Here is a 56,876-nt window from a genome sequence, read left to right as displayed (position 1 = left end):
TTGGCTTGATCATTCCGAGTATCATGGAAATGGTTGTTGTCTTGCCTGCACCATTCGGTCCGAGCAATACTGTTATTTGACCTTTCTCAAATGATAGATTCATATGATCAACGGCGCAGTAATCGCCAAATTTCTTCACTAGATTTATACATTCAATGGCCTTTGTCATTTTGTACTAACCTCCGCTAATTTCTTCTTCGTTACTTGTTGTCCTCATTATATTGAAAAAGCGCGAGACTCAATTAGTGTGGGTTGTCACAAGCCGGATATTACAAATGTCAGAAAAAAGAAAGCAAAAAAAGAAGGACCTCTAGGCCCTTCATCAACATAACGTGCATTTAACACTCTTTGATTGAGGTGTCTTGCTTTGTAAGCTTGTAGCTAAGGATTCTCCTACATTTTTAATCGAACACAGCAAAAAAACACAACCTCTGAAGTGACCCCATGAATGATTCAACGGACAATGCGGGTGTAACAGGCTATCAGGTGTTCGGAAGGCGCGACATTAGTAGCTACAGTTTCTGGCTCAACGCCATTTGGGGAGATGGATAAGGCATAAATGAACTAGGCACTCTACATGATGGATGTAGAGTGCCTAGTTTTATAGTAGTTTCATTCTGTTACGGTCGTCTTTGGGGAATCAGTTTTTAACGTTTCCAGTCTTTTGGCTTGCTCAAACGCTCTATGTAAAAACTCTTGTGCCGATAAATCTTCATAATCCCAATTCATGGCCTCAATTGCAATCGGGCCTGAATAGTTCGTTTCCGCAATTTTTTTCATGGTTGTAGACCAATCAATCGTGCCGTCAAGGGGCAACCCGTGCTGGGCATAACTTCCGTTATTATCATGTAAGTGTAGTGCCATCAGCCGAGACCCGTACATGGATAATAAATCTTTCTCCGGATAATGGCGGTAGTGATGTCCACTGTCATAACAGAATCCGATACGCAGGGAATCCACTTGCTCCAGCACATATGCCAAATTGGAAAAGTTCCATAAATTCTCCATTGCAACATTGACACCAAGCTGTTCAGCTTTGTCAGCAATTCTCTTGATTCTATCCAGTCCCAATTCGTTATATGGATTGTCTTCGCCCGGCAAGTGCACAACCATTGTCGGAATCTCAAATTCAGCACAATCTGCAACACATTGCAGATAGCATTCAGCTGCCGCTTCACCTTCCAGATTGTCAAGCCAGAGGTTGTTTTCGTTTTGGATTGGTGTGTGGATATTTTCTATAAATAGACCCGCTTCTCGCGCGATTTGCGGCCCGTTACGATAATCGTTTCGACCAAAGCAGTCACGACCAAAGCCATCACTCCACCATATTAAAACGCCATCAAATCCAGCTTCTTTTATTAACTGATAACGCTCTTGATTGGGCAATTCACAGCCAAACCAGTCATAAATGGTAATCATAAACCTCTTCCCTTCTTGTTTTCCTAAAACTAGTCTGCTACAAAAGCGACACCAATAATATAATACATGCTATAGCGAAAATTCCGTAACACCCTTCTTATAGGCATATTTCAGAGTATATGTTTCTTCATTCCCATAGGACATTGTAGCGATTTTTATTCGAGTATAATCAAGTCGACCCTCTCTTAACACTCTTTTCACCAAGGCAATACTTCGTTCTTCTTCCGTAACAACACAAAATATATTAAGCGCATATTTCTTCGGGTCGGAAATGCATTTCCCCATGTCAAACCCATCTACATAGCCTAAACCAGCATCTGCTAGAGATATTTCTAAATATTCCATTACTTTTTCTCTTAACCAGTGATCACGTTGGCTGCCTTTTGCACTTTTCAGAGGATACTGTACCACTAACCAGAATTGTTCACTCATTCCAGATCACCAGCCAATCTACAGTTCATATTTAACCTGATCGCGTGAGCGAAGATCCGTCCACCCAGGATAATCTCATATAAATAATGTCCACTAGAAAATTTCTCCGTAAGTCTCCTAATTCCTTCTTGCTTTGAGTATCAGTCCTGCCTCCTCTTTCCAAGTCATTCCCAAATAATACGTTACCGCTGATCACTAAATTTCCACAAACTGAATCCTTAATGTTCACGCAATAAGCTTCTATGTATTTCCTTTTATTGTTCCAGGATTTGTGTTTTATTAAATATAGAATGAAGCTATCCTAATTTCACGTTTACTACCTAACTGAAGGAGATCTCTACATGAAACAGCCATTAAATATCATCCCAGAACAATGGAAAAGAACGGGGATTGTCACGATTGGCGGTCTACTTATAGGAGCAGGATTTGCCGACTGCCTGATTGCCATGAATTCAATCGATTTAAATCAAATCGCTAGAGGGTTAACGATCTTTAGTGCGGGTCTGACCATCTTAGTCGTAATGGATAACTCCAAAACACAAAAACAGACCGAGAAACTCCAAAAAGAAACGCAACTTCGAATGGAAAGAATAGAATATAAGCTGAACGCCCTCCATCAATCCCAACAAATAACGAATTCACAGTTTCTTGAGATCAAAGAGCTGATGCATCAATCCAATTCGGAGATCTAATACTCAATACTTTGTTTCAGATATAAATATAAAAACCCGCTCAATGAGCGGGTTCTATGTATGGAGGCGAACCGTGGCTTGGCAAATTCACAATTCGCCGACGCATATTGCTGAGATTATTTCGGGTAATGACCCTAGGTACCATATGAATCGCATTCTATTCATTTTAGACTTTAAACTTCATAACAAGTGCTTCAGCTTAAAGAGAATTTTTGCTAATCAAAACTAAAGAGCTCTGCTTTGCAGTCATATCGTTCACTGCTTTAACTCCTGCAAGCGAATCTTCAGCTATAGTTGCCATTTCGGAAACAGATGCTGCAATTTCTTCAGAGCCTGCCGCCATTTGTTCGCTACAGCGGAAACCTCCTGAACTTTCTAGGTCACTTTCTGAGCGGATTTCAATATGTTCTTAAACTATCAATTGCTTCTTCCATCTTCTTTTGCCCCGTCAATACTTCACTCGTCACTTGCTTCATAGCATGTTCTGTTTCTCGAGAGTCTTTCTAAAACTGTTGCGGAGCAAAATAGAGGAAACAAATAAAAAAGCTGTTGATTGTTACCGGAAACAACCGCTACCTTTTTCCCCTGCATAACCGCCAGATTTGCAAGAATGTTTAAGATCGTCTGGGTTTTACCCGTGCCCGGAGGGCCTTCGATAATACTGATGGTGCTTTTTAAAGCCTGCTCAAGCGCGGTCCTTTGACTCAAATTGTACCTGAACGGGAAAATCGGTTCGCTTGCAACCGAGATATCGGTCTTTATAGGTTTTTTCAGAAGATAATGACTCAAAGCACTATCAGGATCTACGTAATGTAGTTTTGCAAATTGCTTTGCCAAAAAAGCTTCTTTGTTCTCCTGTTCATCCTCACTCTTCGCATGTTTTGAAATCGCGCGCCAATAGTCCAGAATCTGACGCCCTTCAGCGTTCTGGGTGCTACTGCTTCTAACTTGAATACGTCCACTATCGTAGGTACGAATACTCCCGTTTTCAAAACAAACGCGGATCTTAGGTCCGAAATCTAGCACCCGTTTTACATTATAAAAAGGATAATCATCGTGAAAAACAGCCATATCCTCTGTTATGTCCTGAACGGTCGGCGTCAGTAACTGTATATCATTGAGTTGATAAGGATAAGCCTTGGAAGAACCTTTATATATAATCCTTACTATTGGGGGATCCATTTCATATGAGGATACATCCTCTGTCTTGTCATCACCTTTAACGATGATCATAAATCTCTCTTTGTCCATAGTAGCCTCTTTTGTATGTATAGTCGATGTTATATACAGATATTTCTATGAATTGGGTGAATATCCCTGCAGTGTGGAGGGAATTTAGAGCGAAGATGTCTTATGGGGAGCTGTATGCGTGTGAAATTTGTTTTTGTTATATCCGATGTAGGGGCTGATAGTCAATATTTTTCGGTATTAAAAAAAGACACAGTTCGTGTCTTTACGGCAGTTCTATGAGTGTTCTTACTGATCACATTACTCAGAGTACACCTCGATGATCATCGTCGCTCCCAGCCTAAAACCATCAGTAAAAGAAGCCGCCATTTCCAGCCCTTGTACTTGTCGATACAAATCTAATAACTCCTCAAGCTCATGAAAATCATCATCGGAAAGCCTCTTCTTCCAGGCATCCATGGACTCGGATATTTGCCGACTCAATTGGCGATACTGAGGGTCGGTGGAAACAGCCTTCTCTACAGGATTTATGTTCCCGTAATATAGGGATTCTAGGAAGCTTGGCATGGGATTCTCCTCTTCTCATTGTGTTAAGTTACTTATTAGATAATACTACCATATGCAATTTCAATATGTGGTACGGGTATACGTATAGTTGCAAGAGAAGAGTGTATTTCTTAATATTTGATTCTGTATGTTGTTACAGGAAAAACAACCAATCTTTAGAACGCGTTCTACCTCATTTTAACTTTCGAAAAAAGTATTCCTTATAGGTACAGGAACGATTGTCCGAAGGGAAAATAGGTAATGTCCGTGACCCTTTCTCATGTGGAAGCGTTGCATGAAATTCGCGGCTAAGAATATTGTATTCAATTGTCAATTAGCTAACATTGCAGTAAGAAGCCACACCATTTGGTTCTACCTATTCATTGGAGTTAAGAACGTCCGTGATTATTGGTGATTGTCACAGGCATCCTACGCTTTAAATGGCCTGCACTTCAAGATGGATGCAAGAAAGCCGAAAATTTTACAGTGGATATGGTTAACCATCAATTCGATCGTCAACAAACGGCTGCGATCATTGAAGCTCACTGCACCACGATTCCCAAATCATAAATCTAAGCCTTTACTCAAGTGACCCTTTTTTCATTTGACGATGTCTGTATCTGTATTTAGCTATAAAGATACGCCAGCAAAGCTTCATAAGATTTGGAACAGAGTGTGCGTTTTCTTTGAGATAGGACAATGCAGAACGGTTTCCTCGTTTCGTATTGCATTCGCTGCATGAAGCGATCAGGTTTTGCGGAAGATCCGAGCCGCCTTTGCTTGAGGGGATAATATGGTCCACTGTCGTGGCGTGGCGTCCGCACCACAAACAAGTGTGATGATCTCGTTTCAGTGCAGCTTTTCGATAGTACCGAAATAAGAACGGATTATAAAGCAATTGGATCGTCTGCTCATCAATCCAGACAGCTCGCGCTCGCTCAACTTCCCGCCAAGCCCGATGGGGTAAACATGGTGTTAGTTGTTGACCATCCTTATTGAGTACCGTTATCAATGGTTCCTCTCCATCATGACTATGATTCATCGATTTCACTCCATCTGTACGACATGTTCTAACCTATAGTATTAATATAAAACAAAAACACCATCCTCATGCGGATGGTGTTCTTTATGATGGAACCGAGGTGAGTCGAACCTCTGTCCGAAGATAACGACAACACAAGCTTCTACGGGTGTAGTGACAGATTTGATGTCACTCTAGGGACTCCCTGTCACCGGATTCCCTTCAGGTCAGCCTAATTATCTTCTTCAGGCTAGCCCCAGGCGGAGACTAGACAGCGTATCCCACTAAAGTTGAGCCCTCATCCCGGTACAATGGCGATACAGAGCGAGAGCACGCTCACAGGTTATTAAGCTCCGAAAGCGTAGTTGCTTTGTTGTTTGCTGTTTAATTGACTTTAGAGTTGATGAAATGGACGCATCCGACCACAATGAGCCAATCCGTGAAGTTACACGCAAGTTAGATATAGGGCCTTACGATGCATTAACAACATCTACTGACAGCTTGAAGGTATCTGCTGAGGGCACCTCCTACTAAATTGAAAGTTACGTGCAAGTTAACATCACTTATGCCCAGTAAGGCACATACTTTCATATGTTTTGGAGCTGTATCAGGTTCTTTCGGTTTCACCTTTGCTGCTTCTACTGAATCCTTTATTATCCTTGAAGAAATGGAGATTTCTATAACCCAAATTCCTTCAAATCGTCAATTAATCGGCTACGAAGATAATTGTGAATCTGCCATTCAACGAGTCAAACGAGATACAGGCATAGTTAATTTCGATGGTTGTTATTTTTGCTGTAATGCATGTCATAAAGGTTAACTTTTATTCTCACGCAAAAAAGCGACCATTACGGCCGCTTTTTTATAGTATGTATGGAGGCGAGGGGAGTCGAACCCCTGTCCGAAGATAACGACAACACAAGCTTCTACGGGTGTAGTGACAGATTTGATGTCACCCTAGAGACTCCCTGTCACCGGATTCCCTTCAGGTCAGCCTGATTGTCTTCTTCAGCTAGCCCCAGGCGGAGACTAGACAGCGTATCCCACTAAAGTTGAGCCCTCATCCCGGTACATGGGCGATACAGAGCGAGAGCACGCTCACAGGTTATTAAGCTGCGAAAGCGTAGTTGTTTTGTTGTTTGCCGTTTAATTGGCTTTAGCGTTGATGAAGTGGACGCGTCCCCACTACCCGCTACTCATGCCCGAACTATCCCCGTCGAATCCAAAAACGCCCCCTTAAGTTGGAGAAATGCCGGTGTTTTGCACCTTAGCGTTCCTGCCAAAAAGGGCTATCGGATTAAATCAAAGAATGTATTCAGTCATAGCAGTCAATCTATTGCGCATTCTTTCCCTCCAAGAAAGGAATACGCAGGCTGTATGCTGATTGTCAAAGATCTTTATTGATCTCTCTTACATCACTTAGTATATCACATTTTACATCAAAATGATATATACATTGCAGGTAACACAGCTAAAAGCTGCCATCCTGCTAGTTGCTCCATTACCTTGCAATCTTCTGCTTCTCGCGCAGCGCACGCTGGATATCGCGCTGTGCGTCCTTCTTCGCGGCATCGGCGCGCTTGTCGTACTGACGCTTACCTTTACCGAGGCCCAACAATAACTTCGCGTAGCCGTTACGAATGTAGACTTTCAGCGGTACAATCGCGTAGCCGTCCTGTTTGGACAGGCCCAGCAGCTTGCGGATCTGCTCCTTGTGCAGCAGCAGCTTCCGTGTTCGCGTAGGATCCGTCGGATTGTTACGGTTCCCTTGCTCGAACGGGCTGATATGCATGTTATGGATATGAATCTCGCCATTCCGAATGGTTGCGAACGCATCTCCAATATTGGCACGGCCGTTCCGTATGGATTTGATCTCCGTTCCGGTCAACACCATCCCGGCTTCATACGTATCCTCGATGAAATAATCATGGGAAGCTTTTTTGTTCTGGGCCAGAACCTTCCCGTCACTTTTCTTACCCATGGTCTCACCCCTTGTCATCAACAATGATAATGGAAAAAGGACTTCCGGCAGACCGCCAATTGCAATCTCACCAGAAGTCCATTGTATCAAACGTCAGCCTCCAAAAGCAAGGTGGGGCAAGCGCCTCCAGCGACAGATCAGGAGGAGAATGTTACTTTTTCTTCTTGCGGACAAAAGCGGCCGTGCCGTTTCCGCCCTTGCTCTTCCGTTTGCGGGCACCGCCGCCGCCGGAGTTGGCTCCAGCATTGCCGCCTGGAGTTGGACCTTCGCCGATGAAAATGCCACTACTCGCCGTCTTCTTGCGCCGATTCTTTCCGCCGGCACCGCCAGAACTGCGAGCGTTGCGATCAAAGCCGAGGGCGCCGCCGCCTGCGGAACTGTAGCCGCCTTTGCCGGAGCCAAAGGCGAAGTTCGACGCCTGCTGCTCGTCTGCACCAGCAGCAGCACCAGCGCCCGCTCCAGCTGGCGCCTCGCCGCTGCGCTTGCCTCGGCTACCCTGGGCACCGGCGCTGTCACTGCGGCGTCCGCCTGGCGCGCCGCCTTCAGCCGCGCCACGCTTACCGCCACGGCCCTTACCCCCGCGGGCTGCGCCATCGCGGGCACCAAATCCGCGGCCACCGTTGCCGCCGCGGTCACCATCGCCGCGCCCTTGACGGCGCGGCTTCATATCCACCATCTCAAAATCGATGGTGTGATCATCCATGTTCACCTTCGCCACGCGAACCTTCACATCATCACCAATGCGGTATACCTTCGAGGTCCGCTCCCCGATCAGCGCCATATGGCCCTCATCGAAGTGATAATAATCGTCGGTCATCGCGCTGAGGCGAATCAAGCCTTCGACCGTGTTCTCCAGCTCAATGAACATACCGAAGCTGGTCACGCTGCTGATAATGCCTTCGAACTCTTCGCCGACCTTATCCAGCATGAACTCGGCTTTCTTGAGCGCTTCCGTATCCCGCTCCGCATCCACGGCCACACGCTCGCGCTCGGAGGATTGCTGAGCGATGTCAGCCATCCGGCCGGCCAGGTGCTCATGGCGCTTCTCATTAAGCGCGCCGCCGCTCTCCAGCACTTCCCGGATAACCCGGTGAATAACCAGATCGGGATAACGCCGAATCGGAGACGTAAAGTGAGAATAATATTCGGCCGCAAGACCGAAGTGGCCCGTGCTCTCTGCATCATATTTCGCCTGCTTCATCGATCGGAGCATCATCGTGCTGAGCACCGTTTGCTCCTTCGTGCCTTGAATGGCTTCCAGCAGGTTTTGCAGTGCGCGCGGATGGATCGAGTTGCCCCGTCCCTTCACCTGATGCCCGAAATTGGCCGCGAACGCCATAAAGTTCTGCAGCTTCTCCTGATCCGGGTCCTCATGGATCCGGTAGATAAACGGTACTTTCAGCCAGTGGAAATGCTCAGCCACGGTTTCGTTGGCTGCCAGCATGAATTCTTCAATGATCTGTTCCGCAATGGAACGTTCTCTTTTGACGATATCCACGGGCTTGCCGTTCTCGTCCACGATGACCTTCGACTCTACGAAGTCAAAATCCACCGCACCACGGCGCATCCGGCGGTTCCGCAGCTTCAGCGCCAGCTCGCGCATCAAACGGAAATCCTCCACGAGGTCACCGTAGCGCTCGATTAGCTCTGGATCCTCATCGACGAGGATTTTGCGCACATTATTGTACGTCATCCGTTCTTTCGTACGAATAACACTGGTGAAGATATCGTGCTTCACGACTTTCATCTGCTCGTTGAATTCCATTTCACAGGACATCGTCAGACGATCCACCTGCGGATTCAAGCTGCAAATCCCGTTGGACAGACGGTGCGGCAGCATCGGAATGACCCGATCCACCAAATACACGCTGCAACCGCGATCGTAAGCTTCCTTATCCAGCTCGGAGCGCTCGCGTACGTAATAGCTGACATCGGCAATGTGAACGCCCAGACGGTAGTTCCCATTCGGCAGACGTTCCACATTCACCGCATCATCGAGATCCTTGGCATCTTCGCCGTCAATCGTCACGATGTTCAGACCGCGCAAATCGCGACGACCCTGCTGTACGATTTCTTCTTCCGTAATGGCATCGGGCGCTGCATCCGCTTCGGCCAGCACTTCCTCCGGAAAGCCTTCCGGCAGCTGATGCTTACGGATAATGGACAGAATGTCGACACCCGGATCATCCTTGTGACCCAGAATCTCCACCACTTCGCCCTCTGCCGCAGCTCTTCCTTCCGGATAGCTGACCAGCTTCACCACGACTTTCACGCCATCTACAGCTCCGTTAATCGCATGCTTCGGAATGAAAATATCCCGGTTGATCCGCTTGTCATCCGGCAGCACGAAGCCATAGGCTTCATGGTTCTGGAATACACCCACAACCTGGGTGACGGCGCGCGTCACGATACGGACCACTTCGCCTTCCATTTTGCCGCCATCGTTCTGTTTGGAACTGATCCGGATAAGCACGATATCTCCATTCATCGCACTCTTCAAGTCATTGGCATGAATGTACACATCCGGGTGCTCGCGATCATCAGGAATCAAGAAGGCAAACCCCTTTGCATGTGCCTGCAGACGTCCGCGCAGCAAATTCATCCGTTCCGGCACGCCATAACGCTGGGTGCTGGTCAGAATGATTTTTCCGGATTGTTCAAGTTCATTCAGCAGCTTCAAGAATTCCCTGAATTCATGAGCATCCTTAATGGCAAAATGCTGCTCCAATTCCTGGTACGTCATCGGTTTGTATGCAGTTTCCCGCATAAAATTCAGTAATATTTCTTCAGTTATCATCATTATCACCTCGGGGAACCTGCAATTTCATCGTTCCGCTATCCATTCTTTACCTTCATATACTCATACCCTAGTATACACGAATTTAATCTCCGGTATCCTTCCGAACACCGTCTTCACCTATGTATTCCAAAATTCAGGCAAATAAAAAACCCCCGCTCTTCCAAGAGTGAAAAAGCGAGGGTAACGTTCATTGTTATTTCAACATAGCAACAACGATGGCCAAAATCATAAATCCTGCTGCAAGACCTACCGTTGTACGCTGCAGTACGAGATCCATACCGCGAGCCTTTGTTTTACCAAAAAGATGTTCCGCACCGCCGGAGATGGCACCGGCAAGACCTGCGCTTTTCCCTTTTTGGAGAAGAACGACAGTAATCAACCCGATGGAGAAAATAACAAGCAACACTTCAAAAAATACAACCATGACTTCCACCTCCTACGTATGTAAACATCTGAATTTATTATCTTAAGAGACATTCTAGATTCTACATGAAAAACAGCATTCTCATTGTACCACAGCTTTATTGACCTGACAAGGAGTAAGGGGGAATCACTTCATAACTCTAACCACGAACATGCCATCTCTGTTTCTCGGCTCTAATCCCATAAAGAAGACCCCGTACCAGGTGGATCTGGGGCTTTGTTAACCTTTTGGAACCGCCGTATGCGGACCCGCATGTACGGTGGTGTGAGAGGACGGGGGTTAGCGCCCCCTCCTGTCATAAGCTCAATTGACGGGAAGCTACTGATCAATAGTTACTCAAACTACTCCCCACAAAATTTCCAGCTCACCAAAAAAATAAATGGCCTGCCCCTCCAGCGTTGGCAGACCACCTGTTTCATAGCAGCCAAGGCTGCTTTATTTCACTCGGAAGGACCCTGTGCTGATCGCCACAAGTTCGCCCTTCTCGTTCGTAATTCTGCATTCCGTCGTGACCGAACGGTGCGTCTGATGCACGATGCTTGCCGTTACGGTGAGGATACCGTCTCTGGCTGGCATGACAAAATGCACGTTCAAATTACTCGTTACCGTTGATTCGCCAGGGCGCTCCAGCATGACGGCAATGCCCATGGCGTTATCCATCAATGAGGAGAGTACGCCGCCATGCACGATGCCCGCCATATTCATATGATGAGGCTGGGCATCCAGCGTCACAACAACCGCCTCCGAGCTGGCAGACGCAAGCTTGCAGCCGAGATATCCCCAGAAGGTGGGCTCCGCCGCTTCGGTCATGGCCTCGATATACGCCTCCCGGTCGAATTCCGGCTGTCCGGCCTTCGTATCCAGATTGGCATTGGTATGATTCATCAGGCCGCCTCCTTTTTTCTTATGACGTCGTTAGTACTGTATCCATTCCAGCGGGATAACATGAATCACTTATCATGCCTACACCGCTATTCTGTGCTTCAGCCCGTTCTGCCTTCCTCTTCCTCCTCTAGAAGCTTGCGGCGCAGCACCTTGCCTACCATCGTCTTCGGCAGCGAATCGCGGAACACGTACTCGCGCGGCACCTTATAGGCAGCCAGCTGACTGCGGCAAAACTTCTCAAGGCCCGAAGGGTCCGGAGACGCGCCATCCTTCAGCACAATATAAGCTCTCACGGTTTCACCGCGATAATCGTCCTTCGTTCCGACAACGACGGCTTCCTTCACAGAGGGATGCTCATACAGCACTTCCTCGATCTCCCGAGGGTAAATATTGAAACCGCTTGCAATGATCATGTCTTTCTTGCGGTCGATGATCGTAAAATACCCCTCTTCGTCCATCGTTGCCATATCGCCCGTGAACAGCCAGCCGTTGCGCAGCGTGTCGAACGTGTCCTCCGGCCGGTTCCAGTACCCCATCATCACCTGCGGACCCTTCACAATCAGCTCGCCAGGCTCGCCGACCGGCATTTCTTCGCCCGTCTCGGGATCGACCACCTTGGCATCCGTATCCGGAACCGGTACGCCGATGGTGCCGATCTTGCGCCTACCCCAGATCGGATTCACATGGGTAACCGGGGAAGCTTCGGTCAGGCCGTAACCTTCGATCAGCCGCCCTTTGGTCAGCTCCTCGAACTTATCCTGCACCTCGACCGGAAGCCCGGCAGAGCCGCTGACGCAAGCATTGATCGAAGACAGATCATATTCCTTGATCCGTGGATGATTAATCAGTGCAATATACATGGTCGGCGCGCCCGGGAAGAGCGTCGGCTTCATTTTTTTGATCAAGTTCAGAATCATCGTCACTTCGAATTTCGGTACCAATATCAGCATGCCCGCACGGTAGATGGCCTGATTAAGCAGCACCGTCAACCCGAACACGTGAAAACACGGTAGAACCGCCAAATAGCGCTCCTTCCCATCCTCCACCTGAAAACACCAGTTCGCGGACTGCACGGTATTAGCGATCAGATTCATATGCGTCAGCATGACGCCTTTGGGAACACCGGTCGTGCCACCGGTATACTGGAGCAGGGCCAAGTCCTTCTCCGCCTTCACGGATTCGCAGATCGGGTCATTCGGCGCACCGGCGAGCAGCTTTTTGAAGGCATGGACGCGGCTTCCATAGTTGACGACCGGAAGGGGACCCTCCTTCTTGGCTTTAATCGGGTAGAGGAGATTCTTGGGGAACGGCAGATAGTCCGCCACGGAGGTGACAATCATATGCTCCAGTTCCGTCTCCTCGATGACTTTTTCAACGCGGGACACGAACATATCCATCGTGATGATGATCTTAGCACCGGAATCCTTCATCTGATGTGCAATTTCCCGCTCCATATAGAGCGGGTTGGTCATGACGGCCACGGCTCCAGCCAGCAGCACGCCATAATACGAAATAACCACCTGCGGGCAGTTGGGCAGCATAATCGCTACCCGGTCGCCCTTCTTAATCCCTTTGCTGCGGAGCGCGTTCGCCATACGATAGGACGACTCCAGCAGACTCCTATAGTTGATCGTTTTGCCCATGAAATACATGGCCGGCCGATTCGGGAACTTCTGTGCCGACGTCACGAGAAATGATGCCAAATTCTGTTTCGGATAATCAAAAGCGGGGGCTACTTCGGGTGGATAAAACGGCAGCCAAGGCTTTGTATCCATACAAAACCAACCCTTTCCTAAGGAATGCTCCTTCTTTCCTACTCCAAGAAAAATCTCTCTCTTTTCAGGCTACATTCACATCTCTTTCGGTGCCGGGTGCTACAGTGTGTACCGTTCGTTCTTGACGACACGGGCCGCGATGCTGCGCTTGAGGGCCACCGTATCGACCGGCGTGCAACGTGTCAGTTTCTTGAGCACCGACAGCTGCATGCGCAGCATATCACCGGTTTCCACCGAGGCCAGCGTCTCTTTTGCGAGTGCCTCAATGCGCTGGAACGCCTCGTATGCAAACACCTGCGTCATCTCGATCATGCTGGCTGCTTTTTCCTCGGAGGTGCGTTCGATTTGCTTGCGGGTACGCAGCAGCGCACTTTCAAGGGCATAAATATCAATCATCATATCCGCCAGATTAGACAAGACCTCCTGCTCTTTCTCCAGCTTCGTGCCGAACTTCTGTACCGCCAAACCACCCGCGAGGAGGAAAATCTTCTTGCTCATGTCCAGGAAGTGCGCTTCCTGCTCCAGTGTGCCTTCGAAGGTTTGACCAGGTACCAGTTGCAGCAGCTCACCTTGGAGACCTTGCGCTTTTTGCAGGAGCGCGATCTCGCCCTTCATGGCCTTCTTCACAAGTGTACCCGGAATCAGGAGCCGGTTGATCTCGTTCGTGCCTTCAAAGATGCGGTTGATGCGGGAGTCCCGATAGATGCGTTCCACTTTGTACTCTTGGATATACCCATAGCCCCCGTGAATCTGCACCGCTTCGTCTGCTACGTTATCCAGTCCTTCCGAACAGAACACCTTGTTGATCGAGCATTCAATGGCATAGTCGGAGATCGCGGCAGCCGAGTGGATTCCGGCATCCTCGTTGTTGTAATCGATGTCCTGCATCGCTTCCTCCAGCAGACCTGCCGTACGGTACACCATACTCTCCATCACGAAGGTGGTGATGTTCATCTCGGCCAGCTTCTTACGCATGAGCGGGAACTGCGAGATTGGCGTATCGAACTGTTTACGGGTGTTAGCATATTTCGCGCTCAGCTCGATCGATTCCTTCGCCGCACCGACGGTGCCGGCTGCCAATTTATACCTTCCGATGTTCAGGATGTTGAAGGCAATCCGGTGGCCTTTGCCGATCTCGCCGAGCAAGTTCTCCTTCGGCACCTTCACGTCTTCGAAAAAGAGCGGACGCGTCGACGAGCCCTTGATGCCCATCTTCTTCTCCTCCGGTCCGAGTGTAAAGCCTTCCATCTCCTTCTCGACAATGAACGCGGTGAAGTGCTCTCCGTCGATCTTGGCGTAGACGATAAAGATATCCGCAAATCCGGCGTTAGTTATATATAGCTTCGATCCGTTCAAAATATAATAGTCTCCGTCGTCGGACAGGCGTGCCGTCGTTTTGGCACCCAGCGCATCCGAGCCGGAGGTCGGCTCCGTCAAGCAATAAGCCGCGATTTTCGCGCCGGTCGACAGATCCGGCAGGTACTTCTGTTTCTGCTCGGTCGTGCCGAAGAACACGATTGGCAGCGTTCCGATCCCGACATGAGCCCCGAAGGAAAGCGCAAAGGACGATCCCTTCGCCAAGTTTTCGTTAATAATCGTAGAACTGACCTTATCCAGACCGATCCCGCCGAACGGCTCCGGCACATCGGCCCCGAGCAGGCCCAACTCGCCTGCTTTGCGAAGCAGGTCTACCGTCATCTCGTAATTGAGCTTCTCCAGCTCTTCATCGTGCGGCACGACTTCCCCATCGATAAAATCACGCACCGTCTCACCGATCATGCGGTGCTCTTCCGTGAAATCCTCCGGTGTCAGGATGCGCTGCATATCGGGATTATCGATGACAAAGCTGCCGCCTTTGATTTTCGGTTCTTTGGTTTGGTTATCGCTCATGATTGGTTTCCCCTTTCGGAATGTGGAATAAGGTGGAGAGCAATGAATTGCCTTGGTGTTGTTAGGTTGCGACTTGCTGGTTGATCATAGATGATGTATGCGTGACTGTGGTGCAATAGTGTCCTCTCCGCGTGCGGATTGTACTTCCGATCGCTGTTGAGTTTGGATTTCAAGGAATGGCTCTATAAGTAGAAGAAATCCAAACTCAAAGGCGACCACTTCGTTTCTCCAGTACAATTCCGCCCTCTCCGCTAGGTTGGCGCACACTAGTGAATCTCCTAAGTTCAAACCTCTACGACCGGCTATCCTTGCACTCCCCTGTGGTTGGAGTGAGTGGTGCCGTGTCCGGTCCGTGTACGGAGCGGACACGGCATTGAAACTACAATTCAGAGTGAATAGACTGGTCATGCATTAATAGAAGATCAGTAGACTTGATATCGAAAACCTAGATATGTTCATCGAATACAATTCAGAAACATTTTTAAACTAACTTTCCAAAGTCCTTGCTTGGGAGCTACTAGCCCCTTGAGGACTTATAGATGAACTCACACCTGCTTGGTGGCTCCTAGGCCCGGGAGGAATTAATAGAAGGAATTCACAACTACTGATCAGCTCCAAGAAGAGTTCGGCTTACTGAGAGTTCCCATGCTCCCTTGAGACTTATTGCGGGAGTTCACACCTTCTGAGCGGGAACAAGTAGTTTCTCGTGCTTAGAGCGCGAATCGTACCTGCTGTGCCTCTCCAAGTTCTTTGAGGGACTTGGAAGCGAGCTCTGCTACAACATTTACGCCCCAGCCGCGTGCACCTCGAACACCCCCGCGGCGCCCATGCCGCCGCCGATACACATGCTCACGACGCCGTAGCCGCCGCCGCGGCGGGCCAGCTCGGAGACGAGGCTGACGGTCAGCTTGGCACCGGTGCAGCCGAGCGGATGGCCGAGCGCAATGGCGCCGCCATTGACGTTGACTTTGCTCTCGTCGATACCCAAAGCGCGAATGATGTGGAGGCATTGCGAAGCGAACGCTTCGTTAATCTCGAACACATCCACTTGATCCAGCTCGATCCCCGCCATGCGGAGGGCCTTCGGGATCGCTTCGACTGGGCCGACGCCCATAATTTCCGGCTCTACGCCTGCCAGGGCAAACGACTTGAAGGTAGCCAGCGGGGTAAGGCCCAGCTGCTCCGCTTTCTCGCGGCTCATAACGGCAACCGCCGCCGCGCCGTCACTCGTCTGCGACGCGTTACCCGCGGTAACTGAGCCGCCGAGGGCAAAAGCCGGCTTCAGTTTGCCCAGCACATCCGGAGTCGTGTCCGGCCGAACCCCTTCATCCGTATCGAAGGCGAAGGTTTTGCTGCGCACCTTGCCCTGCTCGTCGGCCGCAGCCAGCGTTACGTTCACCGGTACGATCTCGTCCCGGAACTTGCCTTCCGCGATGGCGGCGGCAGCTTTGCGGTGGCTGCTGGCCGCGAAGGCATCCTGCGCCTCGCGGGTGATGCCGAAGCGGCGGGCCACCTCTTCCGCGGTATGCCCCATGCCGATGTACACCTCTGACATCTCTTCGACAATCGTCGGATGCGGCGCCGGCTTGAAGCCGGTCATCGGCACATGGCTCATGCTCTCGACGCCGCCAGCGACGATCACCTCGGCATGACCGAGCATAATGCGCTCCGCCGCGAAAGCGATCGCCTGAAGTCCCGAGGAACAGAAACGATTGACGGTCAGCGCGGGTACCGTCACGGGATATCCCGCATACAGCGAGATAATCCGCGCGACATTCAGGCCTTGCTCGCCTTCCGGCATCGCGCAGCCGAGGATAATGTCCTCGACATCCTCTTTTTTCAGGCCCGGCGCACGTTCAATGACGGCTTCCAGTACGGCTTTGCCGAGATCCTCCACGCGCGTCTGGGCAAAACTGCCCTTCTTCGCCTTCCCCACCGGAGTACGGGCAAGGGATACTATGACTGCTTCTCTCATGCCATTCACCTCATCAACTTGAAATGGTTGGATCCAATACCGATATGATTGCGGGCCGCTAGTCGGCCGTGAAATGAATTCGTAACGGTGGAACTGATTAAAGAGTCTCCATCATTAAACTTCGCCAGCATGGATAACCTGCCACCATGTTCTATATGCACCGTCGATTTGGCGAATCGCACGTTGCGAATGATGATGTAACTCTTAGCTGAAGCAGCTCTCTTAAAGCCCTAATTCCGCAGCGGCTTGCCTTTCGCCAGCATATGCTGCATGCGCTGCTGGGTTTTGACCTCCCCGAGCAGGCTGAGGAACGCTTCGCGTTCGAGGTCGAGCAGATGCTGCTCGCTCACCACGGTTCCCGCAGGAACATCGCCGCCGGTTAAGATGTGCGCCAGCTTCTTCGCGATCAACAGATCGTGATCGCTGATATAACCGCTGCGCTTCATGTCGATGGCGCCCATCTGGAGCACGGCCCGGCCGTCGCGGCCGACAACGCGGGCTTTCCCCGGCTGCGGCGGAACATAGCCTGCCCGGTCCATCTCTAATACCGCCTGCTTCGCTTCATAGATCCGGTAGTCCTGATTCATAACCACCGTATCCCCGCTACGCCCATAACCCATGCGGATCGCTTCATGTCCGCTGTTCGATGCCTTCGCCATCGCCACCATCTCGAAGATTTTGTTAATCTCCGGCTGGAGGTCGCTCTCCTTGTCGGGATGGCGGTTGCTGGTCATGAGCGCCAGCTCCTTGCAGCCGCCGCCTGCCGGAATGAGACCCACTCCGGTCTCCACGAGACCGAAATAGGTCTCTGCCGAGAAGATGATCCGGTCGGCCGGAAGACAGGCCTCCACGCCGCCACCCAGTGTCATCCGGTGAGGCGCAGCCACAACCGGCTTCTCCAGCGCTTTCAGCTTCATCATGCTGCCCTGGAACAGACGGATGATGTCATCCACCTCATCCCAGTCGCCGCTCTGCGCTTCCATCAGCATGAGCATCAGGTTGGCGCCGACGCAGAAGTTGCGGCCTTCGTTCGCCAGCACCAGCCCGCGGTAATTCGCCCGAATCTCTTCTACGCTCTGCTGGATCATGACCAAGATATCGGCACCGATCGCATTGTTCGGGGAAGTGAATTCAAGACACGCTACGCCATCCCCAATGTCGATCAGGTTCGCCCCCGTATTCGAGCGAATGACCCGGTTTTGCGATTTGAGCGCTTGCAGCGAGATCAGCTCAGGCTGAACCTCTACACCCTTATACTCACCTTTGAAATAATGGAACACCTCGCCGTCCTTCTGCTGATAGAAGGACTTGTTGCCGGCGGCAATCCAATCCTTCACCCAAGCTGGAACCGTCATCCCCTCCGCTTCTATACGCTGCACGGATTCAGGCAGTCCGATCAGATCCCAGGTCTCGAATGGTCCGAGCTCCCAGTTGAACCCCCATTTCATCGCGTTGTCGATGTCCTGAATGGAATCGGCGATCTCTCCCAGCTTGTCGGCCGCATAGACAAGCACTTGCTTCAATACATTCCAAGCCAGTTCCGAGTAACGATCCTGCGTACCGAGGAATGCCTTGATCTTCCGCTTGGCTCCCTTCACCGCTTTGGCGGCTTCGATGGAAGCGGAGCTCACTTTGGCGCTCGGATTGTACTCCATCGTGGACAGATTGAGTGATAGGATTTTGCTGCCTTGATCGCCTTTTACTTTTTTATAGAAGCCCTGGCCGCCCTTCTCCCCGGTCCAGCCGCGCGCGACAAGCTCATTCATGACGTCAGGCACCGTGAACACGTCTTTCTCCTCGCCGTCCGGTACGGAGTCGTACACGTTTCTGGCCACATGGACAAACGTATCGATGCCGACCAGATCCAGTGTCCGGAAGGTGGCGCTCTTCGGACGCCCCAGAACAGGACCGGTGGCCGCATCTACTTCCTCCACGGTATAGCTGTTCTTCACCATTTCCTGCAGCGTGACCAGAAGACCGTAGGTGCCGATCCGGTTCGAGATGAAATTCGGCGTGTCCTTCGCAAGCACAACCCCTTTACCAAGGCGCTTCGTGCAAAATTCAACCATAAACTTCGTAATGTCCGGATCGGTATCAAAGCCCGGAATAATCTCCAGCAGCTTCATATGACGAGGCGGATTGAAGAAGTGCGTCCCCAGGAAATGGCTGCGAAATTCCTCGCTGCAGTCCTCGACCATCGCATTGACGGAAATGCCCGAGGTGTTCGTGCTGACGATCGATCCTTCCTTACGCACGCCTTCAATCTGCTTGAAGATGCTCTTTTTGATTTCCAGGCGCTCCGTGACCACCTCAATGATCCAGTCCACGTCCTTCAGTTGGCTCAGATGATCCTCGGTATTGCCCGGGGTGATCCGGCCCACAAAATCGGCGCTGTACAGCGGAGCCGTGCTGGATTTAGGCAGAGCCGCAATGGCTTTGGAGGCAAGCCCGTTTCGTACCTTTGGATGATCCAGCGACAATCCGGCTTTTTCCTCTTCCGCGGTTAAGGATTTCGGAACGATGTCGAGCAGCAGGCAGGGAATGCCTGCATTGGCGAGATGGGCGGCGATCCCCGACCCCATGACGCCAGAGCCGATCACGGCGGCTTTAGTTATGTTTCGACTTGCGACACCGGAACCGCTGACGACTTCCTTGGTAATGGTATTACTCATTGCACAACGACCTCCTGTTCATGGATTTCGGATAGACCGAATACGGATAACTCCAGGATTTCCGCGATATCTCGCGTTTTTACGCTTTCTTCCACTTCCTTCAGCTTCGTACCGTCCTCCAGCATCGTCAGACAGAACGGACAGGCTGAACTGATCATCGTCGGGGATACGGCCAGCGCCTGCTCGGTACGCGCCAGATTCACGCGCTTGCCCGCATCTTCCTCCATCCACATCTGCCCGCCGCCGGCCCCGCAGCACATGCCATTCTCGCGATTCCGCTCCATCTCCAGGAGCTCGACGCCAGGTATGGCGCGAAGCACGCTGCGCGGCTGATCATACACGTCGTTATACCGTCCCAGGTAGCAGGAGTCATGATAGGTGATTTTCTCCTGAACCTGATATTTAGGCTGAAGACGCCCTTCCTTCACCAGCTGGTCCAGCAGCTCCGTATGATGAATGACCTCGGCTTCAAGCCCAAACTCCGGATACTCGTTCTTCAAAATATTGAAGGTATGCGGACAAGCCGTCACGATTCGTTTCACATCGTACTTCTGGAATGTCTCGATGTTCTCCGTGCACAGCTGCTGGAACAGAAATTCATTGCCCATCCGGCGCGGCGTATCGCCCGAATTCTTCTCCTCGTTTCCGAGAATGGCGAAATTGACGCCCGCTTCATTCATAAGCCGGACAAAGGCCTTGGTGATCTTGCGGCTGCGATTGTCGTAAGAGCCCATGGAGCCGACAAAGAACAGCACGTCGAAATCCGGATTTTCCTTCACGGTCGGAATCTTCAGATCCAACGTCCCTTCCGGATCGACCTCCTTCACCCACTTGCTCCGGTCCGCGCGGCTGATTCCCCAGGGGTTGCCTTGTCGCTCGATGTTTTGCATCGCCCGCTGGCCTTCCTGCGGCACACTGCCCTCCATCAGAACGAGATGACGCCGAAGGTCCACGATTTTGTCAACATGCTCATTCGCAACCGGACATTGATCCTCGCAGTTGCGACAGGTCGTGCACGCCCAAATCTCTTCTTCCGTCATGACGCCGCCGATCAATTGAATGTCCTTCGGGTCTACGCCCTCGACCTGATGCCAGGAGCGCTTCTGAACGTCCATCGTCGGTCCGATATCGGTAATGCCCTCGCCCTTCCAGCCGACAAGGGCCAGATCCGTTGCGCCCATGGAGTGAACGCCCGGCGATCCAAACACAGAGGCCGGCATCCATGCCGATTTGGAGGTGAGCGCGGCACCTTTTTCCGTGAGATGATCCCTTAGCTTCACAATCATATGCATCGGCGACAGCAGCTTGCCTGTATTCGAGGCCGGGCACACGTTGGTGCACCTTCCACATTCAACGCATGCATAAAAATCGAGCATCTGCTTCTGTGTAAAGTCCTCAATCTTGCCTACCCCGAATTCCTCGGCTTCTTCATCCTCCAGATCCAGCTTGCTGAGCTTGCCCGGGGGATCGGTGCGGCGGACCAGAATGTTGATCGGCGCCGTAATGAGGTGAAAATGCTTCGATTGCGGCACATAGATGAGGAACGACAACAGAATCAACAGATGCAGCCACCAGAACACGTAATAACAAACCGTAACCGCCACCGGCGGCATCCAGGCAAACACGGCCGCAATACTGGAGGAGATCGGTGCCATGGCCGACCACGCCAGTCCTTCCATGAGCCGTTCAAAAGCCATCGTCAGCAGCACCGAAGCCATCAGCGTGGTGATGAAAAACACGACAATGCTTGGCTTCCAGCCCCGCTTGAGCCGTTTTAGCTTCTCGCCATAGCGGCGATATGCCGCATATCCGATGGCCAGCAGGATCAACGCAACCGTAATCTCCTGCATGAGAATAAAGCCGGCGTGCCCCGGAATCGGCAGGCTGTGGCCGGACAATCCCTTCCAGATGATGTCGAGCGCACCGAACTGTAAAATGATAAATCCGTAAAACACGATAAAGTGCATGATGCCGCTCTTGCGGTCCTTAAACAGCTTGCTCTGTCCGAATACCTGGATGGCGAATTGGCTCAAGCGTTCCTTCAGATCCTTCTTCAGATTCGCTGGCTTGCCCAAACGGATATACAGGTACCGGCGATACACCACGGTGGCGAACATATACACCGCCCAACCGGTGATCAAGACAAAGAGCAGTGCGTTGATTAAGGTTAGAACCATCTCTCTCAGCCCCTTGCGTTAAAAAATCCTTCTTTCCTCTGGTAGTCTGGTGCAGCGTCCCATTTTTCCGAAGCTCCTGTCACTCCTTCCAAAACTTCTCGTCATATGTCCATGTCGGGATAATATATGAAGCGCTTTCATTGCAGGAACGAAAATAGACCTCCACATCGTGCCGTGCCGACCCCTCTAAACCGAACTTCATCGTTTCTGGCTGCATCTCTTCATCCGTACAATGCTCTCATCTGTACTTGCCTGCGGATACCCAGTGACTTGTTTCTTCCGGTTGAACTGCCGTCTATTGCTCTGATATGAACGCCTTATTTTGCTGTTCTGATCCATCTGCTTCATCCATTTCGCGCTTCTTCGTAACCCATCGTTGACAACGACATGAACGTATTTTATGATGGATACAAGAAATGAATGAGTATTCATTCATAATTTTAACTGTATTCTAACATCGGGGTGAGCATATGACAAGTAAAAAAAATGAAAAATACCACCTTATTCTCCAGGGCGCCCTGAAAGTATTCGCCGAGAACGGCTACCACCGGTCCCAGGTATCCAAGATCGCCAAGGCCGCCGGCGTAGCTGACGGCACCATCTATTTGTACTTTAAGAGGAAGGAGGATATCCTGATCCGCCTGTTCCAGGAGAAGCTTGGCGAGCTGGTCGGTAAATTCCACGAAAGCGTGGAAGGAACCACGGATGCCGTAGAAGCGCTGCGGACGGTGTGCAGCATCCATTTCTCGGAGCTGGAGAGCAATCCTGAGCTTGCTTATGTCACGCAGATTGAGCTGCGGCAGAGCGACCTGGAGCTGCGCAAGGAAATCGGCAGCGCATTGAAGCCATATATTGTGCTGATCGAGAATATCCTGGAACAGGGCATCAAAGAACAGAAATTCCGTTCCGATCTGAACGTCAAACTGGTGCGCAACCTGATTTTTGGCGCGATGGATGAAGCGGTAACCTCTTGGCTGATCTCCGGCCGCAAGTATTCTCTGTCCGATCAGGCGGATGAGACGCTTAGCTTTTTCCTGAACGGCGTTTCCAGCGGACAATAAGTCCCGCTGATATTCATATTGAAGGGAGCGTTTAACCGATGAAGATTGTGGTATTGCTTAAACAGACCTTTGACACGGAGGAAAAAATTACGATTGAGAACGGATCGATTGCCGAGGATGGGGTGAAATTCGTAATCAATCCGTATGACGAATATGCGGTGGAAGAAGCCGTGAAACTTCGGGATGACCACGGCGGCAGCGTGACACTCCTGTCCGTCGGACCGGATCGTACGGCAGAGGCCCTGCGCACAGCGCTGGCAATGGGCGCTGATGACGCGGTGTTGATCGCAGACGAGCGGATTCCGGACGATGAATATGCGGTATCCAAGGTGCTGCACGCATATTTGTCCAAGGAAAGCCCGGATCTGATCCTGGGTGGCAACTTCTCCGTGGACCGTGGTTCGGGTCAGGTGGCTATTCGCCTGGCGAGCCTTCTCGGTATTTCGCATACCGGCTCCATTACTAAGCTAACGCTGAACGGTACCACGGCTGAAGTGCATCGGGATGCCGAAGGCGATCTTGAAGTGCTGGAGGTTCAGCTCCCGGCGATCTTCACGGCACAGCAGGGATTGAACGAACCCCGCTATCCATCGCTGCCTGGCATCATGAAGGCTAAGAAAAAGCCATTTCAGACGTTGACACTAGATGATCTCGGGCTATCGGAAGCTGATATCCAGCCGGCAACAAAGCAAAGCGAGCTGTCCCTGCCGCCGGAGCGAAGCGCCGGACGTATTCTGAAGGGTGAGCCCGCCGAAGTGGCACATGAGCTGGTATCCTTGCTCCGTACCCAGTCGAAAGTGATCTAATGAACGGGTGTACGGTTGTACCCGTTTGACTCCCACTATTGAATGCGGTTACACGGTGCCGACAGAGAGCCATGTCATCATTTCTTATGTATTCTGATTGTATGGTTGACGGGATGTCCGTCATGCACGCTTTTCGCTTGATACGTTTCGCAAATCCGGAGCAGCAGCGGTCGGAGGAAATCTCCTGAATTCGCTTAGGTTGCTCAGGCTGGTTAAATCGTCAAACTCTCTTCTCTTCAATCTCAAATGGATCCTAGGAGGTTATGATATGAGCAAAACGATATTAGTGTATGCCGAGAACCGAGATGGGAAGCTGCGCCAGGTTGCCCTCGAGACGCTTGGCGCAGCTCGTTTGATTGCAGGTGACGGTGACAGCATCCGCATTCTGGTTGCGGGCTCCAACATTACCGAGGCCGTATCGGCCCTGAACGCCTATGGTGCCGATACGATCTATACGGTTGAGCATGATGATCTGGAGAGCTATAATCCCGAAGCTTATATGGCGGCCATTGAAGCGGTTATCGGTCAGGCCAAACCGGATGCCGTCCTCTTCGGACATACGGCCATCGGTCGTGATCTAGCACCGCTCGTCGCCGCTTCCCTGAATGCCGGGCAAATTTCCGACGTAACCGCGATCGAGACGGAAGGTGGAGAAGCGGTGTTCACGCGTCCGCTCTATGCGGGTAAAGCTTTTGAGAAGCGCGTCTTCCAGAACGGACCGTGGGTGGTCACGGTGCGTCCGAACAATATTCCTACTGCGGAAGCCATCGAAGGCGCTAGCGCCAGCATTGAGGATATCGCTTACCCGGCTCCTTCCCTCCGCTCCGTGGTAAAGGACGTCGTCCGCAAAACCACGGGGAAAATCGACCTCTCGGAAGCCAAAATCGTCATCTCCGGCGGGCGCGGCGTGAAGAACGCGGACGGCTTTAAGCCGCTGGAGGAGCTCGCCGACCTGCTCGGCGGGGCGGTCGGCGCATCGCGCGGCGCCTGCGATGCCGGCTACTGCGATTACGCGCTCCAGATCGGGCAGACCGGCAAAGTCGTCACGCCCGAGATCTATATTGCCTGCGGCATTAGCGGCGCCATCCAGCATCTGGCCGGCATGAGCCAATCGCGGGTCATTATTGCGATTAACAAAGACCCTGACGCACCGATCTTCAAGGTAGCCGATTACGGCATCGTCGGCGATCTGTTCGATATCGTCCCGCTGCTGACGGAGGAATTCCGCAAGGTCCTGGTATCGTAAGACTTCTAATGGTTTATCCCACGATACATGTAAAAAAAGGCTGCTCCAAAAGGTCCAAGGGACCTGGGGCGGCCTTTTACTTCGTAAGTTTTGCCGTAATAATGCCCCTTCGACTATGAATCATTCCTGGGGGGCAGCCTCGTCAATGGGATGCAAAACAGGGTCTAGCGTATCACCTTTAAGAGCCAAACCGCTTCAGCAGCTTCTGCTGATGGGCAGTAAATGCTTCTTCCAGCGAAATGCCATAAAGATCCGCCAACAGTGAAATGTTGCCGAGCACGTCGCCGATCTCCTCCACCAAATCCTGCTTGAGCTGTTCCTTGGATTGAACCTCCTCGTCGGGGCGGTCCCTGCCGATCTCATAAGCGCGGACGGCACGCGCCGTTTCCCCTGTCTCCTCCATCAAAAACCCAACGCGAATAAAGGGACCGTACTGGGTCCAGCCTCGCTCCCCGTAAAACTGTTTAATCCATTGCTGCGCTTCATTCATATCCATGCTTGTGCTACCTCCGCGATTCCCTGGGATCACTTAACCTTTACTTTTTACATAATTCAAGATCAAACTCATGATAATGCTAACATGTATGCCATAATATAAGTAGGTGCCATCTGATGAGCATTAACAGTATATAGTCCATCGATGCCATGACATAAATCACTATATATAGTATAATTGCTCAAATGAAATATCAACATCTTGTCAAGGAGTGTGCGAATTGAAATCTATATGTGTATTTGCAGGATCGAACATGGGGGAACACCCAGACTATAAAGCGAAAGCTGCCGAGCTCGGCAGACACATTGCCCACAACCAATATAAGCTTGTATACGGCGGCTCCAATATCGGATTGATGGGTGAAGTGGCTAATGCCGTTTTGCAGCATGGCGGTGAAGTTATCGGTGTGATGCCGAGCGGACTGTTTAAAGGCGAGATTGTACATACCGAGCTGACCCAGCTCATTGAAGTAGCCGATATGCATGAGCGCAAAGCGACGATGGCGAAACTGTCCGACGGGTTTATCGCCATGCCGGGCGGTTTTGGAACCTTTGAGGAATTGTTCGAAGTATTGTGCTGGTCGCAAATTGGAATTCATCAGAAACCGATCGGACTGCTGAATGTCCGGGAGTATTATGAACCGTTCATGAAGCTGATTCAGTACAGTATTACGGAAGGTTTCTCCAATGCCTCCCACTTAAACCTGATCAACATCTCCGATGACCCGCTCAAGCTGCTCGAGCTCATGGATAGCTACACGCCTCCGACGCTGGATTTGAAGTGGAAAGACTTGGACTAAGGGGCGTTTGCGGAGAATAACATCATTTCCCCACATTCAGGGGAAGTCTTATACTCACAAGTAGGATAATGCGTATTTATGACCCCCTACCACGGATCGACCTTATCCGTAAGGAAAGGCACCGGAAATCCCGGTGCCTTTTTGTTTTTGCAATATTGACGAGTATTACACAAACCCGCCGTTCACGCGGATCGTTTGACCTGTGATCCATTTCGATTCTTCGCCGGCCAGAAAAAGGACGGCCCCTGCGACATCGTCCGGTTCCCCCAGACGTCCGAAAGCATTCGTGCTTGCGATTCCCGCGATCTGTTCCTCCGATTTGCCAACCGTGAAGAGCTCCGTATTAATCGGTCCGGGCGCCACAGCGTTAATTCTAATTCCTTTGGGTCCGAATTCTTTAGCCAACTGACGCGTAAACTGCTCTACAGCGCCCTTCGTGCCAGCATATACGCTGTACGCCGGGAACATTTGCCCAACTACAGACGTCGAGAAATTGATGATGCGCCCGCCCGAATTCATATGGTGAAAAGCCTGCTGGATCGCAAAATAAGCCCCCTTCACATTAATCGCAAACTGCTGATCGAAATCTTCCTCCGTCATGGCCGCAATCGGTTTGGTTGTCATGACGCCGGCGTTGTTCACGAGAATATCGATTCCGCCATAAGCCTCGATCGTTTCACTAAACAAACGTTCAATTGCTGCTACCTGACTTATATCGGCTTGAATAGCCCGGGCTTCGCCGCCGTCTTGCTTAATGGCGCTCACCACTTCCTCGGCTTTAGTCGGGCTGCTCGCATAGTTTACAACCACCTTAGCCCCGTTCTCCGCAAGCCTCTCCGCCATTTCACGCCCGATGCCTCTTGATGCTCCCGTTACGATAGCTACCTTGCCCGATAAACTCTTTGTCATGATACAACCTCCCGCATAGGAATTAGGTGCACGAATATCTCATCAGATGGATCCTCTGATCTGTACGTCTTTTTTGTAATTTGATTATATGTCTCCATATAACAAATTACAAGTGACAATTTTATATTTTTGTCATTTGTAATTGAATAAGAACAAAAAAAGACGCTATCCCATGCGAGTATCGCCAAGAATAGCATCTTTTTAACGTAGGTGGTGATCTTACCGCGCTAGCTCCCGCGGTGCTTTTGCGGTATCGCATAACAGCGGCCGCGAGCACTGCTTAGTTCCCTCTTACTATGATTCTCGCCCGTTTACTATTATTTCGTGATTCCGGATAACAATAGCTCCCACACCGAGTCAAAATCGGCTTCAATCTCCTTCGAGGTCCACTGAGAGGCATGTGCCGGATGGTGAAACAGGGAAGTTGCCATGAAAAAGGCTTTTGCCACCGACTCCGACTGACCGGGCTTAAATTCACCGACATGCATCCCATGATCGATGATCTGGGCAATCTGTCCGATTAACAGCCTCACATGCGTATCAATCACCTTGACGGCTTCCAGCGTCACGGTTGTATACATGGCAAACATCTCGGGATCCTCGAGGACATAAGCACGTTTGGCCCGGATGAGGGTATCCGTCCATAACCGCAAGCGATCGGTGGCACTCCCTTTCGTTCCGTCTGCAATCTTCTGTAACGGATCCGCAATCCGCTGCAGCCACCGTTCCGTTACAGCTTCTCTCAGAGCGGCCTTGCTGGGAAAATGCCGGTATAGAGATCCATGGCTCACTTGAAGCGCCTTGGCAACATCGACAACCGAGGTCTTGTCGGGGCCATAGCGCCGAAGCGTCTGCTCGGCAGCGTCCAATATGGCTTCTTTTGTTAATGGCTGGTCATGTGACATAGGTTCAATGAGCACTGGGGCTTTCCATTACAGCCCAATGCCCATCTTCACGCCCCCTCTCTGTTGAACACATTATAACAAACCATCAATCAATATCAATATTGAACTTTTGTTATTTGTTATACCTGGAATCCCCACTTCATCCCCTTGATCACACCCCCTCATGGATTGTTATAATAGCTTCATTGATCCGGATTTAACCTAAATAACATGAAGAAAGCGAGTGCTGTCCATGGCTAAGCTGGACTATTTGTTATCCATACTATGGCTGCTTCGATCACATAAAAAAATGACAGCCGAGCAATTGGCAGAGAGACTTGAGCTAAGTATCCGAACGGTCTATCGATACATCGATACGCTGGGTATGAGCGGGGTCCCCATCATATCCGAATCCGGGCATGGCGGGGGGTTCAGGCTGCCCGATTCTTTTTTAAGCGTGCCGCTGTTCTTCGAAGTAACCGAGCTTAAAGCCATGGAACACAGTGTGCTTCTTGCCCGGCAAGCGGACTATCCGTTTACGGATGCTCTTGAAAAAGCACGAACTAAAATTGAACACCGTCTTCAGGAATCCCAATTGGAAGACTTGAGGCGTCATGTCGGCAGCATCCATATCCCCTCGCCATCACAGAGTGCCTTGCTTCACCCCATGTTGCGCGAGTTAGAGCAAGCCATTGCCAGTCGGGAAACCCTGGTCCTTCAATATGCGAAGTCCTTCAGCGGCTCCGCGGAGGAGCGCCACATTGATCCCTATGGGCTGATCTATCGGCTCGGCAAATGGTATTTGATTGCCTATTGCCATCAACGGGAGGCCCTCCGTGTATTCCGAGTAGACCGGATGAACAGCCTATCGTTAACAGGCCGCACATTTGAAATGCCGGAACATTTCTCGGTACATGACTACATGAACCGTATTCATGAGTACCAGGATCAGAAGACGAAGGCGAAGGAACCGACGTTGGTGACCGTTCGCCTTCAAGGTCGCACCGAGGTCCTGGACGCGATATGCAATCAGTGGTTCCTGCAGCCTTATCTTGTTACAAGAAGAACTAACGATGAGGCCGAATTCCGTATGCATCCGGATTGGATGCTGCAATACATGCCATATCTGCTGCTTTCTTATGGCAGAGGAATTAATGTGCTTGAGCCTCAGCAGCTGCGAACCGTTCTCTCCGAGACAGCCCGAGACCTGGCCGCATATTACGAGGACTGATCCTTCGATAATTCACTGACTCCTATGCTGTCAGTGAATTTGGTTTATGATAGCCGTAAATCATGACCATAAAGGAGAGATTTACGTATGACGCTTCCTAAACTAGATCTAGCCAAAAGCGATAAAACCTATTACACAGCCGGGAACATCCCTGAGCTTGTGCAGTTCGACCCCTTGCTCTATCTGTCATTCGAAGGTCAAGGTGCGCCCGAAAGCTCCATGTTCGAGGATGCTACCGAGGCGCTGTATACCGTTGCCTATGGCGTTAAGGGACATTGCAAGGCGGAAATTCAGGATTTTACGGTTCCTAAACTTGAAGGACAATGGTGGGTTAACTCGGATCAGTATGGTTTAGAGGTTCCGAAAGAGGAATGGCATTGGAAGCTGCTCATTCGGATGCCGGCGTTCGTCACCCCGGAGATCGTGAATTCCGCGCGGGACAAGGCCTTCTCCAAGAAAAATCATCTGGAACCCATTCAGCAAGTGGTATTGGAAACGATCCATGAGGGACTATGCGTCCAAATCATGCATATCGGCCCCTATAGCACAGAGCCAGAAACGCTGGCGAAAATGTATGCCTACATGAAACAGCATCATTACGTACAGGACGGGCTGCATCATGAGATTTATTTGTCCGATCCCCGAAAAGCCGCCTCCGCCTCCATGAAAACCATTCTCCGTGCCCCTGTAAGACAGGAGGATTAGAACTAATAGAGGAATGAAGTACGTCCTCTCTGCAAAAACCATCCAAACCATAAAGAGGGAACCGGCTGGTTGCCGGCTCCCTCTCTTATTTACACTCATTCTACATCTTAATTTTATACGTCTGCCTATCTCTTACGAATGCTTAGCAGTGAGTTCCCATTCTTCATAAACTCATAGGGCACCTTGACTTCCGCTACCCGAAAGCCTTCTGCCTCCAGCTCATGAATCAGGCGCTCCATATGAGCGTAGCGGCTCCCTGACAAATCGGTCAACGGGAAGATGCGCACCTCTTCCGAGGCCACTCGCAGCAGCTCCCGAATCGTCTGGACATGAAAGTCATAATCCAATCGGTCACTGTACATAAACAGAAAATGGGCGGACAGCACCAGGTGAAACTGTTCGTTAGCAAAAGGCAGCTCCGGCAGTACTGCAGCGACATAGCGATCTGGAAACTCCCTCATATCCTGGACGCAATCGCGGAGCGCTTGCTCGCGATGCCGACGAAGTCCCTGCACATCTCCGTAATAGTCCCAAACATAGTTACTCTTCGCCTGCTCCATCGTTTCCATCGCATGCCCGATATCCTGCAGTCCCTTGGCCTCCAGGTCATCCGGCTTGTGATCATAGGCAATATCACTGGCCGTGATATCAAAACCATGCTTCGAACCGTGAGCGGTGAACGAACACGCACCGGAAGGGCAATCCAATACCCTTTTGCCGGTAAGCTCTGACATTTCCAAATCAAACATAAACGTGTACTCTTCAAACGTGCGGCCAATAAATACAACCCGGTCCAATTCCTGTTTGGTCTTGCCTTGACTCTGCTCAGCTCTACTCATCTCTTCTCACCTCAGCTATTTATTGTGGGTGCGGGTGCGACAACTACTCCCCACATCCGCACGTATATATTACCATATGGTGGAATGCCGGATAACCCTTATATTTATTCACAGAATCCCAAACACCACTCCGCTTTCAACCGTTCTATTTATATTATAATATGGATAACTAACTTATTTCGGAGGGGGCTTTTCTTATGTTACCTTATCCTGCGGCTACGACCAGAGAAGAGAAAATGAACATCATTCATCAAATCAAAGACCGGCTGCTTCACTTGCACGGCGATGACATTCTAGCCATTGGCCTGTACGGCTCGATCGCGCAAGGGATTGATGGCCCTTACTCGGACATTGAACTTCAAGTTGTTACACAGGACGGAGTCTCCCTGACCGGACACGAATTCATATACCCCCCTTTCAAAATCGAAATCGGCATGGAACAAAAACAGGACATGCTGAAGGCTGCCGCATCTGTGGACGACTCATGGGCGATTACAGCCGGCGCTTATGTCCATCTACAGGAAATCTACGATCCGGCGAACCTGCTCGCTGAGATTCGGAAGCTGCCCCTCCAGGTTTCAGACGAAGCCATCAAAGAAACGATGCGGGGATTCATGATCTGGGAACCCTACGAAACGATGGGCAAAATACGAAACAACGTCCAATCCGGTAACTTTAGCTACCTCCCGCTTGGCGCCAAGGATCTGACCTGGCAGACGGCCAAGCTGATTGGACTTGCCAACCGAGCATTTTACAATACAAGAGCCAAGACATTGGAGGAATCACTGTCCCTGAAATCCAGGCCTTCCGGATACGATGAACTGGCGCAATTGGTCATGCGGGGTCAGCTTCTCCAGATCGATCATGTATATGAGCTTTGTGAACAGCTCTGGACCGGACTGAACGCATGGTATGAAAAAATGAATATTGAATATAAATCTAAAGAGCTTCCATTCTGATGGAGGCTCTTGCTTTGTGTTATGCATGGAAAGCTGATCATTCTCAATCTTATATTGACACATGTCATATTCTGGAACTACGCTGTGTAAGAGCACGTTTCTTACATACGATGAAAGATCGCCTTACGAAACGCCTGAATGATCATAAAAGGAAGTGAGTATTTATCATGCAAATTCAATTGAGTAGACCGCCGGATTACAAACCTCCTTATTGGCTGCCGCTTACAACCATCCTCACCGTCATACTCTTTATCTCCCTCATGCTGTGGTTCGAGAAACCGCCGCAGGCCAGCAGCATCGATGCACCCGCAACCGAATTCTCTGCCGAACGCGCAATGGCGCATGTCGAGCAGATTGCGCAAGAACCCCACCCGATGGGTTCGCCTGCCAATGCGGAAGTCAGAGCTTACTTGGTGGAACAGATGGAGCAACTCGGCTTGAACCCGGACGTTCAAGAATTTAATGACCGCCTGACAACCAAGCACATCGACGCCGACACTCAGCTAACGAACATTCTGGGCGTCATTAAGGGCACCGGATCGGGCAACCCGCTCCTGCTTATGTCCCATTATGACTCGGTCCCTACCGGACCCGGAGCGAATGATGCTTCGGTAAGCGTAGCTTCATTGCTGGAGACGGCAAGAGCGATCCAGGCCGGGCCTCCACCGCAGAATGACATATGGATTCTGCTGACAGACGGGGAGGAGAAAGGCATGCTGGGGGCTGAAGTATTCTTCCGTGACCCACAGCATCGAGAGGTTGGCATGATTGCGAATTTTGAAGCCCGCGGATCAAAAGGCTCCTCCCTCATGTTCCAGACCAGCGACAGCAATAGTCGGATCATTGAAGAATACGCCAAGGCCGTACCCAATCCAGTCAGCAACTCGCTCTTGGTGGACCTCTACAAACAACTGCCGAACGATACCGATCTGACGGTGGCGCTGGAGCATGGCCTCCCGGGACTAAACTTTGCCTATGGCGATGGGTGGGTAGCCTATCATACCCCGATGGACAACACGGAGAACGTCTCCCTTGAAACCATGCAGCATCAAGGCGAGAATGCACTCGCCGTGGCCAAACATTTTGGCAATCTCGACTTGACTGACCTGACTTCAACAGACAACCGTATTTACTTCAATTTATTTGGCCTGCTGGTTCATTACCCTGCAAAATGGGCGATCCCGATCACCGTGGTGTTCGCGGCGATATGGCTGGCTTTCGCGGTATTGTATGCCCGCATCTCTAGACTCTCCCTTAAGGGAAGTTTGATTAGCTTGCTAACCCCGATTCTGGCCGTCGTGCTCTCGGCAGCGCTAAGTTTTGGTTTGTGGTCGCTCATTGATACGTTATGGGCCGGCAAAATGACGCAGCCCACAGGCGCAACCTATGATTCGCTTCTGTACAGCGTCAGCTTCATACTGGTAACCTTCATCATTCATGTTGCGCTCACCCGCTGGATCGTGCAGAAAGTGAATGAATTGGAGATGCTGCTGGCAGGCGCATTCCTGTTCCTGCTGCTGCTTGTCGGCTCCACCTGGTTCCTGCCGGGCGCAAGCTATTTATTTGCGATTCCGCTGCTGGTCCAGTTCGCGGCATTGACATGGGCGGCATTTACCCGGGACCCAATCGAATCCTTAAACCATCCGGCTGTTGTACTGGGAACGTCCCTTATCCCTGTTCTGATGTTTACTTCGGTCTTTCATATTGTGTTCCTCATGCTGCCGCCAGGGATTCACCTCTTCAGCGTTGTACTGATCGGGCTGATACTTGCCATGATGTCCCCGGCTGTACGAATGCTCGCATATGCCTGGAAATGGGTACTGCCGGCTGCCTTCATCGCCATCGTCGTTCTGCTCGCCATCGGCTGGATCCAGGCCGAACCCGGACCGGATCGACCGATTTTCGAGATGCGATAATCCTTGCAGGCACCCTGCCTACCGCTCAATGCTTGAGGGTGTAACACCCGATAAACGCACCGTTATACCCATACCAAACAAGCAAACGCGCGAGCTGCGTTTGCTTGTTTTTTTGGATGTGACATTGGATTGGTTTCGCCGCCGTTACTTCACGATATCTTGCCAATGCGGGGGGAGCTCATATGTCTCCAGATGTTTGTATTCCACCAGCTTGACCATACCGCCGGGAATCGTCGGAGCCACCTCAAATACAAGCCGGTCCTTTCCCACCGTAATATGGGGACCGACCGTTGGGCTGGCCTCAAGCGTAATGATGAAATGAAAACCGCGAAATCCGTTCACCCTCTTCACTCCGGTCACATCCACAAAGTATGGATAGACAAGCGGTTGCTCCTCCAACGTATGGATGTAATGACTGCGAACCGCTTTATCGATATGAGGAAGCAGAAATAGCATGAGCATATCCTGATATTGCAGCTGTGCACTATCCTTCTTCGGTGAAGAATAGGCCCCCTCGGCATAGGACGGCAGCGGTAAACCCATAACCGTAACAACGGCAAGAATTAGGCTGATGAAGCGTTTGTGCATAGTTCTCTCTCGCCTCCTGCTGCAGCTCTTTATTTTTAGGCTACCCCAACCGATAGGATTGATGTAACACCCACGAAACGAACGTGGCCGCGATATAGATTAATCAGGGGACGTGCGATATGATAGGTGGAAGGAACGATATCGTATCGGCATAAACCTTCCTTATCACATTCATCGTGTTCCATGATACGGGGAGGATAACCATCAATATGAAAAAAAGGATTATGATCATGTCAGCAGCTATCATCGCACTACTGGTTGTCATTATTATCGCAGCAAGCTTCTACTTCTATAACGTCGCTATTGCCCGCGCCGACAAGGGTTTTCTGAACGGCAACCCGGACCTGGAAGCCAACTCGAATATCGACAACCCCTTTGCCAACAGCAAGGAATGGTGGGCTCAGCAGAGCTTAGAGGAATGGAACCTTACTTCAGACGACGGTCTGAAGCTGCATGCTTACTATTTACCTGCCAAGGTATCAACGGGTAAAACCGTCATCATTGCCCACGGCTACTCCGGTCATTCGGAGCTGATGAGCGAATTCGCCCAATGGTACCATGAGGATCTGGGTTATAACGTGCTTCTACCCGACGCCCGAGGTCACGGACGAAGCGAGGGCGATTACATCGGCTTCGGCTGGCCGGAGCGCAAGGATTATCTGAAATGGATTGATCAAGTCATTGGGCATACAGGCGAAGCTGCTCAAGTCGTACTTCATGGCGTATCCATGGGCGGTGCAACGGTCATGATGACCAGCGGCGAAGAGCTTCCCCCCCAGGTAAAAGCCATTATCGAGGACTGCGGGTATACCTCGGTCACGGATGAGCTGACCTATCAGCTAAAGCGCATGTATAAGCTTCCGTCCTTCCCGCTGGTTCAATCCACAAGTCTGTTGACCAAGATCCGCGCCGGATACTCCTTCGGCGAAGCATCCGCTCTGGAGCAGGTCAAGAAATCCAAGACCCCGATGCTGTTCATTCATGGCGGCGGCGATTTGTTCGTACCTACCGAGATGGTGTATGAGCTGTACGAGAATGGTCCGGAGCAAAAGAAGCTGTTCATCGTCCCCGAAGCAGGTCACGGCATGGCGCGCCAGTTCGATCCCGAGGGATATGACCGCGAAGTAACAGAGTTTATTGGCACGTACGTGCAATAAAATGGAAGAAGGTTAAAAGAGCAGTCCTTGTGGACTGCTCTTTTTGGTGAGGAATTGTGTTAGGTGAAAGTGTTCTTTTTGATAAAATAAACTTTAGTTAGACTGAAGCAGCTCATTCACCATACGAATTCCCTCAGCATGCTCCGGGTCCAGTTCAACCGATTTTCGATAATGCTTCAGCGCAAGCGCGCGTTCACCCGCAAGCAGATACATCTCTCCAAGACTATCATGGATGTTCGAGGATTCCGGGAATATCTGCACGGACAGCTCGAGCAGCCGGATTCCCTCTTGAATCCATCCGCCCCGCATCAGCGTATACGCACCTGCATTGAATTCGCCTTCAAGCACCAGGAAGCGTTCCGGGCACGACTGCTGAATCTCGTTATACTCCCTGACCGCCGCATCTACCCCAGACCTGATCGTAAGCTGTGATAAGTGATGGGCGAGTGATCTTTGTACATAAAGAACGTCATCCCCCAGCAAAACATCCAGAATTGCTAAACTGAGTATTTTGCCTCCAACATGATCGGCATTCATCATGAATACGATGCCCATTCCTTCATCTGGCAGCAGCATCAAGTTGCTGCGAAACCCGATATCCCGCCCCATATGGGACATGACACGGTGCCCTCGATATAACCCCATAAACCACCCTAGGCCGAAGTCCTCCAGACCATCACCATAATCAGTTGAAGTCACACTGCACCACATCTCACTGTAGCTGCTAGCTTCGAGAATCGATTTCCTTGCTCCCCGAGTCGTACTGCTCCCACTTAAATGAGCCAATGCATAGTTGCACATATCCACCACATTGGAGTAAAGAGTTGAACTTGGCGCATGGGCACGATGGTATGGGAATATGCTGCTGAATTCAGCTCCATAGCCTCCCTGAAGCCCGAGCACATGGGGGCTTGCCGGAGGGTAATCTGTTGCCTCTTCTCTTAGAAAAGTGCTATTTAACATGGAAGCAGGCTTCAGCAGCTTCTGTTTCATATATTGTTCAAACGGAAGGCCCGTGGCCTTCGCTATCACGTCGCCTAATATTTCGTAGCCGATGTTACTGTAATCGAAAGCCTGACCCGGCTCCCTTTGCAACTTGTAATCCTTCAAACTCCTTACATATCGCTCCAGGCTTTCCTCATCATATTCAGGACGGTCCCATGCAAAGTCACTTTCATCCGGCAGTCCCGATGTATGGCTTAAAAGCTGGCGTATCGTTAAATCCCGGGCTCGGCCATCCATCATTTCAAAATAAGGCAAATAATCGGACACCCATCCGTCAAGCCTGATGATGCCCTCCTCAGCAAGCTGCATAATACCGGTGGCAACCAACGTTTTGGAGACCGAGGCCATATGAAACAGAGTATGCTCCGTAACGGCTTCGCCACTCCGTATACGGGTTACCCCGAATCCCTTGGCATAGATCATCTGGTGATCATATACCACGCCAACGGCCAAGCCGGGTAACGGTTCATCTTGGATAAACTGGGGTAATATCCGATCTAAATTCTCTACAATCCGCTGTATCTCGCTCATTGTATCCTCCCATGGGTATGATATGAAATTATCAAACAGCATGAACATGCAATACAATGCGTTATACCAACGGTTTCACGTCCCTTCAAAAGCATCTGAATACATCTTACTTCATTTCTCTTTGCTTAATCTGGTAATAGTTAACTATAGCTGAACACTACCAAGGAGAACCAGAAGCAAACGGTGCCGGTGTCAGCCTCGTTAAACGTGATGTATGTGCATGTGATTTTTGCATGTATAGCCATGGTAGGCAGCGCGATGAACTTCTCCAATACGATGTGGCAAATGTTCCTGATTTCACTGGTTGAACGGCTGTGTCTACATCGTTTCCGTCATGCTGGTTGTGTTTCTGATAGCCGATATTGTGGTGCGTAGCGTGCTAGAGATTCTGCAGAGGTGACGATGCAGCTGTAAGCAGAAAGTCTTCCCTCCAAACAGCGAAGAAGCCGCGTGCGAACGCGGCTTCTTCATATGCAACCTTCCTAGCGCTGAACCCCCGGTCTTTGTCCCTCCACCAGCATGTCGTTAATTCTCTCAATTAACTGCGGCAGCTCATTCATCGTCCGAATCGTAAAGTCCGCCCCATGCTGGATAAATGTCTGTTCGGTTTTCGAGATCGCAGCTTCCCGGTCCGATTCTGACAGGGCATGATACTCTTCTGAACTCAGGCCCATTTCCGAGCTGCCGATGACAACGCCAACCGACCATACACCTGCGTTCACGCCTTCCTTCACGTCCGAGACGGTATCCCCCACCTTAACCACTTTCCAGGATGCCGATAACCGGAGAGACTCCATATTCCGATAAATCATGAACGGATAAGGTCTTCCTTGGGAGTGTGTATCATCCGGTGTGAAATAGACATCCGGGCTGTAGCCCTTTTGCCGGGCATTGGCAACCACAACCTCCATCATGTTACTTGTATAACCTGTCGTAGAACCAATCTTCAAGCCTTGACCCTTCAATGCTTCAACCGTCTCAATAACACCCGGAATCGGGTCCGTGTACTCGGATAAAGAAGCCATCAACGCCGGCTCGAATTCTGCATACAGCCGTTCCACGTCCTGCTCATCGAAGGCTCTTCCGTACTTCGCTTCCCATAGCGCCGACACTCTCGGCATGGATAGCATGGCACGAATATGATCGATCTTCAGCATCCCCATCGGTGCTCTTGCTTCAGCCATCGTCACTTCAATGCCCGCATTCTTAAAAATATCGACAAACACGTTCACCGGTGCAAAGCATCCAAAATCCACAGCCGTTCCGGCCCAGTCCAATATAACGCCTTCGATTCGATTCATTGTGCCATCACTCCCCTATACTCTTCGATGATATGACATAATTGCTCGATATCCTGCTCATAGATTTCTCCGATATTCCCAATTCGGAAGGTATCCACGTCGGTCAGCTTGCCCGGATATATCACATAGCCTCTTTCTTTAATATAAGCGTAAAAGTGTTCGAAGCTAAACCCTTCACTCGGGAATAAGAATGTCGTGATGATCGGAGATTGCTTGTCATCAGTAATATAAGACTGGATGCCGATCTGCGCCAATCTCTCACGCAGCAGGCGATTGTTATTCTGGTAACGGCTGAATCTCTCCGATACACCGCCTTCTTCGTTCAGCTCATCCAACGCTTTTGAGAAGGCGGCCACAACATGGGTCGGCGAAGTATATCTCCATTTTCCGTCCTGATCCATGCCTTTCCACTGATCATACAAATCGAGCGCCAAGCTGCGCGCAATCCCTTCGCAGGCTGCAAGCTTGTCCAGCTTGGCGATGACGAATCCAAACCCCGGAATGCCCTGGATGCATTTATTCGCACTGCTGATGAGATAATCGATGCCAAGTCCCTGAACATCGATTTCCATACCGCCAAAGCTGCTCATTGCGTCGATAATGAGGGTCTTTCCATATTCTCTGGACAACGTCGAGACCATCTCCAGCGGATTCAGAATCCCGGTTGTCGTCTCGCAATGTACCATAGCGATATGCGTAATACCTTCATCCTTATGCAGTATAGCTCGCAGTTCATCCTCGCTTGGATGTTCATCGTAATTCACTTGGTACTCCTCATAATTCAATCCAATATACTTTGCCATTTTGACGATCCGCTCACCATAGGCGCCGTTCGTTACAATCAGCACTCTATCGTCATTCGATATGGTGGATGTCATCACCGCTTCGACGGCAAACGTGCCGCTTCCCTGCATCAGCACCGCTGTGTATTGTGCCGCATCCACCCCGGCGAGTGCCAGGAGCTGCGATCTGATTTTTTGCGTAATCGATTTATACTCATCATCCCATGTACAGCGGTCAAAGAGCATCTCCTCTTTCACCGTCTTGGTTGTCGTCAAAGGTCCTGGTGTCAAAAGCTTATAGGTATTCATTTCGCATCGCTCCTATGCTGGCTTATTCTTTAGATCCGTTGAAGAATTTCTGGTGCTTTTCCAGCAGCTCCACGGTCAGCGGCTTCTCGAAGGTCATCGAGTACGCAGGTTTGTTGACTTCATCCACGGTCTCCCCCTCGTATAGGGCCACCGGATAGTTCACGATCAGGTCTTTTCTGGCATCCTTCACGATGGTCTCGGCCATTTTCATCGCTAAATCCGTTGTGGCATTCTTCTTGTCCACCACCGCAACCGACTCGGTCAGCGAGAAGTTTCCTTCGACCGGATCCACGTAATCTATCGGTGCACCGTCAGCTTTGGCCGCTACCGCCTGATGGCGGAGTCCGAAGCCCGCAGCCACTTCTCCAGCCTGCACTTTCTTGATCGGACCGGAGCCCGAGCTCTCCAGATGCGGCCCCACATTAGCGATCAGGTCATGGAGCACCTTACGTCCCGCATCTTCGCCGTATTGGTTGATAATCGCCTGAACCAGCAGCCAACCGGTGGAGGAATCCATAATGTTCGGAATCGATACGAGTCCGCTGAATTCCGGTTTGGTCAGGTCCGTGATGGAGGTTGGCATTGGCAAGCCTTTGTCTTTCAGCACTTGTGTATTCACGAAGATAGAGCCGGTATTCGCCAGAATCGGCGTGTAGTATTTCGGATAAGTTCCGACAGCGCCTGCGTCAAAAGCCAAATCCTTAAACATGGAGTGCTTGGTCTGCGAGCTTTCGATAAAGTACGAGCTCATCGTGATGAGATCAGCCTCGATTTTGTTCCCCTCAGCCATCAGTTTGCCGCCAAGTTCGGATGTACCCAGGGATTGCACGAGATACTGTCCTTCGTATCCGGCATTCTTCAATGAAGTTTCCATTGCGGCGACGGCCTCTTCATCCCCATTGGTGTAGATGACCACCTTCTTCGCTTCCCCCGCGCTTCCGCTGCCGCAAGCGGCCAGAGCCAACACCATACTGATTGCGATCAATGACAGCAGCATTCCCTTAAGCGTCTTCATCATGATTAACTCCACTCCTTGTATTTTTATTTGTATTAATAAATAAGTTACTGTGCTTGATGCCCGCTGCAATACTGTATTGTACCTCCGATCGCTGTTGTCTTCAGATTTCTTCTGATTGGTATGAATCAGTTGTAGAAATCCGCAGACAAAGGCGAACGCATTCGCTTCCCCAGTACAATACGTCCTCTCCGCTGGGTGTCATCGTAAGATGTTGGCAGCCACTCTATTCATTCGAGGACAACAGCGATCGGAAATACGATCCGGCATCGCAGCGGACTTAGGCGTAAATAGCAGCTCACCTCTGCGCCGTTCTCCTCTGTAATGCGTCGCACACCAGCTTGATGATCAGATTCGTGAAGAAGATCAGCATCGACAGCACGAAGATCTCGTTAAACTTGGCGAAATGCTGCAGCTCTTTGATCTTGCTGGCTACAAGGGACGTCTGGGCGGATACGAGAAAGATAATACCGCTGATCGTCACCATGGCGTTGATGAAATAGTAGCTGAACATCTCAATGACGGTTGAAGCCGAGTTTGGCAGGATCACCCGATAAACGGTCTTGAACCAGCTGTCACCGAGCAGTTCCCCCGTGGTTTCCCAAGAAGGATTCATCTTGGACAGGGAGTTCTTGGCCATCAGATACGGTGTCGTAAAGAAATGAACAATATTGCACAGAACGATAATAATGAAGGTTCCTTTCAGACTGCTTCCATTAAAGAAGAGCAGGTAGGATATCCCCAGCACCATGCCAGGCACCGTATTCGTGATCATCGATACCATATCCACCGTGGATCGGGCTTTTAACGACGTACGCACATTGAGCAATGCCGATCCGTACGCCATCAAGGTACCGAACAGCGCCGTCAAGAAGGCGACCCAGAGAGAGTTTCGGTATACCCCCGTTAAATCACTCGATTGAAAGACGTCCCGTACATGCTTAAGCGTAAACGTCAGGTCATAAGGGTAACTGCTCAGCCATGGCGCAATGAACATCACGGCAAAAACGGAAAGCATGCCAAGCACGATGATCGATGACATCACACCGAAGGCGATATCGCGAACGCGCTGCCGTGGCAGCTCGATATCCGACAGCTTGTCATAGTGGAAATTCCATTTTTCCAAGTAATTCAGCAGCCAGATGCCGAACACGGCAGGGATCAGCATCATCACCGCAATGACGGCGCCTTGGTTGAAGTCCGGAATGGAGCCCAGCATTACCTGATACAGCTGCGTTGCCACGACCGGATAGGTACCGCCAACCGAAGCCGGAATCCCAAAATCCGTAAAGCTTAAGATAAAGGAAAGCACAAAGGCTCCGCCAAGCGCTCCGGCCAAGGGACGCAAAATCGTATTCAGGAAACTTCTCATCGTTCCGTCACCCATTAACTTGGAGACGATGATGAATTTTTTATCAATATATTTAAACGCGTTATGGATCAACAGGAATACTGGAGGCAGCGTGTAAATGACGTAGCCTATGAGCAGACCGTTCCATCCGTAGATTTCAAACAAGTTGCGCCCGGCAAGCCGGGTGATCAATCCCTGATTACCGAACGAATACATAATGGCGAACCCATATGTAATGGTCGGGAGCAGCATGGGGATGATGATGACGGTTTTCAGCAGGCCTTTGACGGGCCGATATATTTTGGTGCAATGAATGGAATACGCGAGTATAAACCCCAGGACGGTTGTGATTACCGCCGTGATGCCCGATATCTTCACACTGTTGCCAATCGCTGCGATGAATTCTCGATTCGACCCTATGGATACATAATGCCCGAGGGTAAACCCTTGATCGGATTCGAAGGAACGGACCAGTAAGATGAGCAGCGGCAAGAACAGAAACACGGCGAACAATAACAGGATGACGGTAAAGATGATCCGCATTTCCGGTTTCACGTTATGCATACTGCTCACCGAACAGATTGTAGATGTTCTGCCTTTTGATGTGCAGCTGCTTGATAATAAACTGCTTCACAAAATCATTGCTCGGATGATGAACAATCTCCTGGGGTGTGCCGAATTGGGCGATCTGCCCCTGATGGATAATCAGGATTTTGTCCGAGAGCGTCAGCGCCTCCTCCGGGTCATGCGTCACAATAATCGTGGTCAGTTTGAATTCTCTGGCAATCGATTGAATCCGCTGCTTGATCGACTCCTTGATCACGCCGTCCAGCGCGCTGAGCGGCTCATCGAGCAGCAGGATTTTCGGTTTCGTGACCAGCGTTCTGGCCAGGGCCACTCTCTGCTTCTGCCCTCCTGACAGTTCCCCGATCCGCTTGTTCACATGAGGCTGAAGCTCCAGAAAGTCGATATATTCCTGTACCTCCTGCTGACTCACGCTCCCCTTCTTGTTGCGCAGGCCGTATACGATATTGTCGTAGGCATTCAGATTGGGAAATAAGGCATAGTCCTGAAAAACGATATTAAACCCGCGCTTCTTCATCGGTACGTTGCTCAGATCTTGGTCATGGAACACGATTTTCCCCTGATCCATCCGGGTGAGTCCCAAAATAATATTCAGTAATGTGGTCTTCCCGCTGCCGCTCGGACCGAGCAGTGACACGATTTCGCCCGAACCGATTTCTACGTTGATGTCATCCAAAACCACTTTATCGTCGAATTGTTTGCTAATATGCTCTAGCTTCAGCAAACGGCTCACCTCCTTTAAACACATCCTCAGTATAGAAACCATATGTAAACAAGAATCATGGAAACTGTTAAATGTAAGTAAATTATGCATATATCATTCATATATCAATACCAACTATTGACCATATTGATCCATAATTGATGCCTAACTTAGGAATAATATAGGTGAATCTATTGAACATGGCCGGGCGAATCGGTAAACTAGACATGAATACAGGCATCAACTACTAATGCAGATTGAATGGGTGAGCGAATGTTTCCACTGGAGAGGCAGAAGAAAATACTTGAGCTGCTAACGATTCGAAAAGTATTGAAGATCACGGAGCTAACGGAAGAGCTGAACGTCTCTGTAGATACGCTGCGCCGGGATTTGAACACCCTGACCAAGCAGGGGCGGATCGAGAAGATATATGGCGGGGTTAAGCTCGTGGAGTCCCGGTTCGGCGAATCCTCCATGGACGAGCGCATGGTCAGCCAGTTGGAAGAGAAGGATCGGATCGCCCGCAAATGCAGCGAATTCATTCATGACGGCGATTGCATCTATATCGACAGCGGCTCGACCACATATCAGATGGCCAAATACGTGAAGCATAAGAAGAAGTTGACGGTCGTTACCAACTCGCTGCCGGTTGCGATCGAACTGATGGACAGCGACGTGGAACTGATTATGATCGGCGGCAAAATCCGTAGGGAAGAACAATCCGTCGTAGCGTATGAATACATCTTCAACTTTCACGAGCTGAATGTGCTGAAAGCCTTCATCTGCTGCAGCGGCATTACGATTGAAAAAGGCATCTCCGACTACAACCTGGAAGAAGCCATTACGCGCAAAAAAATGATCGAGCTGTCCAAAGAGGTGGTTGTCATGGCGGACAGCACCAAGTTCGACAAAGACGTCACCATTTCCATCGCATCGCTCGACAAAATTGATATGATCGTGACCGATGCGAATGTCCATGCAAGCTTCATTCCAAAATTCAAAAAAACCAATACCACGCTAGTGATTGCGGATGAATAGAACACAGAAAAAACGGGCATTCCCCATCGCCGGAACTTCAGCGATTAGGGGAATGTCCGTTTTTAATTTCACACAGCTATACAGAAGTTTTAGCTTATATTTGCCAAGCCCTTACGGATCTCTTGCACCAGTATCATTTTCTCTTCTTCAGTAATCACATCGACGCTCAGCACCGCGGATCGGCCCATCGTGTAAGCGGTTGTACATTAGAATGGAAGCCCATATAATGAATGGTGAAATGAAAATCAGGATATTTTTTCTAATTATGTTAGACACCATGCAAGTAGAGGAGGAATAAAGGTTATGAACGTTGGATCAGCACGCGCAGCGGCGACGGATTGGGTATTGCAGCATGCCAGCAGGGAGCCTGGATTTATGGGTGCCTATTTTAGTGGCTCCACGGTTGGAAAGCCGGATGAAGCAGAGATGGCTCCGTCCTCGGACATTGACATCGTTGTTGTTACCCAGGATGCGGAGCCCCCTCTTAAGCTGGGGAAATTTATCTACCAGGATGCTTTGATCGAAGCCACCTACCTGTCCTGGCGGGACCTCGCCTCGCCCGAGCAGGTATTAACATCCTATCATCTTGCGGGCAGCTTCCGTGTGGATACCCTGATGTCCGATCCGACCGGGCAGCTGCGCAAGCTGCAGACGGAGGTTTCGCGTCATTTTGCCGACCGGATATGGGTTGCCCGCCGCTGTGAGAACGTACGCGAACGTATCATAACCGGACTTCGCTCCATAGATCCTTCTGCCCCTTGGCATCGCCAGGTTACCTCATGGCTGTTCCCTACCGGCGTAACCACCCATATGCTCCTGGTCGCCGCTCTTCGCAACCCCACGGTCAGGCTCCGTTATGCGGCGGTTCTCGATGTGCTCAAGGAGTATGACCAAGAGGAAATCTATGAGGAACTGTTACGACTGCTGGGCTGTAAAGACATGAGTGCCGAACAAGCGCTCCATCATCTTAATGGACTGGCCCGCACCTTCGATGCCGCTGCTGCGATTGCGAAGACCCCCTTCTTCTTCAGCAGTGACATTACGCCCGATGCCAGACCGATTGCCATTGACGGCAGCCGCGAGCTGATCCTAAACGGAAGCCATAGAGAGGCCGTCTTCTGGATGGTGGCCACCTTCGCTCGCTGCCACAACATACTGGAAGTCGACGGGACTCCTGAGTTTCAAGAGCAGTATGCCCCTGCTTTTGATGCCATCCTTGCGGATCTCGGCATAACGTCCACCGATGACCTACTGCAGCGGGCCGACGAGGTTCTTCGGTTCCTGCCAAAACTGTGGAGCGTCACGGAAGGTATTCTGGATGCCAATCCGAATGTAACAGGCGGGCAAGAATCGACCTCATAACTCCTCATTTTATATAGAAAAAGACCACGTCAGGATTATTCCTTGGCGTGGTCTTTGTATTAGCGGCCTTTCGGTTATAGAGGCAGATAAAATCGGTGCTCCTCTTGGTCTTTGGCAAAGCCAACCGAGTGATAGAGTGACAACGCCGTTTCATTGGCTGCCTTCACATGAAGCTTTACCGAGGCGGATCCATGAGCCTGAAGATAGGACATGGCACGGTAGAGCAGATATTTGGCGATTCCCCGTTGTCTCCACGGTTCTCTCACAAACACATCTTCAATCACGCCGACGTTCCCCTCTTCCAGCCATACCATAGTACTGCCGATTATCGTGTCCCCTTCCAGGACATTCGTCGCAGTCCAGCTTAGATGCCCTTTGTATTCCCGTAATCGTCCAAGCCCCAGCGGCGCTTCCGGCCAAACCTCAGCCTCGAGCTTTAGATACATCTCTTCCTCTTCCGCAGATTCCATCTTCCACAATCGATAGCCATAGCGATCATCTAACGGCAAGGCATGTAAAGGCTCCTCAAGTGACCGCTTCATGGAATACAGCTTCTCCAGCGGCTGAAATCCGATTTCCTCTGTAAAGAAAGTGTTGTTGCCGATCTCATGGGCATAGTTGCCCACGCACAAATACGTCCCGTATGTCTCTGGCAGCGTCCTCTTTAACACAAGGGCACGTTCATAGAGCACCTTATACATTTCACCTAACAGATCATAATCCCGCTCCCGCTGCGGTACAGCCTTGAGGTTCACATAAATGTGATGCTTGCAGTTAGGCGCACATCCCGGCGGGATCACGTTAATAATGCCCACTTGTCCCTTGGCCACCATCTTCCCATCTTCAATAGCACAGAACACGTTGCCCCAATTGTCCTGGTCACCTACCCACCAAAACAGTGCATCTGCTGCGGATACCGCCTGATACAGCTCCCCTATCAGAGGCATATCGCCCTGCTTAAAATTCCGTATGATTCTTTCACCCAAATGAATGTCACCAACCTTTGCGTTCATTGTAAGACGACCCGGGATGATAAACATAGATAAAAAACAACTATAGACAAACAAATCGCTTATTCATGTATTGATTCCCTTAATATGGGTTTACAGTGTTTGTATTACGCAATATAATAATTACGTAATGACATAATATCGATAAAGTGAGGTTGATGATTCCCCATGACACGTGATCTGGTTTATGAGATGGATGTCTTAAAGAATCAAATGTCGGAGCTGCAGCAGCTTGTCTATCAAGCCCTTATGGAACGCAAACCTGGTTCCACATCAAATCAACATCGCCAAGAAATCGCAACAGCACCTACGATACATGAAGCAGCCCCTGAAGACGGCTCCGTCTTCTACTCCGGGCAAGTGCAGCTGAACGGACAAAACATCCGCTGGGAGCCGCAGGAACGGCGAATGGATCAATTGTTGGACATGAATACCGAGAAGGCTGCCAAAATCCTCGCAGCACTGGGCAACAAGCAGCGCCTGGATATTTTAAAGGCCGTCATGGCAGAGCCCCTATCCGGTTCCGAGCTGGTAGAACGGTTGAATATGGGAACGACGGGTCAGCTGTATCACCATCTCAAGGCGCTGCTCGGAGCGGATCTCCTTGTGCAGGAGCAGGGCGGCCGATACGCTCTTCCTAAGCATCGGAGCCTGCCGTTCCTGTTGCTGCTCTCTGCCGCAGGCGATTTGCTCGATACAAGCGATTACCTGGAGATGACCGAAACCCGCAACAATCCGGGGATGTATTTTGGGACCTCGCACGGCTTCGATATTCATCAACTGCTTTGGGCCGTAGTAGAAAATTCAATATTGGAGCACACGAGCGGGTATGGCGATCAGATTGGCATATTCCTGCATGAAGATGGCAGCGTGACGGTTACCGATAACGGGAGAGGCATTCCCGTGCAGGCCCTTCCGAATTCCAACATCCCAGTCGTACAATCGGTACTAACCGATGTCCACCGGTTGAATGCCAGCGCACACTTTCTGGTCCCCGGCGCAGAAAAAGGCATCAGCATCGCCGTAGTCAATGCCCTCTCCAAGCAGCTGACCGTGGAAATTCGCCGTGACGGGAACATATACCGGCAGGAGTACAGGCACGGCATTCCGCAGACCGGGCTTCTGATTGTCGGCATGACTCAGGATACAGGTACCAGCGTGACATTCAAGCCTGAGCCGGAATTATTCAGCTCTGCCTTTGAATTTGACCGCATCATGGAGCGCAAGAGCTCCATTGCCGCGGACTATCCGGATCTCACCCTAACGATCCGCTGTACCGCTGAATAAATGAACCGTGGCTGAAGCAACGGTCTTAGAACGATCCCGGTCCGGGTGGTAGAGACGCACGGTGTGGGGTCCGGGCATATGCTTGGATGGCTGTCGACCGAACACATGTCTGGTGCTATACTGAGCTTGAACGAACGCTAATCGAGGTGATATAGAATGCTGGAACGTTCTATGGAGAATGTAATGGAATCAGAACAAGAAAGGGGATGGTGCGATTAAATAAAAAATGAAACGAGGACGATACACATGAGCATACAGAATACGGTAATGAGCGAAGGATTTGCATTAAATGTTTCCATTCGTGGAAACGGCAGGCCTATTTTGGTGGTGGGAAGCAGTATGTACTACCCCCGCTTGTTTTCGGAACAACTCTACACTTCATTTCAACTGATTTTCCTGGACCATCGAGGCTTTGTGAAGCCCCCTCGGCCACTGGAGCCGGAAGACTATGCGCTGGATAAGGTTCTGGATGATATCGAAGCGGCAAGGCAAACGCTGGAACTGGAGGATTTTATTATATTGGGGCATTCGGGCCACGCCTTTATGGCGCTAGAGTATGCCAAGAAATACCCGGAACATGTCCGGAAGGTGGTCCTGCTGAACACGGCCCCGACCAACAGCCCAGAGCGACAGCAGCAGAGCATCGCTTTTTTCAATGAAACGGCAAGCGCAGAACGGAAACGGCAGTTTGAAGCGGATATCGCCCTGCTGGCGGGGGACATCCAGAGAGAGCCGGAACGTCGTTTTGCTCATATGTGCATCCGAATGGGAGCGCACAGCTTCTATGACTATGCTTATGATGCGGCTTGGATGTGGGAAGGGGTCTTCACCAGCATGCCCGTCATGGATCATTTATGGGGAGAAGCCTTCGCGCGGCTCAATCTGATCGATTCGTTGAAAGAGGTTGCCAAGCCCGTCCTCATCGGTCTTGGACAGTACGACTATTTGGTCAGTCCCGTATCACTCTGGGATGCTGTAGACGACTCGCAGGAACACGTGAAGAAGGTCATTTTTGAAAAAAGCGGCCATAATCCGATGTTCGAAGAGCCTGAGCTTTTTGATGCCATATTAACGGATTGGATTCATGAAACGGATAACTAATCCGGTGAAGATACAACGTATGCCTTTACTGTAATGAAGAGGAGCCCTCAGCATTCCGCTGGGGGCTCCTTTTACGTCTACTTGCGTATTAACCGGTAAACTCTCGCTTCATACGGCTTCAGTTTCACTGAGCTTGACAAAATACCTGAATATCAATGCACACGCCTTCGAGTGCATTTGCCGAACAACCGGACAAAGGATCCGTTCTTTGCTGATATCGAGCTATTTTTGAGATCATGCAGATACATGCTGCCTTAATGTAACATCATCACGGATTAATTCCCAAATGACGACGATACAAGCGTCTTGATTCATTGGAATGATTCCATTTCGTGAAGATAAAGAAGGCTTCTTATTATATAACGATTCCGGCAAGAGGCAACGTTACTTCCGTTGCGTATGGGCATCCAAGCGTCGGCAATAACGACTTTAACCAAGCCGAACGGAGCGGTATTGGGATGGAGAGATGCCTTCCCGTTTACGGAAAGCGCGCGAGAAATTATTCTCGTCAACAAATCCAACCTGCTCGACGATTTCTTTAATGGATAGCGGCGTTGTTTCGAGCAGCTCCTTTGCTTTTTCAATCCGGATTTTCGAGACATATTGCATTAAAGGCAATCCGTTCTTGTTCTTGAAGTAGCGCGTTACGTAAGACGGAGTCAGCGAGAGCTCTTCGGCAATGGTCGAAAGACTGAGATTGCAGTCCATATACAAACGGGCCACGTACTCCAGCATGGACGTATACAATCGATCATGACTGGAATCCTCCCCTAAGCTGTCTTGAATGCTGCGGGCGGCTTCAAACATATTGCCGCAAGCCTCGTCGATCGTCTTCGACTGGTATTCGGTAAGAGCATCCAGCTTGTATTTAATGGCTTCACGATGCGAAAGCGGGATGTTATTGACAAGCTGGTTCAAGGTGAAGATCATTTGCTGGTACGTCAAGCGGAAGGCTGATGCATCTTCCAGAAACGTGAACCGTGCTTTAAGCTCGACGATTTGCCGCTCCAGGTTCTCAGGATCTTTGGAGCAGACTGCAGCATGAAGCGCATCCGCCAGCAGCGAAATTTGCCGCACGTCGCCCGAGCCTGCAGCAGCCTCACTCGCGATTTTCGGAGCGGCTGCCGAAGGCGTAATAATCGATTTTTTGCCGGCAAAAATCCGATATTCCGAAAGTAAAGTAGCCGAATTAAACGATTGATGCAGTTCATTGGTTGGCTGCGGCTCGCCAACGGCACAGGACAAGGAAAGCGCGAAATGCCTTTCCATGAACGCCAAAATCTGCTCGGCAAACGCTCGGCTATGCTCCTCCCAGCGGTCTGTTTCGCCGGTATTCCACGAGACGATACCAACAATACCGTTGTCGATAGCCAAATCAAGCGCATAATTGGCACCATGATCGCCCGATAAGTTCTCAAAAACGTTGCAGATGGCATACTTCATCAACCATTGCTCGCTTAGCGGATCTTTGCTTACTTTTACATTGTAATCGTCAAACATAAACATCAGGACATTGCTTGTATTTTGTTTGCCAAGCAGCTTATCCAACGCATTCCGATTGGTCTCGGACGTATTATCCACATTCAACTTCCCCATCAGTACAGCTAGCAGCAGCTGGTTTCTTGTCAAAATTTCCTGATTTTGCATCATGTGGGACAAATGCAGGCTTTCATCTCTCATCTGCTCGATATATTGCGTTAACCGGATCAGCTCATCCTGCTCGGTAACCTCGGCTTTATCCGTAAACCCGGAAATACGGTTCGATAACTCCTGGATCGGCTGATAGCTTTTAAAAGCCGAACGGAAGCAAAGCACCACGCCAAGAACAAGCGAGAACAGGAATATGCCCAAGGAAATCGTGAGGGCGGCATAATACTCTTGGTTGTAGGTACTGCGCTGAATCGCGTTAATGACATGGAACTGTTGTTTTTCGGACGTTTCCTGCAGGAGTAGATAACCTGGAATGCGCATCTTGGCGTCATTGATGGCAAGGGCAAGCTTCCTCCAATCCATGTCGCTATGACCTTTTAAATAGAAAATCGGTGTCCCTTTACGGTCAAAAGCGATCAAACTGCTTTCGTTATCGGTTATTTGCCCGAAATTATTCAATAAAGCGGAATAGTCCAATTTATAAATCATCACCCCGCTGGAATAAGACGTACCATTGAGCGGAATCAACAATAGAAGAACCTCTTCCTTGCCCGGTTCTTCACTCGTTTGGGTCAGTGAGGAAATAAACACGGGCTCCTTCAGCTTATCCAGTACTTCGTATAATTGCTCTGACGCTATTCGGTTATGGCCGATTAAGCGAACATAGCTTTCTGGGGTATACATCCCCGTATCCGTAAAAATTGTGTTCTCCAGCGATGGATAGGAGGATTGACGATAGTACAAGCCTATCGAATCGAGATTTGCTGAAGGCGCTTTCAAATTTGCGAGCTCATTCGCAATAGAATACGGATAAGCCACCTGCTCTTGTAATTGATAAGGGAGCAGCCTTGTATTTCGCGATACGGACAAGGTAAGCATCTGCAAATCGAATATACGGGCATCGAGCAGTTCGGTCATGTGCGCCATCGATTTCTGCGTATTGTCCATAAGCCGATTATAGGTGTTCGATAAAGAAATGATATTGGTCAATAAGAATAGAAGACCAGATACGGCCAATATGAGAAGGTACCGGAACAAAAATTTACGATACAGCTTGGACTGGATTGCTTTGCGCACCATCGTCACATCCTTGATGATTTAGGTCTATAGCGTATTTCGAGTATACGGATTTCATATAAGCTTATCAATTCTTCTTCGCCAAAAAGCAAAAATTGACTGGGTGCTGAAAGATTTGCAGGGTGTTTTTATCGCTCAAATCGCAATTTTAGCGTGCAAAAGCCGATATCCGCTTGTTGTTGCGAGCCGCATATTCACTTATCATCGAGCCATACGAAAGTGTTTCAGGCGCCGAACCGCTTTCGGTCACGAAGAAGGAGGCCCGTAAAATGGCTGCTACAGATAAGACTGCCACCTTTTCCGAATCACGGAGAAAAAGGTTTGCACTGGGGAAAAATTGGGACTATCTGATCTTCGTTATCCCGGTTGTCCTTTATTTCCTTATTTTTTGCTACGGCCCTATGTACGGGGTTCAGCTATCCTTTAAACGGTTTAATCCGGCCACGGGGATTACCGGCAGCCCTTGGATCGGCATGGATAACTTTACGAGGCTATTTGATTCGTACCAGTTTTCCCGAATTCTCACCAATACGCTGGTCATTAATTTGTTTAAGACGCTGATCAGCTTTCCGATTCCAATCATTCTGGCACTCATGTTTAATGAGATTAAACGCGAACGGTTGAAACGAACGTTTCAGACGATCACCTATGCGCCGTATTTTATATCAACGGTTGTATTTGTCGGCATCATTAATTTATTTCTTGCCGGAGAGAACGGATATATCAACCATCTTCTGAACATGTTCGGTTTCGGTTCGATTCCGTTTCTGACCGATCCGCAATATTTTCCCGGCGTTTACATCGGGACCGACGTGTGGCGGAACGCGGGCTGGAATTCCATTATTTTCATCGCTGCATTGTCCAGTGTAGATCCGCAGCTGCATGGATCTACGCAAATCGACGGGGCCAGCCGTTGGAAACGGATCCTTCATGTAAACTTGCCATGCCTTTTGCCAACCATCGTCATTCAATTTATTTTGCAGATGGGAAAAATGATGACACTCAGCTATGAGCGCATCCTGCTCATGCAAAACAGCTTGAATATCGAGTCGTCCGAGGTTATATCCACGTACGCTTATAAAATGGGTCTGATCAACATGGATTACGGATTTTCCACTGCCGTGGGGCTCTTTAACAATGTCATCAACATCATCCTGCTGCTTGCGGCCAACAAACTCGCCAAAAAATACAGCAGCGGCAGCTTGTTCTAAAGGGAGGAATGACCATGCAGGCTGGTTCCAACAAAATTAAAGAGGCTTATGGAGACCGTTTATTTCTGACGGTTACGTATTCATTAATCGGTATTTTGGTATTAATCATTCTTTATCCGCTTATTCACGTCGTCAGTGCCTCTTTTAGCGATCCCAAGCTGGTCGTAACCGGCAAAATCGGCTTGTTTCCGCAAGGGTTTAATTTAGAGGCTTACCGGCGGGTATTTATGAACGAAGAAATATGGATCGGCTATCGTAATACAATCCTTTACACGGTTATCGGAACGATAGTGAACATTGCGCTGACGATGATGGGAGCTTACCCGTTGGCCCGCAAAAACTTCCCTTGGCGCAGAGGGTTCATGGTCTTTTTCACGATAACGATGTTTTTCAGCGGCGGTATCATTCCGATGTATTTGCTCGTTAAAAATTTGGGCCTGTACAATTCGATGTGGGCGTTGATTTTACCAACCGCCATTAACGTGTACAATATGATCGTCGCCCGGACGTTCATCGAATCGACCATCGACGAGCAGATCTATGAATCGGCCTATATGGACGGCTGCAGCAATATACGGGCATTTTTCTCCATCGTACTGCCTTTATGCGCACCGATCATAGCCGTCCTTGTCCTGTTCTATGCCGTCTATCATTGGAACTCCTATTTTGAGGCGATGATTTATTTGAAAGACCGATCATTATATCCCTTGCAGCTGTTCCTCCGGGAAATTCTGGTTATGAATCAGTCGGATAACGTGATGATGGATTCCATTGAGACCGATTCAAGCAAGTTTCTTGTCGCTGAAGGGGTCAAATACGCCGTTATTATCGTGTCAAGCGTGCCCATTTTAATGCTGTATCCGTTTCTTCAGAAATTTTTTGTCAAAGGCATGATGATCGGCGCTCTTAAAGGCTGAATAATAAAGGAGATGACTACGAATGACCCAGAAAAAATATGTTTTGCTCTTGTCTGCCTTGCTGAGCGTATCGCTGCTCATGATGAGCGCCTGCAGTAATGGCGGGAATAATACAGCGAATCCGGCGCCTGGCGCAAATGAAGGCACAGCCACTATTAATAAAACGGGAATGCCGATTGCCAATGAGCCCGTCCATCTGAAAGGGCTGGTTGCAAAGTACGAGCTGGTCAGGGATTGGAACGAGCATAAGGGGCTGAAGGACTACGAGGCGAAGTCCAATGTCATCATTGATTGGGATTCCGTCCCGCAAAACACCTTCGAAGAGCGGAGAAATTTGCTGTTTGCTTCCAATGACCTGCCGGATTTTGTCATGCGGGCGATGCTGTCGCCGCAATTAATAACTTCTTACGCGGCTTCCGGTCAAATCATCCCGCTCGACGATTACATCGAAGCCGGTTATGCGCCGAACCTCTCGGCGTTGATGGAAGCCAATGACGGGATTCGCAAATCCATTACGTCAGCCGACGGTCATATTTACTCGCTTCCGAATATTAGCGAAGCAGACGGCCGGATTGCATCCTCGTGGATCAATAAGCAATGGCTGGACAAGCTGGGGCTTGCGATGCCAACAACGATGGACGAGTTCTATGAAGTATTGAAAGCGTTCAAAGAGCAAGACCCGAACGGAAACGGCAAAGCGGATGAACTGCCGATTTCCGGTTACAAGGAAAACAATAGCAGCGGCAATGAGTTTTTCAGATCGTTTTACGGCAGCTGGGGTTTCGGCAGCAATTCAGGCATTATCGCGCCTTATATGGATGTTGATGATGCGGGCAAGATTCGTTATATCGCAACAGACGATACGTTTAAGGATATGCTGACCTTCTTCAGCAAGTTGTGGGCGGAAGGGCTGATCGATAAAGAAATTTTCTCGCAGGATATGAACCAGGTGGTCTCCAAGGTCGATGAAGAACGGATTGGTTACGTAGCGAAAGGCAACAACAATCTTTGGATGGGAGACAATCGTGGCCATTACGTGCAAAATCCTGTTTTTAAAGCAATTGATGGGGACGTGTATTGGACAGGTGTCAGCCCGAAGGTTCGGGATATCGGCTCCTTTGTCATTACGAGCAAAAATCCGAATCCTGCAGCGACGCTTCGCTGGGCGGATTATTTCCTTAGTGAGGAAGGGACCGCGCTGGCACGGCTTGGCATCCAGGACGTTACTTACACGATTGATGGAGACGGCTTCTATAAGCTGAAGGATGAATTCGCCAACAATCCTAACGGGCTTACTGTAGATGAGGCGCTTTCGGAGTATACTATTTTTCAAGGCGGCAATATTCCGCAGCGCGTCACGCAAAATGTAGACCAAAGCGCGGCTGTCCTTCCCGAAATGATTGCCAATAAGGATGTCATTCGTCCATTCCTGGTACCGGACGAGAAGCTGATGATACCGAATTTCACGGAAGAAGAAAACATTCAGTTAAGCACATACGCAACAGATATCGAAGCGTTCACAGATGAACAAATCGTTAAATTTATCACGGGCGCAAGACCGATTGATGACTGGGAAAAATTTGTGGAGACGCTCGACAAGATGAAGCTGGATAAATACCTTGCCATCTATCAAGCGGCTTACGACCGTTGGAATCAGCAATAATAGATGAGAAACCGAGGGAAAGGGGACCAAGGCCATGATCTTTTACGGTACAAGCGCAGCTGAAGGAATTCCGAACCCGTTCTGTTCATGTTCTGTTTGCAGCAACGCTCGAACAAAGAGAGGGCGTGAAATTCGCCGCCGTTCCATGCTTCGGCTTGATGAACGGCTCTGCATCGACCTAGGGGCGGACGCCTTTCAGGAAGCAATCGAATACGGCGACTTTACCAAGCTGCAGCATGTGCTGGTGAGTCATACGCACGAGGATCATTTCAATTACATGATGATGAATGTAAGGAATATGTCGATCGAACGCACGACGGAGCCCTTGCACTATTATTTTACCGATCAAGCCTATGACATCGTTGATTTCTATCGGCAAAGCCGGCCGATTATGAAAGGAATGACTTCTGACCTGGAGGCGCGCGACATTGTCGCTTTTCATAAGCTGGAGTTTAATGATAAGGTTACAATCTCCGGCATGGAAGTGACGCCGCTCCGCGGCAATCACTTGGGCAACATGGGTGAGAGCTGCGCGAATTATTTAATTGAACGGCCGGACGGGCAGAAAATTTACTATGGCGTAGACACCGGTTGGTATTTGCCGGAGACGTTCCGGGCCCTGGAGAATGCGTCGCTGGACGTGCTGATTAGCGAATGCACCTTTGGTCTGACGCCTGGGCGCGGACCCCATCCGAATGGGCATCTGGACGCATTCAGCTGCATGGAATTATTTCACACACTGCTTGAACAAGGCACGCTGCATGCCAATTCGCGTATCTACCTGACTCATATCAACCACTTTACCTCCAACCATGCTGAGCTCGTGGATTGGTTTGCAGACCAATCGTTCCCTTGTCCGATTACCGTTGCTTGGGACGGGCTAAGCATATAACAGATCGCTGAAGATAAACCAAGCCCCCCTTCTAAAGGAGAGTTGGCTTGGTTTATATTAGCCGTCGTCTTCATTGGTCTTAGGCGGTACGATATTTGGTCAGTCCCGTATCGCTCTGGGATGCTGTAGAAGGCACGTATGAGAACGTGAAGAAAGTCATTTTTGAAAAGAGCGGCCATAATCCGATGTTCGAAGAGCCTGAGCTTTTTGATGCCATATTAACGGATTGGATTCATGAAACGGGTAACTAATCCGTTGAAGATGAAACGTGCAAACACTATTCTAATAAAGAGGAGCCCGCAGCTTTCCCGCTGGGGCTCCTCTTGCATCTACTTTTTAACCGGTAAACTCTCGCTTCATACGGCTTCAGAGGCATCGTCCGGATGCTCTTCTCGCTGAAAACCGCTCCTTTTTTGAGTCCATGCGGACACAGGATCCGTTATTTGCTGATATTCCATCGTTTTTTAAGCCCATGCGGACACAGAATCCGTTAATGTAACACAATCACGGATTAATCCCGGAATATTTTGCGAATAGCGGATCTCATGCACCTAGAATAAAAAGTGGACACCTCTTAAACTTGTAGTAATAATAAACCTACTAAGACAAACGA

Annotated in this window: 46 protein-coding genes, 2 other RNA genes and 1 pseudogene; 19 read left to right on the top strand and 30 right to left on the bottom strand. The window is 50.0% G+C overall.

What is annotated here, in order from left to right; genetic code table 11:
- The 3 genes from CRG97_RS33440 to CRG97_RS01495 form a co-directional block, all read right to left on the bottom strand.
- A partial coding sequence (locus tag CRG97_RS33440) for an ATP-binding cassette domain-containing protein (protein WP_237566256.1) occupies positions 1-103 on the bottom strand: 103 nt, incomplete at its 3' end.
- Between the two features lie 509 nt (positions 104-612).
- On the bottom strand, positions 613-1,419 hold the full coding sequence (locus tag CRG97_RS01500) for a sugar phosphate isomerase/epimerase family protein (protein WP_098741428.1): 807 nt from the start codon (positions 1,417-1,419) through the stop codon (positions 613-615).
- Between the two features lie 69 nt (positions 1,420-1,488).
- Positions 1,489-1,851 carry a hypothetical protein gene (locus CRG97_RS01495; protein WP_076322596.1) on the bottom strand — a complete coding sequence of 121 codons (363 nt, stop codon included), beginning with the start codon at positions 1,849-1,851 and terminating at the stop codon, positions 1,489-1,491.
- A 341-nt stretch (positions 1,852-2,192) separates the two neighbouring features.
- Between CRG97_RS01495 and CRG97_RS01490 the strand changes: the two genes are divergently transcribed.
- Complete coding sequence (locus CRG97_RS01490) at positions 2,193-2,543, top strand: hypothetical protein (protein WP_098741427.1); 351 nt, start codon at positions 2,193-2,195, stop codon at positions 2,541-2,543.
- 456 nt (positions 2,544-2,999) lie between these two features.
- Here the strand turns inward: CRG97_RS01490 and CRG97_RS01485 are convergent, their stop codons facing one another.
- The 14 genes from CRG97_RS01485 to CRG97_RS01410 form a co-directional block, all read right to left on the bottom strand.
- Positions 3,000-3,794, bottom strand: coding sequence for an AAA domain-containing protein (locus tag CRG97_RS01485; RefSeq protein WP_237566244.1), 795 nt, complete (start codon positions 3,792-3,794; stop codon positions 3,000-3,002).
- Positions 3,795-4,031: 237 nt separating this feature from the next.
- Positions 4,032-4,298, bottom strand: coding sequence for a DUF6809 family protein (locus CRG97_RS01480; RefSeq protein ID WP_098741426.1), 267 nt, complete (start codon positions 4,296-4,298; stop codon positions 4,032-4,034).
- Between the two features lie 559 nt (positions 4,299-4,857).
- A complete protein-coding gene (locus CRG97_RS01470; RefSeq protein WP_098741425.1) occupies positions 4,858-5,319 on the bottom strand; it encodes an HNH endonuclease in 462 nt (153 codons plus the stop codon).
- An 87-nt stretch (positions 5,320-5,406) separates the two neighbouring features.
- Positions 5,407-5,742: a transfer-messenger RNA gene (ssrA, locus tag CRG97_RS34145) on the bottom strand.
- 427 nt (positions 5,743-6,169) lie between these two features.
- Positions 6,170-6,534: a transfer-messenger RNA gene (gene ssrA, locus CRG97_RS01460) on the bottom strand.
- Positions 6,535-6,799: 265 nt separating this feature from the next.
- A complete protein-coding gene (gene smpB / locus CRG97_RS01455) occupies positions 6,800-7,279 on the bottom strand; it encodes an SsrA-binding protein SmpB (protein WP_023966984.1) in 480 nt (159 codons plus the stop codon).
- Between the two features lie 151 nt (positions 7,280-7,430).
- Positions 7,431-10,076 carry a ribonuclease R gene (gene rnr / locus CRG97_RS01450; protein ID WP_098741424.1) on the bottom strand — a complete coding sequence of 882 codons (2,646 nt, stop codon included), beginning with the start codon at positions 10,074-10,076 and terminating at the stop codon, positions 7,431-7,433.
- Positions 10,077-10,272: 196 nt separating this feature from the next.
- Positions 10,273-10,503 carry a preprotein translocase subunit SecG gene (gene secG / locus CRG97_RS01445; RefSeq protein WP_009593367.1) on the bottom strand — a complete coding sequence of 77 codons (231 nt, stop codon included), beginning with the start codon at positions 10,501-10,503 and terminating at the stop codon, positions 10,273-10,275.
- Positions 10,504-10,938: 435 nt separating this feature from the next.
- Positions 10,939-11,388, bottom strand: a complete 450-nt coding sequence (locus CRG97_RS01440; RefSeq protein ID WP_098741423.1) for a PaaI family thioesterase — start codon at positions 11,386-11,388, stop codon at positions 10,939-10,941.
- A gap of 98 nt (positions 11,389-11,486) precedes the next feature.
- Positions 11,487-13,163, bottom strand: coding sequence for a long-chain-fatty-acid--CoA ligase (locus CRG97_RS01435; protein ID WP_098741422.1), 1,677 nt, complete (start codon positions 13,161-13,163; stop codon positions 11,487-11,489).
- 99 nt (positions 13,164-13,262) lie between these two features.
- Positions 13,263-15,053 (bottom strand): acyl-CoA dehydrogenase family protein, encoded by a 1,791-nt coding sequence (locus CRG97_RS01430; RefSeq protein ID WP_098741421.1) that lies wholly within the window; start codon positions 15,051-15,053, stop codon positions 13,263-13,265.
- Between the two features lie 784 nt (positions 15,054-15,837).
- On the bottom strand, positions 15,838-17,028 hold the full coding sequence (locus CRG97_RS01420) for an acetyl-CoA C-acyltransferase (RefSeq protein WP_076322607.1): 1,191 nt from the start codon (positions 17,026-17,028) through the stop codon (positions 15,838-15,840).
- A 230-nt stretch (positions 17,029-17,258) separates the two neighbouring features.
- On the bottom strand, positions 17,259-19,700 hold the full coding sequence (locus CRG97_RS01415; protein ID WP_098741419.1) for a 3-hydroxyacyl-CoA dehydrogenase/enoyl-CoA hydratase family protein: 2,442 nt from the start codon (positions 19,698-19,700) through the stop codon (positions 17,259-17,261).
- Entirely contained in the window at positions 19,697-21,877 is a 2,181-nt protein-coding gene (locus tag CRG97_RS01410) for a (Fe-S)-binding protein (protein ID WP_098741418.1), read from the bottom strand. Before CRG97_RS01410 ends, CRG97_RS01415 begins: the two co-directional genes overlap by 4 nt.
- A 470-nt stretch (positions 21,878-22,347) precedes the next feature.
- Here CRG97_RS01410 and CRG97_RS01405 point away from each other — a divergent pair, with 470 nt between their 5' ends.
- The 3 genes from CRG97_RS01405 to CRG97_RS01395 all read left to right on the top strand — a co-directional run bounded on the left by CRG97_RS01405 (position 22,348) and on the right by CRG97_RS01395 (position 24,990).
- Complete coding sequence (locus CRG97_RS01405; RefSeq protein ID WP_076322610.1) at positions 22,348-22,938, top strand: TetR/AcrR family transcriptional regulator; 591 nt, start codon at positions 22,348-22,350, stop codon at positions 22,936-22,938.
- 38 nt (positions 22,939-22,976) lie between these two features.
- A complete protein-coding gene (locus CRG97_RS01400) occupies positions 22,977-23,744 on the top strand; it encodes an electron transfer flavoprotein subunit beta/FixA family protein (RefSeq protein ID WP_098741417.1) in 768 nt (255 codons plus the stop codon).
- A 268-nt stretch (positions 23,745-24,012) separates the two neighbouring features.
- Positions 24,013-24,990: an electron transfer flavoprotein subunit alpha/FixB family protein gene (locus tag CRG97_RS01395; RefSeq protein WP_098741416.1), complete on the top strand. Its 978-nt coding sequence runs from the start codon at positions 24,013-24,015 to the stop codon at positions 24,988-24,990.
- Between the two features lie 178 nt (positions 24,991-25,168).
- Here the strand turns inward: CRG97_RS01395 and CRG97_RS01390 are convergent, their stop codons facing one another.
- On the bottom strand, positions 25,169-25,486 hold the full coding sequence (locus CRG97_RS01390; RefSeq protein ID WP_098741415.1) for a MazG nucleotide pyrophosphohydrolase domain-containing protein: 318 nt from the start codon (positions 25,484-25,486) through the stop codon (positions 25,169-25,171).
- Between the two features lie 220 nt (positions 25,487-25,706).
- Here CRG97_RS01390 and CRG97_RS01385 point away from each other — a divergent pair, with 220 nt between their 5' ends.
- Entirely contained in the window at positions 25,707-26,285 is a 579-nt protein-coding gene (locus CRG97_RS01385) for an LOG family protein (RefSeq protein WP_098741414.1), read from the top strand.
- Positions 26,286-26,450: 165 nt separating this feature from the next.
- On the opposite strand, the gene CRG97_RS01380 is transcribed toward CRG97_RS01385, so the two are convergent.
- Together CRG97_RS01380 and CRG97_RS01375 are read right to left on the bottom strand one after the other, a co-directional pair.
- Complete coding sequence (locus CRG97_RS01380; protein WP_098741413.1) at positions 26,451-27,194, bottom strand: SDR family oxidoreductase; 744 nt, start codon at positions 27,192-27,194, stop codon at positions 26,451-26,453.
- 317 nt (positions 27,195-27,511) lie between these two features.
- Positions 27,512-28,114, bottom strand: a complete 603-nt coding sequence (locus CRG97_RS01375; RefSeq protein ID WP_237566243.1) for a TetR/AcrR family transcriptional regulator — start codon at positions 28,112-28,114, stop codon at positions 27,512-27,514.
- Between the two features lie 217 nt (positions 28,115-28,331).
- On the opposite strand from CRG97_RS01375, the gene CRG97_RS01370 reads away from it, so the two are divergent.
- Together CRG97_RS01370 and CRG97_RS01365 are read left to right on the top strand one after the other, a co-directional pair.
- Positions 28,332-29,309, top strand: a complete 978-nt coding sequence (locus CRG97_RS01370; RefSeq protein WP_153047480.1) for a helix-turn-helix transcriptional regulator — start codon at positions 28,332-28,334, stop codon at positions 29,307-29,309.
- Positions 29,310-29,396: 87 nt separating this feature from the next.
- Entirely contained in the window at positions 29,397-30,014 is a 618-nt protein-coding gene (locus tag CRG97_RS01365; protein WP_098741411.1) for a GyrI-like domain-containing protein, read from the top strand.
- 125 nt (positions 30,015-30,139) lie between these two features.
- Here the strand turns inward: CRG97_RS01365 and CRG97_RS01360 are convergent, their stop codons facing one another.
- Positions 30,140-30,853 carry a class I SAM-dependent methyltransferase gene (locus tag CRG97_RS01360; RefSeq protein WP_098741410.1) on the bottom strand — a complete coding sequence of 238 codons (714 nt, stop codon included), beginning with the start codon at positions 30,851-30,853 and terminating at the stop codon, positions 30,140-30,142.
- 197 nt (positions 30,854-31,050) lie between these two features.
- Between CRG97_RS01360 and CRG97_RS01355 the strand changes: the two genes are divergently transcribed.
- Both CRG97_RS01355 and CRG97_RS01350 read left to right on the top strand, forming a co-directional pair.
- Complete coding sequence (locus CRG97_RS01355; protein ID WP_098741409.1) at positions 31,051-31,812, top strand: kanamycin nucleotidyltransferase C-terminal domain-containing protein; 762 nt, start codon at positions 31,051-31,053, stop codon at positions 31,810-31,812.
- Between the two features lie 167 nt (positions 31,813-31,979).
- On the top strand, positions 31,980-33,728 hold the full coding sequence (locus CRG97_RS01350; RefSeq protein WP_098741408.1) for a M28 family peptidase: 1,749 nt from the start codon (positions 31,980-31,982) through the stop codon (positions 33,726-33,728).
- 144 nt (positions 33,729-33,872) lie between these two features.
- Here the strand turns inward: CRG97_RS01350 and CRG97_RS01345 are convergent, their stop codons facing one another.
- Positions 33,873-34,316, bottom strand: coding sequence for a DUF3888 domain-containing protein (locus CRG97_RS01345; protein WP_098741407.1), 444 nt, complete (start codon positions 34,314-34,316; stop codon positions 33,873-33,875).
- Positions 34,317-34,525: 209 nt separating this feature from the next.
- On the opposite strand from CRG97_RS01345, the gene CRG97_RS01340 reads away from it, so the two are divergent.
- Positions 34,526-35,473 (top strand): alpha/beta hydrolase, encoded by a 948-nt coding sequence (locus tag CRG97_RS01340; protein WP_098741406.1) that lies wholly within the window; start codon positions 34,526-34,528, stop codon positions 35,471-35,473.
- 93 nt (positions 35,474-35,566) lie between these two features.
- Here CRG97_RS01340 and CRG97_RS01335 read toward each other — a convergent pair whose 3' ends face one another.
- The 6 genes from CRG97_RS01335 to CRG97_RS01310 form a co-directional block, all read right to left on the bottom strand.
- Positions 35,567-37,009, bottom strand: coding sequence for a serine hydrolase (locus tag CRG97_RS01335; RefSeq protein WP_161952901.1), 1,443 nt, complete (start codon positions 37,007-37,009; stop codon positions 35,567-35,569).
- Positions 37,010-37,491: 482 nt separating this feature from the next.
- Positions 37,492-38,310, bottom strand: a complete 819-nt coding sequence (gene phnX / locus CRG97_RS01330; protein WP_098741404.1) for a phosphonoacetaldehyde hydrolase — start codon at positions 38,308-38,310, stop codon at positions 37,492-37,494.
- Positions 38,307-39,401 (bottom strand): 2-aminoethylphosphonate--pyruvate transaminase, encoded by a 1,095-nt coding sequence (gene phnW, locus CRG97_RS01325; protein ID WP_098741403.1) that lies wholly within the window; start codon positions 39,399-39,401, stop codon positions 38,307-38,309. Before phnW ends, phnX begins: the two co-directional genes overlap by 4 nt.
- Positions 39,402-39,423: 22 nt before the next feature.
- Positions 39,424-40,419 (bottom strand): extracellular solute-binding protein, encoded by a 996-nt coding sequence (locus CRG97_RS01320; protein ID WP_098741402.1) that lies wholly within the window; start codon positions 40,417-40,419, stop codon positions 39,424-39,426.
- A gap of 295 nt (positions 40,420-40,714) precedes the next feature.
- A complete protein-coding gene (locus tag CRG97_RS01315) occupies positions 40,715-42,331 on the bottom strand; it encodes an ABC transporter permease subunit (RefSeq protein WP_098741401.1) in 1,617 nt (538 codons plus the stop codon).
- Positions 42,324-43,076, bottom strand: a complete 753-nt coding sequence (locus CRG97_RS01310; protein ID WP_098741400.1) for an ABC transporter ATP-binding protein — start codon at positions 43,074-43,076, stop codon at positions 42,324-42,326. The genes CRG97_RS01315 and CRG97_RS01310 overlap by 8 nt, the downstream gene beginning before the upstream one ends.
- A 252-nt stretch (positions 43,077-43,328) precedes the next feature.
- Here CRG97_RS01310 and CRG97_RS01305 point away from each other — a divergent pair, with 252 nt between their 5' ends.
- A complete protein-coding gene (locus tag CRG97_RS01305; protein ID WP_098741399.1) occupies positions 43,329-44,093 on the top strand; it encodes a DeoR/GlpR family DNA-binding transcription regulator in 765 nt (254 codons plus the stop codon).
- 303 nt (positions 44,094-44,396) lie between these two features.
- On the top strand, positions 44,397-45,455 hold the full coding sequence (locus tag CRG97_RS01300; protein ID WP_098741398.1) for a hypothetical protein: 1,059 nt from the start codon (positions 44,397-44,399) through the stop codon (positions 45,453-45,455).
- A 74-nt stretch (positions 45,456-45,529) separates the two neighbouring features.
- Here CRG97_RS01300 and CRG97_RS01295 read toward each other — a convergent pair whose 3' ends face one another.
- On the bottom strand, positions 45,530-46,402 hold the full coding sequence (locus CRG97_RS01295; protein WP_098741563.1) for a GNAT family N-acetyltransferase: 873 nt from the start codon (positions 46,400-46,402) through the stop codon (positions 45,530-45,532).
- Positions 46,403-46,633: 231 nt separating this feature from the next.
- Here CRG97_RS01295 and CRG97_RS01290 point away from each other — a divergent pair, with 231 nt between their 5' ends.
- Positions 46,634-47,752 carry an ATP-binding protein gene (locus tag CRG97_RS01290; RefSeq protein ID WP_098741397.1) on the top strand — a complete coding sequence of 373 codons (1,119 nt, stop codon included), beginning with the start codon at positions 46,634-46,636 and terminating at the stop codon, positions 47,750-47,752.
- 246 nt (positions 47,753-47,998) lie between these two features.
- Positions 47,999-48,853, top strand: a complete 855-nt coding sequence (locus tag CRG97_RS01285; protein WP_098741396.1) for an alpha/beta fold hydrolase — start codon at positions 47,999-48,001, stop codon at positions 48,851-48,853.
- A gap of 429 nt (positions 48,854-49,282) precedes the next feature.
- On the opposite strand, the gene CRG97_RS01280 is transcribed toward CRG97_RS01285, so the two are convergent.
- Entirely contained in the window at positions 49,283-51,583 is a 2,301-nt protein-coding gene (locus CRG97_RS01280) for a helix-turn-helix transcriptional regulator (RefSeq protein ID WP_098741395.1), read from the bottom strand.
- 266 nt (positions 51,584-51,849) lie between these two features.
- On the opposite strand from CRG97_RS01280, the gene CRG97_RS01275 reads away from it, so the two are divergent.
- The 5 genes and pseudogenes from CRG97_RS01275 to CRG97_RS01255 all read left to right on the top strand — a co-directional run.
- The gene (locus CRG97_RS01275) at positions 51,850-52,791 is read left to right on the top strand and encodes an ABC transporter permease (protein ID WP_098741394.1); all 942 of its coding nucleotides are present in this window, start codon (positions 51,850-51,852) and stop codon (positions 52,789-52,791) included.
- A 14-nt stretch (positions 52,792-52,805) separates the two neighbouring features.
- Positions 52,806-53,708, top strand: coding sequence for a carbohydrate ABC transporter permease (locus CRG97_RS01270; protein WP_098741393.1), 903 nt, complete (start codon positions 52,806-52,808; stop codon positions 53,706-53,708).
- A 22-nt stretch (positions 53,709-53,730) separates the two neighbouring features.
- Positions 53,731-55,371, top strand: a complete 1,641-nt coding sequence (locus CRG97_RS01265; RefSeq protein ID WP_098741392.1) for an extracellular solute-binding protein — start codon at positions 53,731-53,733, stop codon at positions 55,369-55,371.
- A gap of 34 nt (positions 55,372-55,405) precedes the next feature.
- The gene (locus CRG97_RS01260) at positions 55,406-56,263 is read left to right on the top strand and encodes an MBL fold metallo-hydrolase (protein WP_098741391.1); all 858 of its coding nucleotides are present in this window, start codon (positions 55,406-55,408) and stop codon (positions 56,261-56,263) included.
- 66 nt (positions 56,264-56,329) lie between these two features.
- Positions 56,330-56,514: pseudogene (locus CRG97_RS01255) on the top strand (alpha/beta fold hydrolase); the annotation flags it as partial.
- Positions 56,515-56,876: the final 362 nt, after the last annotated feature.

It is taken from the genome of Paenibacillus sp. EZ-K15 (assembly GCF_002573715.1).
GTDB lineage: Bacteria > Bacillota > Bacilli > Paenibacillales > Paenibacillaceae > Paenibacillus_AQ.
This window is presented reverse-complemented; position numbering and strand designations above follow the sequence as displayed.

Bases quoted from the DNA above. Each gene is read 5' to 3' on its own strand.
- CRG97_RS01500 (WP_098741428.1), bottom strand. From the start codon at position 1,419: ATGATTACCATTTATGACTGGTTTGGCTGTGAATTGCCCAATCAAGAG.
- CRG97_RS01495 (WP_076322596.1), bottom strand. From the start codon at position 1,851: ATGAGTGAACAATTCTGGTTAGTGGTACAGTATCCTCTGAAAAGTGCA.
- CRG97_RS01490 (WP_098741427.1), top strand. From the start codon at position 2,193: ATGAAACAGCCATTAAATATCATCCCAGAACAATGGAAAAGAACGGGG.
- CRG97_RS01485 (WP_237566244.1), bottom strand. From the start codon at position 3,794: ATGGACAAAGAGAGATTTATGATCATCGTTAAAGGTGATGACAAGACA.
- CRG97_RS01480 (WP_098741426.1), bottom strand. From the start codon at position 4,298: ATGCCAAGCTTCCTAGAATCCCTATATTACGGGAACATAAATCCTGTA.
- CRG97_RS01470 (WP_098741425.1), bottom strand. From the start codon at position 5,319: ATGAATCATAGTCATGATGGAGAGGAACCATTGATAACGGTACTCAAT.
- smpB (WP_023966984.1), bottom strand. From the start codon at position 7,279: ATGGGTAAGAAAAGTGACGGGAAGGTTCTGGCCCAGAACAAAAAAGCT.
- rnr (WP_098741424.1), bottom strand. From the start codon at position 10,076: ATGATAACTGAAGAAATATTACTGAATTTTATGCGGGAAACTGCATAC.
- secG (WP_009593367.1), bottom strand. From the start codon at position 10,503: ATGGTTGTATTTTTTGAAGTGTTGCTTGTTATTTTCTCCATCGGGTTG.
- CRG97_RS01440 (WP_098741423.1), bottom strand. From the start codon at position 11,388: ATGAATCATACCAATGCCAATCTGGATACGAAGGCCGGACAGCCGGAA.
- CRG97_RS01435 (WP_098741422.1), bottom strand. From the start codon at position 13,163: ATGGATACAAAGCCTTGGCTGCCGTTTTATCCACCCGAAGTAGCCCCC.
- CRG97_RS01430 (WP_098741421.1), bottom strand. From the start codon at position 15,053: ATGAGCGATAACCAAACCAAAGAACCGAAAATCAAAGGCGGCAGCTTT.
- CRG97_RS01420 (WP_076322607.1), bottom strand. From the start codon at position 17,028: ATGAGAGAAGCAGTCATAGTATCCCTTGCCCGTACTCCGGTGGGGAAG.
- CRG97_RS01415 (WP_098741419.1), bottom strand. From the start codon at position 19,700: ATGAGTAATACCATTACCAAGGAAGTCGTCAGCGGTTCCGGTGTCGCA.
- CRG97_RS01410 (WP_098741418.1), bottom strand. From the start codon at position 21,877: ATGGTTCTAACCTTAATCAACGCACTGCTCTTTGTCTTGATCACCGGT.
- CRG97_RS01405 (WP_076322610.1), top strand. From the start codon at position 22,348: ATGACAAGTAAAAAAAATGAAAAATACCACCTTATTCTCCAGGGCGCC.
- CRG97_RS01400 (WP_098741417.1), top strand. From the start codon at position 22,977: ATGAAGATTGTGGTATTGCTTAAACAGACCTTTGACACGGAGGAAAAA.
- CRG97_RS01395 (WP_098741416.1), top strand. From the start codon at position 24,013: ATGAGCAAAACGATATTAGTGTATGCCGAGAACCGAGATGGGAAGCTG.
- CRG97_RS01390 (WP_098741415.1), bottom strand. From the start codon at position 25,486: ATGGATATGAATGAAGCGCAGCAATGGATTAAACAGTTTTACGGGGAG.
- CRG97_RS01380 (WP_098741413.1), bottom strand. From the start codon at position 27,194: ATGACAAAGAGTTTATCGGGCAAGGTAGCTATCGTAACGGGAGCATCA.
- CRG97_RS01370 (WP_153047480.1), top strand. From the start codon at position 28,332: ATGGCTAAGCTGGACTATTTGTTATCCATACTATGGCTGCTTCGATCA.
- CRG97_RS01365 (WP_098741411.1), top strand. From the start codon at position 29,397: ATGACGCTTCCTAAACTAGATCTAGCCAAAAGCGATAAAACCTATTAC.
- CRG97_RS01360 (WP_098741410.1), bottom strand. From the start codon at position 30,853: ATGAGTAGAGCTGAGCAGAGTCAAGGCAAGACCAAACAGGAATTGGAC.
- CRG97_RS01355 (WP_098741409.1), top strand. From the start codon at position 31,051: ATGTTACCTTATCCTGCGGCTACGACCAGAGAAGAGAAAATGAACATC.
- CRG97_RS01350 (WP_098741408.1), top strand. From the start codon at position 31,980: ATGCAAATTCAATTGAGTAGACCGCCGGATTACAAACCTCCTTATTGG.
- CRG97_RS01345 (WP_098741407.1), bottom strand. From the start codon at position 34,316: ATGCACAAACGCTTCATCAGCCTAATTCTTGCCGTTGTTACGGTTATG.
- CRG97_RS01340 (WP_098741406.1), top strand. From the start codon at position 34,526: ATGAAAAAAAGGATTATGATCATGTCAGCAGCTATCATCGCACTACTG.
- CRG97_RS01335 (WP_161952901.1), bottom strand. From the start codon at position 37,009: ATGAGCGAGATACAGCGGATTGTAGAGAATTTAGATCGGATATTACCC.
- phnX (WP_098741404.1), bottom strand. From the start codon at position 38,310: ATGAATCGAATCGAAGGCGTTATATTGGACTGGGCCGGAACGGCTGTG.
- phnW (WP_098741403.1), bottom strand. From the start codon at position 39,401: ATGAATACCTATAAGCTTTTGACACCAGGACCTTTGACGACAACCAAG.
- CRG97_RS01320 (WP_098741402.1), bottom strand. From the start codon at position 40,419: ATGATGAAGACGCTTAAGGGAATGCTGCTGTCATTGATCGCAATCAGT.
- CRG97_RS01315 (WP_098741401.1), bottom strand. From the start codon at position 42,331: ATGCATAACGTGAAACCGGAAATGCGGATCATCTTTACCGTCATCCTG.
- CRG97_RS01305 (WP_098741399.1), top strand. From the start codon at position 43,329: ATGTTTCCACTGGAGAGGCAGAAGAAAATACTTGAGCTGCTAACGATT.
- CRG97_RS01300 (WP_098741398.1), top strand. From the start codon at position 44,397: ATGAACGTTGGATCAGCACGCGCAGCGGCGACGGATTGGGTATTGCAG.
- CRG97_RS01295 (WP_098741563.1), bottom strand. From the start codon at position 46,402: ATGCCTCTGATAGGGGAGCTGTATCAGGCGGTATCCGCAGCAGATGCA.
- CRG97_RS01290 (WP_098741397.1), top strand. From the start codon at position 46,634: ATGACACGTGATCTGGTTTATGAGATGGATGTCTTAAAGAATCAAATG.
- CRG97_RS01285 (WP_098741396.1), top strand. From the start codon at position 47,999: ATGAGCATACAGAATACGGTAATGAGCGAAGGATTTGCATTAAATGTT.
- CRG97_RS01280 (WP_098741395.1), bottom strand. From the start codon at position 51,583: ATGGTGCGCAAAGCAATCCAGTCCAAGCTGTATCGTAAATTTTTGTTC.
- CRG97_RS01275 (WP_098741394.1), top strand. From the start codon at position 51,850: ATGGCTGCTACAGATAAGACTGCCACCTTTTCCGAATCACGGAGAAAA.
- CRG97_RS01270 (WP_098741393.1), top strand. From the start codon at position 52,806: ATGCAGGCTGGTTCCAACAAAATTAAAGAGGCTTATGGAGACCGTTTA.
- CRG97_RS01265 (WP_098741392.1), top strand. From the start codon at position 53,731: ATGACCCAGAAAAAATATGTTTTGCTCTTGTCTGCCTTGCTGAGCGTA.
- CRG97_RS01260 (WP_098741391.1), top strand. From the start codon at position 55,406: ATGATCTTTTACGGTACAAGCGCAGCTGAAGGAATTCCGAACCCGTTC.